At 45.9% G+C, this 57,042-nt stretch carries 53 protein-coding genes and 1 other RNA gene (1 of these 54 only partly in view); 32 read left to right on the top strand and 22 right to left on the bottom strand.

Annotated elements, in window-relative coordinates; genetic code table 11:
- Positions 1 to 356 carry the 3' portion of an MBL fold metallo-hydrolase gene (locus tag HMPREF0670_RS04960; protein WP_009230071.1) on the top strand. It extends 406 nt beyond the left edge of the window, so only the last 356 of its 762 coding nucleotides appear in the window; its start codon lies off the left edge, out of view; it ends in the stop codon at positions 354 to 356.
- Positions 357 to 371: 15 nt separating this feature from the next.
- Here HMPREF0670_RS04960 and HMPREF0670_RS04955 read toward each other — a convergent pair whose 3' ends face one another.
- The 3 genes from HMPREF0670_RS04955 to HMPREF0670_RS04945 are packed head-to-tail and all read right to left on the bottom strand — an operon-like array spanning position 372 to position 1,228.
- Positions 372 to 647, bottom strand: a complete 276-nt coding sequence (locus tag HMPREF0670_RS04955; RefSeq protein ID WP_044077718.1) for a hypothetical protein — start codon at positions 645 to 647, stop codon at positions 372 to 374.
- Positions 648 to 651: 4 nt separating this feature from the next.
- Positions 652 to 999 carry a hypothetical protein gene (locus HMPREF0670_RS04950; protein WP_009230070.1) on the bottom strand — a complete coding sequence of 116 codons (348 nt, stop codon included), beginning with the start codon at positions 997 to 999 and terminating at the stop codon, positions 652 to 654.
- A 7-nt stretch (positions 1,000 to 1,006) separates the two neighbouring features.
- Positions 1,007 to 1,228, bottom strand: coding sequence for a YtxH domain-containing protein (locus HMPREF0670_RS04945; RefSeq protein ID WP_009230069.1), 222 nt, complete (start codon positions 1,226 to 1,228; stop codon positions 1,007 to 1,009).
- Between the two features lie 274 nt (positions 1,229 to 1,502).
- On the opposite strand from HMPREF0670_RS04945, the gene HMPREF0670_RS04940 reads away from it, so the two are divergent.
- The 4 genes from HMPREF0670_RS04940 (at position 1,503) to HMPREF0670_RS04925 (ending at position 5,102) form a co-directional block, all read left to right on the top strand.
- Positions 1,503 to 1,982 carry an SPOR domain-containing protein gene (locus HMPREF0670_RS04940; protein ID WP_009230068.1) on the top strand — a complete coding sequence of 160 codons (480 nt, stop codon included), beginning with the start codon at positions 1,503 to 1,505 and terminating at the stop codon, positions 1,980 to 1,982.
- A 6-nt stretch (positions 1,983 to 1,988) separates the two neighbouring features.
- Positions 1,989 to 2,405, top strand: coding sequence for a Holliday junction resolvase RuvX (gene ruvX, locus HMPREF0670_RS04935; protein ID WP_009230067.1), 417 nt, complete (start codon positions 1,989 to 1,991; stop codon positions 2,403 to 2,405).
- Positions 2,402 to 2,965, top strand: a complete 564-nt coding sequence (def, locus tag HMPREF0670_RS04930) for a peptide deformylase (protein ID WP_009230066.1) — start codon at positions 2,402 to 2,404, stop codon at positions 2,963 to 2,965. Before ruvX ends, def begins: the two co-directional genes overlap by 4 nt.
- A 154-nt stretch (positions 2,966 to 3,119) precedes the next feature.
- A complete protein-coding gene (locus HMPREF0670_RS04925) occupies positions 3,120 to 5,102 on the top strand; it encodes a tetratricopeptide repeat protein (RefSeq protein ID WP_044077717.1) in 1,983 nt (660 codons plus the stop codon).
- A 179-nt stretch (positions 5,103 to 5,281) separates the two neighbouring features.
- Here HMPREF0670_RS04925 and HMPREF0670_RS04920 read toward each other — a convergent pair whose 3' ends face one another.
- Positions 5,282 to 5,674 (bottom strand): hypothetical protein, encoded by a 393-nt coding sequence (locus HMPREF0670_RS04920; RefSeq protein WP_009230064.1) that lies wholly within the window; start codon positions 5,672 to 5,674, stop codon positions 5,282 to 5,284.
- A gap of 2,078 nt (positions 5,675 to 7,752) precedes the next feature.
- Between HMPREF0670_RS04920 and HMPREF0670_RS04915 the strand changes: the two genes are divergently transcribed.
- The 8 genes from HMPREF0670_RS04915 to rny all read left to right on the top strand — a co-directional run bounded on the left by HMPREF0670_RS04915 (position 7,753) and on the right by rny (position 15,487).
- A complete protein-coding gene (locus HMPREF0670_RS04915; protein ID WP_009230063.1) occupies positions 7,753 to 8,142 on the top strand; it encodes a DUF1573 domain-containing protein in 390 nt (129 codons plus the stop codon).
- Positions 8,143 to 8,554: 412 nt separating this feature from the next.
- Positions 8,555 to 9,592: a DHH family phosphoesterase gene (locus HMPREF0670_RS04910; RefSeq protein ID WP_009230062.1), complete on the top strand. Its 1,038-nt coding sequence runs from the start codon at positions 8,555 to 8,557 to the stop codon at positions 9,590 to 9,592.
- A 249-nt stretch (positions 9,593 to 9,841) separates the two neighbouring features.
- Positions 9,842 to 10,489 (top strand): DUF4827 domain-containing protein, encoded by a 648-nt coding sequence (locus HMPREF0670_RS04905; RefSeq protein WP_009230061.1) that lies wholly within the window; start codon positions 9,842 to 9,844, stop codon positions 10,487 to 10,489.
- Between the two features lie 15 nt (positions 10,490 to 10,504).
- Positions 10,505 to 11,890 carry a phosphoglucosamine mutase gene (glmM, locus tag HMPREF0670_RS04900; RefSeq protein WP_009230060.1) on the top strand — a complete coding sequence of 462 codons (1,386 nt, stop codon included), beginning with the start codon at positions 10,505 to 10,507 and terminating at the stop codon, positions 11,888 to 11,890.
- 511 nt (positions 11,891 to 12,401) lie between these two features.
- Entirely contained in the window at positions 12,402 to 13,025 is a 624-nt protein-coding gene (locus tag HMPREF0670_RS04890; RefSeq protein WP_009230059.1) for a hypothetical protein, read from the top strand.
- 194 nt (positions 13,026 to 13,219) lie between these two features.
- Positions 13,220 to 13,528 (top strand): hypothetical protein, encoded by a 309-nt coding sequence (locus HMPREF0670_RS04885; RefSeq protein WP_009230058.1) that lies wholly within the window; start codon positions 13,220 to 13,222, stop codon positions 13,526 to 13,528.
- Positions 13,521 to 13,838, top strand: a complete 318-nt coding sequence (locus tag HMPREF0670_RS04880) for a cell division protein ZapA (protein ID WP_009230057.1) — start codon at positions 13,521 to 13,523, stop codon at positions 13,836 to 13,838. Before HMPREF0670_RS04885 ends, HMPREF0670_RS04880 begins: the two co-directional genes overlap by 8 nt.
- Before the next feature lie 113 nt (positions 13,839 to 13,951).
- A complete protein-coding gene (gene rny / locus HMPREF0670_RS04875; RefSeq protein ID WP_009230056.1) occupies positions 13,952 to 15,487 on the top strand; it encodes a ribonuclease Y in 1,536 nt (511 codons plus the stop codon).
- 958 nt (positions 15,488 to 16,445) lie between these two features.
- Here rny and HMPREF0670_RS04860 read toward each other — a convergent pair.
- On the bottom strand, positions 16,446 to 17,219 hold the full coding sequence (locus HMPREF0670_RS04860; RefSeq protein WP_009230055.1) for a tetratricopeptide repeat protein: 774 nt from the start codon (positions 17,217 to 17,219) through the stop codon (positions 16,446 to 16,448).
- A gap of 98 nt (positions 17,220 to 17,317) precedes the next feature.
- Positions 17,318 to 17,908, bottom strand: a complete 591-nt coding sequence (locus tag HMPREF0670_RS04855; RefSeq protein WP_009230054.1) for a hypothetical protein — start codon at positions 17,906 to 17,908, stop codon at positions 17,318 to 17,320.
- Between the two features lie 395 nt (positions 17,909 to 18,303).
- Between HMPREF0670_RS04855 and HMPREF0670_RS04850 the strand changes: the two genes are divergently transcribed.
- A complete protein-coding gene (locus HMPREF0670_RS04850; RefSeq protein WP_044077881.1) occupies positions 18,304 to 19,041 on the top strand; it encodes a hypothetical protein in 738 nt (245 codons plus the stop codon).
- Between the two features lie 110 nt (positions 19,042 to 19,151).
- On the opposite strand, the gene HMPREF0670_RS04845 is transcribed toward HMPREF0670_RS04850, so the two are convergent.
- The 6 genes from HMPREF0670_RS04845 to HMPREF0670_RS04820 all read right to left on the bottom strand — a co-directional run bounded on the left by HMPREF0670_RS04845 (position 19,152) and on the right by HMPREF0670_RS04820 (position 25,419).
- Complete coding sequence (locus HMPREF0670_RS04845) at positions 19,152 to 20,165, bottom strand: AMP-binding protein (RefSeq protein WP_009230052.1); 1,014 nt, start codon at positions 20,163 to 20,165, stop codon at positions 19,152 to 19,154.
- Complete coding sequence (locus HMPREF0670_RS04840) at positions 20,144 to 21,184, bottom strand: o-succinylbenzoate synthase (protein WP_044077711.1); 1,041 nt, start codon at positions 21,182 to 21,184, stop codon at positions 20,144 to 20,146. Before HMPREF0670_RS04840 ends, HMPREF0670_RS04845 begins: the two co-directional genes overlap by 22 nt.
- Before the next feature lie 7 nt (positions 21,185 to 21,191).
- Complete coding sequence (gene menB / locus HMPREF0670_RS04835; protein WP_009230050.1) at positions 21,192 to 22,016, bottom strand: 1,4-dihydroxy-2-naphthoyl-CoA synthase; 825 nt, start codon at positions 22,014 to 22,016, stop codon at positions 21,192 to 21,194.
- Between the two features lie 37 nt (positions 22,017 to 22,053).
- On the bottom strand, positions 22,054 to 23,721 hold the full coding sequence (menD, locus tag HMPREF0670_RS04830; RefSeq protein WP_009230049.1) for a 2-succinyl-5-enolpyruvyl-6-hydroxy-3-cyclohexene-1-carboxylic-acid synthase: 1,668 nt from the start codon (positions 23,719 to 23,721) through the stop codon (positions 22,054 to 22,056).
- A gap of 200 nt (positions 23,722 to 23,921) precedes the next feature.
- Positions 23,922 to 25,007 carry an isochorismate synthase gene (locus tag HMPREF0670_RS04825; RefSeq protein ID WP_044077709.1) on the bottom strand — a complete coding sequence of 362 codons (1,086 nt, stop codon included), beginning with the start codon at positions 25,005 to 25,007 and terminating at the stop codon, positions 23,922 to 23,924.
- Positions 25,000 to 25,419 carry a PaaI family thioesterase gene (locus HMPREF0670_RS04820; RefSeq protein ID WP_009230047.1) on the bottom strand — a complete coding sequence of 140 codons (420 nt, stop codon included), beginning with the start codon at positions 25,417 to 25,419 and terminating at the stop codon, positions 25,000 to 25,002. The genes HMPREF0670_RS04825 and HMPREF0670_RS04820 overlap by 8 nt, the downstream gene beginning before the upstream one ends.
- Before the next feature lie 405 nt (positions 25,420 to 25,824).
- On the opposite strand from HMPREF0670_RS04820, the gene HMPREF0670_RS04815 reads away from it, so the two are divergent.
- Both HMPREF0670_RS04815 and HMPREF0670_RS17010 read left to right on the top strand, forming a co-directional pair.
- Complete coding sequence (locus HMPREF0670_RS04815; protein ID WP_009230046.1) at positions 25,825 to 27,054, top strand: NAD(P)/FAD-dependent oxidoreductase; 1,230 nt, start codon at positions 25,825 to 25,827, stop codon at positions 27,052 to 27,054.
- 787 nt (positions 27,055 to 27,841) lie between these two features.
- Complete coding sequence (locus tag HMPREF0670_RS17010; protein WP_232213858.1) at positions 27,842 to 28,156, top strand: hypothetical protein; 315 nt, start codon at positions 27,842 to 27,844, stop codon at positions 28,154 to 28,156.
- Between the two features lie 227 nt (positions 28,157 to 28,383).
- On the opposite strand, the gene glyA is transcribed toward HMPREF0670_RS17010, so the two are convergent.
- From glyA to pyrB, 3 genes are all read right to left on the bottom strand, one after another.
- Positions 28,384 to 29,664: a serine hydroxymethyltransferase gene (gene glyA / locus HMPREF0670_RS04800; RefSeq protein ID WP_009230044.1), complete on the bottom strand. Its 1,281-nt coding sequence runs from the start codon at positions 29,662 to 29,664 to the stop codon at positions 28,384 to 28,386.
- Positions 29,665 to 29,782: 118 nt separating this feature from the next.
- Complete coding sequence (locus tag HMPREF0670_RS04795; protein WP_009230043.1) at positions 29,783 to 30,244, bottom strand: aspartate carbamoyltransferase regulatory subunit; 462 nt, start codon at positions 30,242 to 30,244, stop codon at positions 29,783 to 29,785.
- Positions 30,241 to 31,188, bottom strand: coding sequence for an aspartate carbamoyltransferase (pyrB, locus tag HMPREF0670_RS04790; protein WP_009230042.1), 948 nt, complete (start codon positions 31,186 to 31,188; stop codon positions 30,241 to 30,243). Before pyrB ends, HMPREF0670_RS04795 begins: the two co-directional genes overlap by 4 nt.
- Positions 31,189 to 31,308: 120 nt before the next feature.
- On the opposite strand from pyrB, the gene HMPREF0670_RS04785 reads away from it, so the two are divergent.
- The 8 genes from HMPREF0670_RS04785 to HMPREF0670_RS15595 all read left to right on the top strand — a co-directional run bounded on the left by HMPREF0670_RS04785 (position 31,309) and on the right by HMPREF0670_RS15595 (position 38,993).
- Positions 31,309 to 33,621 carry a transglycosylase domain-containing protein gene (locus tag HMPREF0670_RS04785; protein ID WP_009230041.1) on the top strand — a complete coding sequence of 771 codons (2,313 nt, stop codon included), beginning with the start codon at positions 31,309 to 31,311 and terminating at the stop codon, positions 33,619 to 33,621.
- Between the two features lie 124 nt (positions 33,622 to 33,745).
- Entirely contained in the window at positions 33,746 to 34,357 is a 612-nt protein-coding gene (locus HMPREF0670_RS04780) for a DUF3256 family protein (RefSeq protein ID WP_009230040.1), read from the top strand.
- 1,177 nt (positions 34,358 to 35,534) lie between these two features.
- Positions 35,535 to 36,398, top strand: coding sequence for a type I methionyl aminopeptidase (map, locus tag HMPREF0670_RS04765; protein ID WP_009230039.1), 864 nt, complete (start codon positions 35,535 to 35,537; stop codon positions 36,396 to 36,398).
- 9 nt (positions 36,399 to 36,407) lie between these two features.
- The gene (tsaD, locus tag HMPREF0670_RS04760; protein WP_009230038.1) at positions 36,408 to 37,442 is read left to right on the top strand and encodes a tRNA (adenosine(37)-N6)-threonylcarbamoyltransferase complex transferase subunit TsaD; all 1,035 of its coding nucleotides are present in this window, start codon (positions 36,408 to 36,410) and stop codon (positions 37,440 to 37,442) included.
- An 18-nt stretch (positions 37,443 to 37,460) separates the two neighbouring features.
- A complete protein-coding gene (locus HMPREF0670_RS04755) occupies positions 37,461 to 37,970 on the top strand; it encodes a CinA family protein (protein WP_009230037.1) in 510 nt (169 codons plus the stop codon).
- A 387-nt stretch (positions 37,971 to 38,357) separates the two neighbouring features.
- Positions 38,358 to 38,621: a 50S ribosomal protein L28 gene (rpmB, locus tag HMPREF0670_RS04750; protein WP_009230036.1), complete on the top strand. Its 264-nt coding sequence runs from the start codon at positions 38,358 to 38,360 to the stop codon at positions 38,619 to 38,621.
- Positions 38,622 to 38,626: 5 nt separating this feature from the next.
- Entirely contained in the window at positions 38,627 to 38,815 is a 189-nt protein-coding gene (gene rpmG, locus HMPREF0670_RS04745) for a 50S ribosomal protein L33 (protein WP_009230035.1), read from the top strand.
- Between the two features lie 19 nt (positions 38,816 to 38,834).
- A complete protein-coding gene (locus HMPREF0670_RS15595; RefSeq protein WP_009230034.1) occupies positions 38,835 to 38,993 on the top strand; it encodes a DUF4295 domain-containing protein in 159 nt (52 codons plus the stop codon).
- Positions 38,994 to 39,240: 247 nt separating this feature from the next.
- On the opposite strand, the gene HMPREF0670_RS04740 is transcribed toward HMPREF0670_RS15595, so the two are convergent.
- Complete coding sequence (locus tag HMPREF0670_RS04740) at positions 39,241 to 39,636, bottom strand: hypothetical protein (protein ID WP_009230033.1); 396 nt, start codon at positions 39,634 to 39,636, stop codon at positions 39,241 to 39,243.
- 2 nt (positions 39,637 to 39,638) lie between these two features.
- Positions 39,639 to 41,096: an aminoacyl-histidine dipeptidase gene (locus HMPREF0670_RS04735; RefSeq protein WP_009230032.1), complete on the bottom strand. Its 1,458-nt coding sequence runs from the start codon at positions 41,094 to 41,096 to the stop codon at positions 39,639 to 39,641.
- Positions 41,097 to 41,186: 90 nt separating this feature from the next.
- Here HMPREF0670_RS04735 and HMPREF0670_RS04730 point away from each other — a divergent pair, with 90 nt between their 5' ends.
- From HMPREF0670_RS04730 to HMPREF0670_RS04705, 6 genes are all read left to right on the top strand, one after another.
- Positions 41,187 to 41,417, top strand: a complete 231-nt coding sequence (locus tag HMPREF0670_RS04730; RefSeq protein WP_044077703.1) for a hypothetical protein — start codon at positions 41,187 to 41,189, stop codon at positions 41,415 to 41,417.
- Between the two features lie 69 nt (positions 41,418 to 41,486).
- Entirely contained in the window at positions 41,487 to 42,101 is a 615-nt protein-coding gene (locus HMPREF0670_RS04725) for an OmpH family outer membrane protein (RefSeq protein ID WP_009230031.1), read from the top strand.
- Positions 42,102 to 44,205: 2,104 nt separating this feature from the next.
- Entirely contained in the window at positions 44,206 to 44,769 is a 564-nt protein-coding gene (locus HMPREF0670_RS04720; RefSeq protein ID WP_157579542.1) for a hypothetical protein, read from the top strand.
- A 524-nt stretch (positions 44,770 to 45,293) separates the two neighbouring features.
- Positions 45,294 to 46,460, top strand: a complete 1,167-nt coding sequence (locus HMPREF0670_RS04715) for an immunity 26/phosphotriesterase HocA family protein (protein ID WP_009230029.1) — start codon at positions 45,294 to 45,296, stop codon at positions 46,458 to 46,460.
- Positions 46,461 to 46,775: 315 nt separating this feature from the next.
- Positions 46,776 to 47,231 carry a DUF2004 domain-containing protein gene (locus tag HMPREF0670_RS04710; RefSeq protein WP_009230028.1) on the top strand — a complete coding sequence of 152 codons (456 nt, stop codon included), beginning with the start codon at positions 46,776 to 46,778 and terminating at the stop codon, positions 47,229 to 47,231.
- A 121-nt stretch (positions 47,232 to 47,352) separates the two neighbouring features.
- Positions 47,353 to 47,766, top strand: a complete 414-nt coding sequence (locus HMPREF0670_RS04705; RefSeq protein ID WP_009230027.1) for a hypothetical protein — start codon at positions 47,353 to 47,355, stop codon at positions 47,764 to 47,766.
- A 1,078-nt stretch (positions 47,767 to 48,844) separates the two neighbouring features.
- Here the strand turns inward: HMPREF0670_RS04705 and HMPREF0670_RS04695 are convergent.
- The 4 genes from HMPREF0670_RS04695 to rnpB all read right to left on the bottom strand — a co-directional run bounded on the left by HMPREF0670_RS04695 (position 48,845) and on the right by rnpB (position 51,513).
- Positions 48,845 to 49,243 (bottom strand): YkvA family protein, encoded by a 399-nt coding sequence (locus HMPREF0670_RS04695; RefSeq protein ID WP_009230025.1) that lies wholly within the window; start codon positions 49,241 to 49,243, stop codon positions 48,845 to 48,847.
- A 79-nt stretch (positions 49,244 to 49,322) separates the two neighbouring features.
- Entirely contained in the window at positions 49,323 to 49,727 is a 405-nt protein-coding gene (locus HMPREF0670_RS04690; RefSeq protein WP_009230024.1) for a hypothetical protein, read from the bottom strand.
- A 38-nt stretch (positions 49,728 to 49,765) separates the two neighbouring features.
- Positions 49,766 to 51,088: a YihY/virulence factor BrkB family protein gene (locus HMPREF0670_RS04685; RefSeq protein WP_009230023.1), complete on the bottom strand. Its 1,323-nt coding sequence runs from the start codon at positions 51,086 to 51,088 to the stop codon at positions 49,766 to 49,768.
- Between the two features lie 23 nt (positions 51,089 to 51,111).
- An RNA gene (rnpB, locus tag HMPREF0670_RS15290) (RNase P RNA component class A) lies at positions 51,112 to 51,513 on the bottom strand.
- 635 nt (positions 51,514 to 52,148) lie between these two features.
- Here rnpB and serS point away from each other — a divergent pair.
- On the top strand, positions 52,149 to 53,438 hold the full coding sequence (serS, locus tag HMPREF0670_RS04675) for a serine--tRNA ligase (RefSeq protein WP_009230021.1): 1,290 nt from the start codon (positions 52,149 to 52,151) through the stop codon (positions 53,436 to 53,438).
- A gap of 218 nt (positions 53,439 to 53,656) precedes the next feature.
- Positions 53,657 to 56,020 carry a bifunctional dihydroorotate dehydrogenase B NAD binding subunit/NADPH-dependent glutamate synthase gene (locus HMPREF0670_RS04665; protein WP_009230019.1) on the top strand — a complete coding sequence of 788 codons (2,364 nt, stop codon included), beginning with the start codon at positions 53,657 to 53,659 and terminating at the stop codon, positions 56,018 to 56,020.
- Between the two features lie 536 nt (positions 56,021 to 56,556).
- Here the strand turns inward: HMPREF0670_RS04665 and HMPREF0670_RS16225 are convergent.
- Complete coding sequence (locus HMPREF0670_RS16225) at positions 56,557 to 56,703, bottom strand: hypothetical protein (RefSeq protein WP_157579541.1); 147 nt, start codon at positions 56,701 to 56,703, stop codon at positions 56,557 to 56,559.
- Between the last annotated feature and the right edge of the window lie 339 nt (positions 56,704 to 57,042).

Genomic DNA, 57,042 nt, shown 5'->3' with positions numbered 1-57,042 from the left:
CCTTAATGTTCGGCGACATCAACGTGATGCCCTTCGTGGTGCTGCACGGACAGATGCCCATCTTGGCCTACAGGTTTGGCCAATTGGCCTACATCACGGACATGAAGACCATTGGCAACGACGAGTTGCAGTACCTTAAAGATGTGGAAGTGTTGATAATAAATGCCTTGCGGTTTGAAAAAGAACACCATTCTCACCAATTGGTGAGCGAGGCCATCGACTTTTCACGGCAGTTGGGAGCAAGGCGAACAATACTAACGCACCTTACTCACCAGATTGGTTTGCACGAAAAGGCTAGTAAAAGGTTGCCTATCGGCGTGGAATTTGGGTATGATGGAATGCAGGTCGAGCTTTAAAAACCCGACCCACATTTACCATTTTAGTCTGAAAAGCGGCTTTCCGCTGAACTTTCGATATAGTTTCCACCCTAATATAAGGGCGTCTAACACGCCTGCTCCCGTGTTTAACACGTCAGTAAAACGCTTGGAAGGCGAGGTGTCCGCTTGTTCGTTGGGTCGGAACAGCTTATCCCACAGCGTCTTTATTTTCGCGTCCTCCTCTTCAATTTGCTTTTTCAAGGCCTCCTTTCGGACCCTTATCTGCGTTAGCGACCTATACGATGGTGTTTGTATCGTTTCGTTTTCCATCATGTTAATCCATTAAGATACTTGCAAGAATTCTAACCACGGGTTTCTCTATCCATTGCTTGCGGAAAGCGAAGATAAGCAGAAAGAGCACCAAGTAGAAGGCGGCCACGATGCAGAAACTGGCAGCCATGCCCAGTTTTGGCGCCAAAGCGTAGGCTGCGGCGAATGAACCGAAGATGGCAATCATGAGTATCGAGGCCGTGAGGATGCCCAACAAGGTGGCAACGGTGATGAGGCGCACCACCTTTTCGATTACATCGAGCTTCACAAATTCCTTTTGAAGCCCGATGTAATCTTTGAGCACCTCCACGAGTTGCCCGATGGTTTGCACGTTGTTGTCTGTCGAGAACATGGCCATGTTATTCAACAATCGACTCGGGAACGGCGTCCTTGATGTCGTCAACAAGGTCGTCAACCTGCTTGCGGCTCAACTTGAGGTTGTGTCTTTTGCAGAAGTCGTCAACGGCATCTGATATTTTGCAACGTGTATCTTCGCCCTTTTCAGGAGCAACGAGCAGCCCTAGGGCTGCACCAGCGATGGCGCCACCTAGAAATGCGCCAATGTAACCTAATGCTTTCATACTTCTTAATCTTTTAGTTGTTTATGATTATTGTATTTAAATAAGTATTGATCGCTCTTGTAAAGGCAAACAAGCCTCATGGCATTCAATATAAAAGCAAATGTAGTAAAACTATGACAAAGCTCAAAATCTTTATGTCATTATTTATGTTAAAAAGCGTGTAGAGTGCTCAATTAACAAACTTTATGCGAGCATATCTCGTGTTTTAGTTATATATTTTGTAATTTCGCCCATCATAAAGCGATTGTAAGTTTAATTCTAAATAGGATAGAAGATGAAGAAAAGTATGATTTTATGCGCCAGCTTGTGTGCTGCATTTATGTTGTCGAGCTGTGGATCGAGCAAGGAAAGTGCCTACAAGAGGGCTTACGAAAAGGCAAAGTCGCAAGAGCAGACGTCTGGTGAGAGCGCTGCGCCTGTTGTGACGCCCGTAGAGGAGTCGCCTGCAACACAGATAACCGTGGAAGAGAGTGTTGAAAACGCCTCAGTAAGGCAAGAGAACGTCACTGTTGTGAGCGGTTCCGGTCTGAATGATTACAGCGTTGTCGTTGGGTCTTTCTCTTTGAAGACCAATGCCGAAGGGCTTTACAATAAGTTGAAGAGCGAAGGCCACGACGCACGTCTGGCATACAATGCCGACCGCAATATGTATCGCGTTGTGGCAGCCTCGTTCACATCGAAAGCCGATGCTGTAACCTCTAGAAATGAATTCCGTGCTACTTATCCCGACGCTTGGTTGCTATATAGAAAGTAAACCAACGTGGCCAGGATATTATCCGTAGATTACGGACAGAAAAGAACAGGCATCGCTGTTACCGACCCGCTGCAAATTATCTGCAACGGGTTGGTAACAGTTTCTTCGTCTACATTGGTCGACTTCCTGCTCGACTACACGAAACGTGAGGAAGTGGAACTTATCGTTGTGGGCGAACCAAAACAAACTAATGGGCAACCCAGCGAAAACCTCGAACGCGTGAGGCAGTTCGTGGCGCGATGGAAGAAAGCGTGCCCCACAATACCCGTCGTATATTACGATGAAAGGTTCACGTCGGTGTTGGCTCATCGGGCCATGATTGACGGAGGCTTGAAGAAAAAAGCCCGACAAGATAAGGCGTTGGTCGACGAGATTAGCGCTACAATCATTCTACAAAGTTATCTAGAATCAAAAAGAAGATGATATTACCAGTATATATATATGGACAACAGGTGCTGCGTAAGGTGGCACAAGACATTCCGTTGGACTATCCCAACTTGAAAGAACTAATCCAAAACATGTTTGAAACGATGGAAGCAAGCGACGGCATCGGGCTGGCCGCACCGCAAATTGGTTTAGACATCCGTTTGTTGGTGGTAGACCTTGATGTGTTAGCCGAGACTTATCCAGAATACAAGGGTTATAGAAAGGCGTTTATCAATCCCCATATCGTTGAGATTGACGAGCAATCGCCTACCGAGAGCCTGGAAGAAGGCTGCCTTTCGCTGCCAGGCATACACGAAAAGGTGACGAGACACACGCGCATCCGTATGCAATATGTTGACGAAGACTTAAAGCCGCACGACGAATGGTTTGAAGGTTATCTCACTCGCGTGCTGCAACACGAGGTAGACCACCTTGACGGCATCCTCTTCACCGACCACCTTTCGCCTTTCCGCAAGCAGCTCATTAAAAATAAATTGAAGGCACTGCTGCAAGGCAAATTCCGCTGCGGATACCGCACGAAGCAAGCAACGCGCTAAGCTCCTCTTCGTCAATCCGAGCGTGCAAAGCCAAACTTGTTTGGCTTTTGCCGGGAACGTGAAACCGTTTTCATCGCAATGAGAAAAAGCAAAACGGCCTTTGCGCCTTGACAGCGCCAACAGTATTACATCAGAATTTATTGCCATAGGTTGCATGAGAAGAAAGATTGCACTTGTTTTTTTCGCACTAGTCGCGTTCATTGCCCGTGCGCAGTTCAACGTAGATAGGCTGATGACTAGTGGACAGATAGCCCTCCATTACGAGGACTACGTGCTTTCCATGCAATATTTCAACCAGATAATCTCACTTCGGCCTTACCTTTACCAGCCGTGGCAATACCGCGCCATCGCCAAATTCTATCTGGACGACTACGTGGGAGCCGAAGAGGATGCCGGCGAGGCCATCAGTCTGAACCCCTACATCGAGGACATTTACGACCTTCGAGCCATCTCGCGCATCAGGCAAAGCAAGTATCAAGAGGCAATAACCGATTACAACCGTGCCATTAAGCTCAATCCGAGCAACCGAAACTATTGGTACAATCGCGCTGCCTGCCGCATGAACGGCAAGGATTATGCGGGTGCGCACCACGATATTGACACAATTGTGTCGCGTTGGGCCGACTATGCCAATGCCTATACCCTAAACGCAGAGGTGTATTTGCACGAGAAAGACACGCTGAAAGCGGCCGAATGGCTGGACAAAGGCTTGAAACTAGACCCATACGACGCCAATGTATGGACCATGAGAGCCTACATAAGCCTGTCGCGAAAGCAATGGCGCGAGGCTGATGAGTTCTTGGGAAAGGCCATTCACCTGAAATCCAAGAACGTGGACAACTATCTCAACCGCGCCATTGCCCGCGTAAACCTAAATAACTTGCGTGGTGCAATGGCCGATTACGACCTTGCACTGGAACTAGACCCCAACAATTTTCTTGGACATTACAACCGCGGACTACTTCGTTTGCAGCTGGGCGACGACAATAGGGCCATCGCCGACTTCGATTTCATCATCAAGATGGAACCAAACAACTTCATGGCCGTGTTCAATCGCGGCATACTTCATGAGAAAACGGGTAACATACGCGCCGCCATCGACGACTATTCTACGGTCATCAAGCAGTTCCCCAACTTCTGGATAGGGCTTTCTTATCGTGCCCGTTGCTATCGCCGACTGGGCATGGTGGCCAAAGCCGAACTCGACGAGTTTAAGATTTTCAAAGCACAGATGGACAAACGGTTGGGCGTTCAGGCGCGTTGGACACGTGCCAAGCTGAAAGAAGTGCGCAAGCGTAGCGAGATAAATATGGACAAGTACAACCAAATGGTGGTGAGCGACGAGAATGAAGTGGCACATGAATACGAAAGTCGTTACCGCGGGCGCGTGCAAGACAACGCCACCAACACATCGCTCATGCCCATGTTCCACCTTTCGCTCGTGCCATACGCCAACGGAATACGTTCTTATCAGGCTTTCGACCGCGACGTAGAACAGTTTAATCGCGTGGCAAAACTTGGCCGCCCCTTATACGTTGCTTGTGGAAATGAACAGTTAGACGAACGCCACTCGAAAGATTTCTTTGTTCTTGTCGAGTCGTTGACGCAGAGAATAGGTGCCAATGCCAACAATGCTGAGTTGCGAGCCTTGCTCTTACAGCGTGCGGTGACCTACGGAACACTGCAAAATTTCGATGCAGCGATAGCCGACCTCACAACGTTGCTCTCGCTAGACAGCACCTCCGTCCTGGCCTATTGGCATCGGGCAGTGTGCCAAATGGCCATGAGCGGTTTCAAGGCATCCAATGGAGCAGATGCTAAATTGCTGGAAGCAGGAGCTTTATCCGACTTAAACCGGGCCATAACCCTACAACCTCAAAGTGCTTACCTATATTATTGTAGGGCGAATTTGTACTACAACCAAGGCAACAACGATAAAGCCATTGCCGATTATACGGCAGCCATCAAACTAGACAGTCGGTTTGCCGAGGCCTATTTCAATCGCGGACTGGCCCATGTTGCCCGTGGCGAACGCCCGCAAGGCGTTAAAGACCTTAGCAAGGCAGGCGAACTAGGCCTTTATTCGGCCTACAACATCATCAAGAAAAACAGTGCCACGACTGCACAGAAGAAGTAAAGCTTGGCGCGTATAACGTATTTTACCACAGCATTGTTGGCCAAACCATATACTACAAACCCTTTTGCGCGGGTGCTACAAGCGGCTTGTAGTGGAGCTACCAGTGGTTTGTAGTTGCGGTACAAGCAACTTTGTATTGTTTTTAAGCAACGTTAATGGCTCCTTAACTGTTGGCTATTTCACTTCGTTTGTTCAAGCACATCAGCAAATGTTTTGGGTAGAATGATGTTTGTTAGCGAAATGGCGTTTTGAAACAGTGGGGCAATCTCCCCATCTGTAAAGCCTGCAATGCCACACCCAATCCTTGTAACTAAGAATGTGTACTCAGGGTGCTTGCTTGCAAAGCTGATGAACTTGTCTACAAACGGGCGTATTGTTTCTACTCCGCCTTCCATTGTCGGGATGGCGTAGGATTGGCCTTGCAGTCCGTCTCCTTTTCCCCATACCGCACCAAACTTGTTGAGTGCCATGCGTGCGGCACCTCCGCCATGATAGCCTTGAATGTTGCTGCCAAACACAAATATCTCGTTTGGGGCGAGTGTTGTTATTTGCTCTTCCGTGAATCGTTTCATCTTGTTTCCCCCTTTCTTGTAGGTTTGATGCCTATGACGTGCTTTCGGTTTATTATTTACTGGCAAAGTTACGCCTATTTCGTTTACGATGCAATAGCTGAAAGGCCTTTTTCGACAATGAAGTCGTCCTAGCTTTTTATCTTTCTACAAATTGAGAGAAACCTATGGTTTTGTGCAGCAAAACCAAGATAAACGCCCCACCCATGTACGAAGTGCCAGACAAGGGTACGATGAAATCTGGAATTCTGCACCATTTGTCTGTGGCAAAACATGGCTATGCCTCAAAAAAGGTAGCCTGGCGGAAGTTTTTCAATACATTCTTTATAAGTTGAAAGCATCTTTCCAGTGGCACATAATGAGGAAAAAGTAAAGCGCACTTCTTAATGTTTCTTATGTTCTTATGTCAAAATGGACGTATTTAGGCACAATACGCAAAGATGAACGTTTTCGCTAAGCCAAATGAACAATGTCGAGCTTGCTCAAACATTGTCATGGCAAGAAAACGCACTTTTCGATGAACGAGAAAAGAACGATTAACCCGCTCACTTATCCACTCGCCAACTTGTCCACTCGTCCACTCGCCAACTTATCCACTTGTCCACTCGTCAACTTACCAAATATTGTCAGCTTTTCAGCAAGAAATTTAACACTATGAGTGTCCTTTTTATCCACCAACTGCTCACCTTACCGCAAAAAATCGATTCTCGCGAAGGTTTGTTTCGATGCCAAACAGGGTAAGGTTGTGCATGCGGCAAAATGAATTTTTATTTAAAGAAAACGTCCTTTGCACCATTTTCGGGGCTGTTTGGTGCAAAATTAGTGCGTTTTGCCGCTAAATGCAGTGCGTTTTGATGCTAAATGCAGTGCGTTTTGCCGCTAAATGCAGTGCGTTTTGGTGCAAAATGGAGTGCGTTTTGGTGCTAAACGCAAGGCAAAATGCTGCTAAATGCAGTGAGATTTGCCGCTAAATGCGAGACGAAAAGCATAAACATCCATAGTAATTGTATAAACAAAACCTTTTAATGCCATGAAACACATGACTAGAAAGGGCAAAATGGCCATTAAAAAGTGGGGTTTTAGGGGCTAAAAGTGGGTAATCGGGCTTCAAAAATCATGAGTTGGCAACCAAACTAGAAAGGCAAAATGGTGCAAAATGCAGGTTCTATGCTTAAAAATAGACAACCCCCAAGGCACGGAAGGGTAGAAATAGTGACTTTTTGCCGACTTTATAACCAATATTTTTGCTAGATCGGAGCGAAAATTAGAGCGATATTGTAAAATAAAAGATAATAATTTAAGTTTTAATGTTGATGAACTATTGAGTTGATGAGGTTGTAAGTTGATGGCCTTTTGGGTTGGTGAGCTTTTGGGTTGATGAATTTGTGAGTTGAAGAGTTTGCGAGTTTGCGTGCTAATTAGTTGGTGAGCTGGCCAGTTGAAGTCTTCGGGAATTGTTGGGTCTTAGCGAGTTTATATGCCCGTGAGTTGACTTGTGCTACACGTTTCTCCATTTGGAGAAAGATTAAACGCCAAAACAACTTCGGCATGTAACTAACTGTCTTCTAAAAACTATTGCCAGAACGGATGGTGGATAGATGTGCGCGAAATGTGTTTGTAGCGAATGTGTTTTTACCATTCATCATCGTTTTACACATGATTATATAATAAGAGCGTTTTCGATTATATAATAAGAGCGTTTTCGCTAAGCCAAATGAACGATGTCGAGCTTGCCAGAACATTGTCATAGCGAGAAAACGCACTTTTCGAGGAACGAGAAAAGAAGGTATGCTTGTTGGTGAAGAAACTCCCTGTTTAAACACTGCAAATCCCTTGGATAACTACTGTAACAAGGGCAAAAGAGTTGCCAATGCCCTTGGAGTTTACTGCTTACAAATCGCATGGTTGGACATTATTCTTAGCGTAAAATTTGTTTTTCTCCGCATATAGCGTTAACTTTGCAAAGTCGTTAGGAAGAAAACGCCATCTAATTTTGCCAGTTTGGTTGTGCCTTGTGTACGACAAGGGCAGGGTAGGGCGGTACTTTCGCGCGACGCTCATTATTATTAAAAGATAAGGATATGAAAAAATTGGTATTGCTTTCAATGATGCTTTTTGCATTTGTTGGATTTGCTGTGGCACAGCAACAGGCAGAAATTAAATTTGATAAGATTACCCATAACTTTGGTACTTTCAGTGAAAAGAACCCTGTTCAGGAATGCACCTTCACCTTTACCAATGTAGGAAAGACCCCCCTTGTCATCAACGAGGCCACGGCTAGCTGTGGCTGCACTGTCCCCTCGTACCCCAAAACGCCCATTAAACCAGGTGAAAAGGGCGAAGTGAAAGTTGTTTATAATGGCAAGAACATGTTTCCTGGCCACTTTAAGAAAACCATCACTATCCGTACCAACGGCGTTACTGAAATGACACGCATCTATGTGGAGGGTGTTATGGAAGAGGCGAAGTAACTAAACGGCAGACGAACGTTTTCGTTAAGCCAAATGAACGATGTCGAGCTTGCTCGAACATCGTCATGGCGAGAAAACGCACTTTTCGAGGAACGAGAAAAGAACGTTTTTCGTTAAGCCAAGTGAACAGAGTCGAGCTTGCTAGAACATCGTCATGGCGAGAAAACGCACTTTTCGAGGAACGAGAAAAGAACGGTTTTCGTTAAGCCAAATGAACAAAGTCGAGCTTGCTCGTACATTGTCATGGCGAGAAAACGTACTTTTCAAGGAACGAAAAAGAACGAAATTGGTAGGCTATAAAACGCTACACGAACAAAGATTGTTCTGTAAGCGAATTTTATAGGATTAGCCCTAAATTATAAGGTGTTTAAAGCGTGGCTTTAAGCACCTTTTTTTGTAACTTTGCACCATTATGCAACTCGAAATACTCTCACAGTCCGATTCTAATACCTTGAACGGATTGATACAAGCGGCAAACAACATCGTGATTTGCTGCCATAAGTCGCCCGATGGAGATGCTATCGGCTCTTCATTGGCGTGGGCCGAATACCTGCGGCAAGTGGGTAAGGAGCCGCTCATTATCGTTCCCGACGCTTTTCCCGATTTCCTTAGATGGCTGCCAGGCGTAGAAAAGGTGATGCGTTACGACAAACACACCGCCGTTTGCAAGGAACGTATTGCCGAGGCAGACCTTGTTTTCTGCCTAGACTTTAATGCAACGAACCGTGTTGACGACATGCAGCAGGCCTTGGAAACCACCACAGCCCAGCGAGTTGTGTTCGATCATCACCTCAACCCGCAGATGGATGCTCGCCTGATGGTGTCGTTGCCGCAGATGAGCAGCACCTGCGAAATCGTGTTCCGCATCGTTTGGCAGCTCGGAGGTTTCGAAATGTTCAGTAGGCAAGCCGCCATTGCCGTGTATTGTGGCATGATGACCGACACGGGAGGCTTTACTTATAACTCCACTCGCCCCGAAATATATGTCATTATCGGGCATTTGCTGACCAAAGGATTTGATAAAGACAAGGTATATCGCAACGTTTACAACAATTATAGCTCGTGGGCCATCCGTTTCCGCGGCTACCTGATGAGCCAGAAACTCAATGTGCTGAACGAGCTTAACGCCTCGTACTTTTGCATTACGCGCCAAGACATGAAGAATTTTCATTTCGTTAAGGGCGATGCCGAAGGGCTTGTTAACGAGCCTTTGCGTATAAAAGGGCAGAAATTGGTTATTTCGTTGCGCGAAGACACCGACAAAGACAACCTCATTTTGGTAAGCTTGCGTTCGGTAGACGACTTTCCTTGCAACGAGATGGCGGAGCGTTTCTTCAACGGCGGCGGCCATCTCAATGCCAGTGGAGGTAAGCTTTTCTGTTCGATGAGCGAGGCCGAGCGGGTTGTTCGCGATGCCATCATGGCCTATTCGGGGCGTTTGCGGGCTTGACCAACATCGTTTTCGCGGTTTTGGTGTGGTATTAAGGTTGCTTCGCGGCATCCGCTTTGCCCCCGACATGTGGGATTTGGACGGCCAACAGATGTGTAAAAATCCAAAAATACGGGGTCGTTCATCCTGAAAACGTAATATTTTTATTATCTTTGCAGCATTGTGGACGAAGTGTAGCCCAATGTTCCTGACGGAGCGAATGGCAGTAACGGCAGTCTGCAACCTCATCATATAAAACTTAAACGACGAATGAAGAAATTGCTCTTTTCTCTTTTCCTCTTGGCGGGCGCGCTCTCGTGGCAATCGTGTAGCAGGTACGAAACCTATGCCGACCAAGTGGAATCAGAACGAAACGCCATCAGTAATTACATCACGAAGAAGAACATCAAAGTTATTAGCGAAAACGAATTTGTTGCAAACGGTGAGACTACCGACACGGCTAAGAACGAATATGTGCTCTTTGAGAGTTCGGGCGTGTATATGCAAATCGTACATAAGGGTGTAGGTAGGAAGATTGAAAAGGGCGAACGCATGAATGTGACGTGCAGGTTCAGCGAAAGAAACTTGCTTACCGACAGCCTTGAACTTTCTAGTTTCCATCCGCGTTTTAGCGCTTGGCTTGATAGGATGGACGTAACAAACACTTCTGGCACGTTCACCGCAAGCTTAACCGGTAAAGGTGGGCTGATGTACGTGGCGCGCCAACGCACCAATGGGACGGCAGTTCCTTCTGGTTGGCTCACGCCTTTCTCCTATATATTGCTCGACAGGCTTTCTTCTTCCGAAGAGGCAGGTGCTCGCGTTCGCCTAATCGTACCCCACGACCGAGGGCATGGGGCGGCCGTGAATGGCGTGATACCTTATTTTTATGAGTTAGAATTGAGCAAGGCACGATAAAAAACATATTTGGTAATGACACTAATTAAATCTATTTCAGGCATCCGCGGTACAATTGGCGGAGGGGTTGGAGACACACTCAACCCGTTAGACATCGTTAAGTTTACTTCGGCATACGCCACTTTCATTCGTCAAAACATGCCTAAGGGCAACAACATCATCGTTGTTGGCCGCGATGCGCGCATTTCTGGCGAGATGGTTAAGAACATTGTGTGCGGTACGCTCATGGGAATGGGGTTTGATGTGCTGAATATCGGACTGGCCACAACGCCTACTACCGAGTTGGCTGTTACTATGGCAGGAGCCGATGGGGGAATAATTATCACAGCAAGTCATAATCCACGTCAATGGAACGCTTTGAAACTACTAAACAATAAAGGTGAGTTTCTTACGGCCGAAGATGGCGCAAAGCTTTTGAAAATAGCCGATAAGGGCGACTTTACTTATGCGGATGTAGACCACTTAGGCCATTATACCGAGGACGATAGTTTCGACCAACGTCACATTGATAGTGTGTTGGCGTTAAAGTTGGTTGATGCCGATGCCATTCGTAAGGCTGGGTTTAAGGTCGTAGTCGATACGGTTAATAGCGTGGGAGGTGTTATCCTGCCCAAACTGCTCGACCAATTGGGTGTGAAATACACCATGCTCAACGGCCAACCAACGGGAGATTTTGCCCATAACCCTGAACCTTTGGAGAAAAATCTAACCGAGATTATGACCGAGGTAAAGAATGGAAACTACGATATGGGTATCGTAGTAGACCCCGATGTGGACCGTTTGGTGTTTATTTGTGAAGACGGGAAGATGTTCGGCGAAGAGTACACGCTGGTTAGTGTGGCCGACTATGTATTGTCGCAAACACCAGGCAACACCGTGTCTAACCTCAGTTCCACTCGTGCCCTGCGCGATGTTACCCTCAAACATGGCGGGCAGTACACGGCTGCAGCTGTTGGCGAGGTGAACGTAACCACGCAGATGAAGGCTGTTAATGCCGTTATCGGCGGCGAAGGTAATGGTGGAGTAATCTATCCAGAGAGCCACTATGGGCGCGACGCTTTGGTTGGTATCGCCCTTTTCCTTAGCAATTTGGCCCACAAGGGCTGCAAGGTGAGCGAACTGCGCGCCACTTATCCCAACTATTTTATCGCCAAAAACCGCATCGACCTGACGCCGTCTACCGATGTAGATGCAATTTTGGAGCGTGTTAAAGAACTTTATAAAGACGAGCAAGTGAACGATATTGATGGCGTAAAGATAGACTTTGCCGACAAATGGGTGCACTTGCGCAAGAGCAATACCGAGCCTATCATCCGTGTTTACAGCGAGGCTGCGACGATGGAAGATGCCGATGCAATCGGTAAAAAGCTGATGCAGGTGGTTTACGACATGAGTAAATAACCCAAACAAGGTTTTGAGAACTTACGCATCGCAACGGGTTGCGCACATCTAATAACCCGTCTGCGGTTCGGAAAGTAAGTTATATAAACGCCGCTTTCACTCTTCATGGCATGCAGCCCGTTTTAGGTACGCGTTGCGGAAGGGCGAAAGCGGCGTTTTTGTGTATGTGTTAGCCATGTGTTTCGTTGCACGAACGATGACAATTGTGCGCAGCGAACCACATAAACTTCTCTCGACATGCCGTATTTTCTGCTCAATTTGCAACCTTTGTTTATGCCCCAGCCATTGGACGTCAGCCACAACTTATCATGTTTTGCACACATTATCTTCTTTCCAATGCTTAAAAACTAGCCTCTAATCGCTTGAAATTAAGGCCATAAATTGCTGTTTCCCCTTTTTTTTCGTACTTTTGCAGCTAGTATTCGCTCCACTCGTGGCATTCATCTCGTGTCTAAGGCATGGGATATAGAGGGAGCAAACATCTATTTACATTATTCGAAACAAAACAATTATGGGATTATTTTCCTCAATATTCAAAAGACAAGCCGACAAATCGAAGTCGGGTGGCATGGAAGACTACATGACTTTGGTGCGAGTTTACTTCCAAGCAACCATCGCAGCCAACTTGGGTATAACCAATTTGGCCATGCTTCCCGATTTGAGAACGTACAAAACAACCTTGCGCATACCAACGCAGAACAACAAGTTGGGCCTTGGTGAAAAGGCGCATTGCCGCAAGATGTTGAAAGAACTGTATAAAACCGACGAGGGTTTCTTTAAGGAAATAGATGCCAGCATCAGAAAAAACTGCCACAAGCTGCAAGATGTGCAGGTGTACTTGATACAATTCCAAAACTTCACACAAGACCTCATGATGCTCATGGGCAATCTCATGAAGTTTAAGTTGCGTTTGCCCTCGTTCTTCAAGAAGGCCATTTACACCATGACGCAACGCACCATCAACGACATTTTCAACAAGAACGATTTTTCGGATGCAGGTGTGTTGAAGACCGTTGCCTCCATCAGGCAATATAATAAAAGGCTTGGATTTAGCCAAAAGTGGGTAACAGACTTCGTTTTCCAAGTGGTAATGCTGGCCAAGAAAGAGCCGCGCCCCGACGAAAAAGCCAAGTAAGCCACACTTTCGGGGCAAGAAAAGGCCATTCCTCGCTGTCGTCTTTTGGCTTTCCACGCTCGCATAACGTGACGTTTACGTGGCATATTAGCTCATTGATGCAGCTTAATTACATTTTTACAAGATGTAACAGGTTGAAAATTTGCGCCATCCAAATAAATAAGTTAAATTTGTAGTCAAATTGGTGTTTAATTATGGATGCAAACGAATTCACATTGTCGCTGTTTACCACACGGCTGCGCCAGCTACTTCTCCAATATAAAGAATTGGAGAAAAAGAATGCTGAGCTACAGACGATGATTGATGAACGCGATGCCCGAATAAAGGAACTGGACGACAGTTTGCAATCTGTTTACAAAAGCTACGACAGCCTGAAAATGGCTAAGATGGTTGAAATCACCGACGGCGACATGGAGTCGGCCCAGAAAAGGCTCTCCAAACTCATTAGAGATGTGAACAGATGTATCACACTTCTAAGCGAAAATAGCATTGACAATGGCTGATAACAAAAAAGACTTCTTCAAGATAACGCTCAATGTATACGACAGGTCGATACCTGTTAACTGCTCACGAGAAGACGAAGAGAAGTATCGCAAGAGTGCAAAGCTCATTACCGACCTTGTGAACTTCTACTCGGCTAGGTATGCAGGCAAGAAAAGCGATATTGACATTCTCTACATGGTACTCATAGACATTGCTATGCGTTACCACAATGCGGACGAACACAACGACGTTGAGCCGTTGATGGATAGCCTTAAAGGGCTTGCCGCAGAGATAGAAGAGACTTTGGGCATCGAGCCAACGTCTGTTTAAGCTGTTTTCTTTTCCGAGTTTTATTGCCTTATGGCAACTTTCGCCAAGGTGTTCGCCCCATAAACACCAAAAGAGAACAGAACAAAAACATTACATAATCAATATAAATCTGTATGATAGAAACGATAATCGCTGCCGCCGTTGCACTTGTTTTAGGGTGCTTTGTTGGCTATCTCCTTTTTAGATACGTCATTAAGGGACAGTATAACGAGATGATAGAAAACGCTAACAAAGAGGCGGAAGTGCTGAAAGAGAAAAAATTGCTCGAAGTTAAAGAGAAATTCCTCAATAAGAAAAGCGAGTTGGAAAAGGAAGTGCAAATCCGCAACCAACGTATTCAGCAAAACGAGAACAAGCTTAAACAGCGCGAGATTTCGCTTAACCAACGCCAAGACGAGTTGGCACGCCGCAAACAAGAGGTGGAACAAAACCAACAGCGCGTGGATAACGAGAAAAAACTGCTGAATATCAAGCAAGAGGAACTCGAAAAGATGCAAAGTCAGGAACGTTTGAAACTCGAAGAACTGTCGGGACTTAGCGCAGACGAGGCCAAGGAACGACTTATCGAGAGCTTAAAAGATGAGGCGAGGACCGATGCTGCTAGCTATATCAACGAGATTATCGACGAAGCCAAACTCAATGCCAACCAACAGGCCAAGAAGATTGTTATACAAACCATTCAACGTGTGGCTACCGAAACGGCAATTGAGAACTCGGTGAGCGTCTTCCACATCGACAACGACGAGGTGAAAGGTCGCATCATCGGTCGCGAAGGCCGTAACATACGTGCTTTGGAGGCTGCAACAGGTGTTGAAATCGTTGTAGACGATACGCCCGAAGCCATCGTTATCTCGGCTTTCGACCCCGTTCGCCGCGAGGTTTGCCGTCTTGCCCTTCACCAACTTGTTGCCGATGGCCGTATTCACCCTGCCCGAATAGAGGAGGTTGTGGCCAAGGTGAAGAAACAATTGGAAAACGAAATTATCGAGACGGGTAAGCGTACAGCCATCGACTTGGGTATTCATGGCTTGCACCCAGAGCTTATTCGTATCGTTGGAAAGATGAAATACCGTTCGTCTTACGGACAGAACCTCTTGCAACATGCACGCGAAACGGCCAACCTTTGTGCTGTTATGGCCTCAGAGTTGGGACTAAATCCCAAAAAGGCAAAGCGCGCAGGTCTGTTACACGACATTGGAAAAGTACCCGATGAGGAAAGCGAACTGCCCCATGCTCTATATGGAGCCAAGATTGCCGAGAAGTATAAGGAGAAACCCGACATCTGCAACGCTATTGGCGCGCACCACGATGAAATAGAAATGAATACCTTGTTGGCACCCATTGTGCAAGTGTGCGATGCCATTTCGGGTGCTCGTCCAGGTGCACGTCGCGAGATTGTTGAGGCCTACATCAAGCGTCTCAACGACTTGGAGGCTATTGCCATGAGCTATCCTGGTGTTACCAAAACCTACGCCATACAGGCTGGTAGAGAGCTACGTGTTATCGTTGGTGCCGACAAGATGGACGATGCTGAGAGCGAGAAACTAAGCGGCGAGATTGCAACAAAGATTCAAAACGAGATGACTTACCCCGGACAAGTGAAGATTACCGTTATACGCGAAACGCGTTCAGTGGCCTTTGCCAAGTAATTTTCGCCCCAACAAGGGTGGCTTATCAAGCCTATATATAATAAGGTGTGCCGCATGGCACACCTTATTTTGTTTTTCCGACTATCTGTTTCCAATCTCTTTTCATTTTGACAAGTCCCCAAATACGTCACATTTGCCTGTCTTGTTTTGTCCGCTTTTTAGTATAATATTTAACATTATGAGGGCGTTTTTGCTCGTCAGTCGTCCACTCGACCGCAAATAATCCATTCTCGCGCGCGTTCGATTTGTGCAAAAACGGGGTTAGTATGTGAATGTGGCAAAATGAATTTTTATTTAAAAACACCGCCATACACACTCGTTTTTGGGCTATTTGCTGCTAAATGGAGTGCGTTTTGGTGCAAAACAGAGTGCGTTTTGGTGCTAAATGCAAGGCATTTTGCTGCAAAACGCAAGGTGTTTTGGTGCTAAATGCAGTGCAAAATGCTGCAAAATGCGAGACGAAAAGCATAAAAATACACTGCAATGGTATAAACAAAACCTTTCCGAACCATTAAAATTAAGGCTAAAAGAGGCAAAATGGCCGTTAAAAAGTGGGATTTTAGGGGCTAAAAGAGGGTAAATGGGCTTCAAAAATAATGAGCTGACAACCAAACTAGAAAGGCTAAGTGGTGCTAAATGTACGTGGTGTTCTTAAAAATGGACAAGAACGGAGGCGTGTGAAGTGGGAAATAATGGCTAAAAACGTGTTTTGACGTACTTTTTTTCGCTAGAATGGTTGGGCGGATGATGTGTGTTTTGTAAAGTTTGTGTACAGAATTTAACTAAGCTAAGCAGGTAGAAAAAGGGCAAAACGTTGGTTTTTTGATGCTCGATTAGGCTTTAAGCGGCCGCAATTAGTTAGGAAACATACCAAAAGCAATCGGGAAACTTCGCGTTAAGAAGTTTCCCGATTGTACGTTCTGCGCCTTGAAGGCACTAATAATGGAGGCGTTATGGGTTAGAAATTCACGTTACGGTCTTCTTCCGCTCCCTGCAAATCTCCCAACGCCTCGCGCACTTCGGCCCTTTCTTTAAAAGCCTCGGCGTGGAAAGGATTGGCCTCTATCACCTTATCGTAGTATTCTTGTGCGGCCGCATTGTAGCCTTTGGCCTTCTCAACACGCGCTTTCAGCAGCAACGCGTCTTCGTTACCGGCCACATGTTCAACCAAGAAGTTGGCATCTTCTTCGGCCTCCTCTAAGTTTTCCATGGCCAATAGCGTTTCGCCGCGCAGCAGATAAGCGTCTAGATAGTCGGGGGTGGTAAGTATAGCTTTGGTTAACATGGCCACGGCATTCACGTTATCGCCTTGTCCGATGCAGGCTCGCGCATAGAGATAATGCACCGTAGGACTGGCTTTATCTATGAGTAAGGCCTTTTCGCAGGCATCGGCCATTGCGCCATAGTCGTCCATCCGGTAGGCAACATCTGCCATTCGCACATAAATCTTTGGGTTATCGGGCTGAGCCTCGGCCAACTTTTGCAGTTGTTCGTAGGCTTTCAGCGGTTCGTTAGTCATCAAGAAAGCTTGTGAAAGATAGTCGCGTGTTTCCAAATCGTCTTTATAACTTAATGCTTTGGTAAAGCAATTGATGGCGTGATCGGCCTGTCCAAGGTGCAATGCCTTTACTCCATCAAATTTAAGGATGTCGAAATTTTTGGTTTCTTCGTCTTTCTTTCTTTCTTCAGGGTCTTCGGTTTTCCCACCGAACAAGGCTTTTAGAATGTTCATGGCTTTGTTTGCGTTTAGTATTTAGTGTTGTTATATTATGTTTTAGGTGGGGCAGGTGGGGCGAATACTGTGGCATTCGCCCCCTTCCTCCACTTAACTTAATAGTTTTTCAATTCGTCGTAAACAGACGGTGTAAGTACGTCGGTGCGGTCCCATTGTGGCCACCGTCCGTTAACCGAACCATACTCTTTGCCCACATCCTTGTAGCGTTGAAAGCTAAATCGGGCATTGATATAGCCGTCGTCGCCGTCTTGCGCCAGAACGTAGCAATACATGTATTGCAGGTAGCCAATAACCTTTCCGCCGTCTTTCACGGCTTTGCTCACCCATCCCTCTTGGGGAATGGTGACGCTGAGAACGTTTGTGCGCGGATACTTCTTGGTAAACGCCTTTTGGCAAGTGTTCTTAAACTTGTCGGCGTCTTTGCCGTTGTAGATGTTTAGCGAGTATATGGGCATGTAGTAGGTGCCGTCTATCTTCACTTCGTCGCCGTCTCTGTTCTTGTCGTTAATGCCAATAGCCTTCTCCACCCGCTTTCCTGCGCGTTGCATGGACGATTTGGCCTTCTTAACAATAGTAGAAACCTTATCGGCTAGGCTCTCGTCTTGATGGCCGTTGTTGCTTTGCGCCCACGTTGGCGATGCAGAAAAGAACATTGCCACGAGCGCACAAATTAGTGTTTTCTTCATCTTTATTCCTCTTTTAGTTAGTGCAAAAATAAGGCAAATAGGCTATTTTGCAAAACAAATAGTGGTAAATAATATAAAAACAGGCCGTAAGTGGGGTGATATTGGTTAATAACGCCTTGCATTAAGGCGTGTTTGCAACCATTATTAAGGCATGTTCTATAAATTCCCCGCAAAGGTTCAATTGTTGTTCCTTGTATTGCTCTTCACTGTCTTTTTGCTTTTATCTGGCATCTTTCGCTTTCTCTTTCAGAAAGCATAGTGCCCTATGCTCCTTCAAGCCGTAAGCAAACCCTGCTCAGCTAAAAGCTAAAAATACAGCAAAGGTGATTTGTAGAACCTGCCTTAAAAAATGTTTATTGTTTTGTTTTTCGATGTTTATCGTTTATCTTTGTTGCATGATGAAGAAACATTTGCTTGTAACGATAATATGTTGTGCTGTTGCTGGTGCGGCTTTCGCTCAAAAAGAGCGGAAACAAAACGTGCGGCGTACAGCCGAAAATGCTGTTGTGGAGCAGCCAAAGTTGGTTGATAGTATCGTTGTAGACACGCTGCATAAGCTGGTAACGCCCGTTGTGGCCGTAGAACCAACCATCGATGCGGCGATGGCTTTGCCGTCTTTAACCCTCAACGGACAAATAGAACCGCTGGGTTATCGCCCTTGGTTTTGGGCTGGATGGCAGCGATGGGACTTGCATCCGGGGCTAAACCTAAGTCTTGGTGCATCCGTATTCGCGCAGTTTGGCAAGCATGCGCGCCACGGGGCAGGCTTTATGCAAAACATTTCGGCCATGTATGCCCAACCATTGGGCAAAAAGTTCACGGTGGCCGCGGGCGGTTATCTTAACAATGTGTTCTGGGGGCGCGACAATTATCGAAATGCTGGCTTGCAAGCCATTGTGGGTTATCGTTTAAACGAGCATTGGGAGGCCTACCTATATGGACAGAAAAGCTTGGTTAGCAATAGGCTTATGCCCTATCCGTTGTACGATATGCAAGCCTTGGGCGATAGGGTTGGCGCGGCGGTTAAGTACAACTTCAACCCTTCTTTCAGCGTGCAGGTGTCGGTTGAACAGGTTTGGGGACCGAATATGCCACGCGGATATTACGACACATTCAACGATATTGGGCGTTAAAGGCTGGCTTTTGCAAAGTCTATGCAACGTTTCTGCTTGCTTAGGCAAGGTTTAAGCATCAGGCTAAACGCATGAACAACATCATAAAGGGGATGAGGGCTGCGCGCCTTTCATCCCCTCTTTATTTTACCCGTTGCCGTTCGTTCAATTTCTTTCACGGGGAAATAGGCTTTGGGTTGCCAGTATTTGGGCAGCACTTTTTGGCAGATTTGTTTCACCATAGCCGTTTCGCTTTCTGCGTTTTCTGCCGAAAGGGGTACGAATTGCAGGCCTACCACCTCGCCAAACTTTTGGTCGTGGCACTTCACAATGCGGTAGGGCACGGACAAATGCTGATGAAGTGCACGCTCAACTTCTTCTATTTGTATTTTAATACCACCGCTAACAAGCACGTTGTCTAGTCTGCCCAGTATGCGAAAAGCTTGCTTGGGTTCATCGTTATGTTGCAAATCGTCTTCCTGCTTAGCCATTTTTATGTGCTTAATGGTGGCAATGTCGTTGGTTTCCAACAATCCTTCGCATAGGTGTGGGGCATCTATCACCAGGCAACCTTTATCGTTCAGGCTCACTTTAACCCCTGGAAGGGGTGTGTACCATTGGCTAGCTGCTTGCCCATTAAGCCGACGTAGGGCGATGTGCGACAGCGTTTCGGTCATGCCGTAGGTGCTCCATACGGCATGGGGAAAGGCTCTTAGCTCTTTTGCCAAGGCCTCGTCGATGGCACTTCCACCAATAATGAGGTGCTTTATGCGCATTAATCGTTGGCGTTCGGCTGGTACTTGCAGGCTGTTGTACACTTGTAGAGGCACCATTGCTGCAAAGTCGATGTCGGTTTCAAGGTCTTTTAGGGGGTGCCCGTCGGGTTCAACCACAACAAGCTGTAGGTTAGCCACGAGCGAACGCACCACCATCATCTTCCCTGCGATATAATCTAGCGGCATGCAGAGCAAGGCCGTGTTGCCCGCTTTCAGCCCCAAGTATTGGCAAGTAGCCCTTGCGCTGGCCTCCATTCGGCGTTTTTCCACCCACAGCGGCTTGGGTTTTCCGGTTGAACCACTAGTGTGAACCAGCATGCAAGGTGCCTTATCGTCGTTCCATTGGTCTAAGAATTCGGCAAGAACCATAGGCAATCTCCTTTTATTTGTAAGGGCATGTCGATGTTGTCGGTAAACAATTGGCCCGTGCCAAGCCCTTGTGGCATGGCAATTTGTGGCCCATAGGCCTCTGCTGCTAAGTGGGCGATGGCGTTTAGGCCTACATTGCTCTCCAACGCACTGGTTATCCACGACCCAATTTTGCGGTCTTCGGCCAGCGAAATCCATTCGTTTGTGCCACGAATGCCGCCATGTAGCGATGGTTTCAGCACCAAATATTGTGGTGCGATGGTGTCGAGCAGCTCTTCTTTGTCGGCAAGCGTGTTGGTTCCGATAAGTTCTTCGTCGAGTGCAATGGGCAAAGGCGACCGCTTACACAAGTCGGCCATCTCGTTCCACAGACCTTTGGCGATGGGTTGTTCGATGGAATGGAGGTCGAGTGGAGCCAACTTTTCGAGTTTCGACAAAGCCTCGGCAGGCGCAAAAGCTCCATTTGCATCTACCCGAAGTTCCACTTGGCGGGGCGAAAACGTGGCGCGTATGTCTTTAAGCAATTGTAATTCGCGGTCGAAGTCTATCGCGCCAATTTTCAATTTCACACATCTGAACCCTTGATTCAGCTTTTCTTCAATGCGCATAGCCATTTCTTCGAACGTTCCCATCCACACTAAGCCGTTGATAGGGATGCCCATTTCGCCCCGTGCAAAAGGTGTTTGCGAGAGGTTTGCATGGCCATCGCGTTGCCATTGCCATAAGGCGGTTTCCAATCCAAAGCGAATGGAAGGGTAGGGGCTTAGCTCATCGTGGTTGATTACGCCCGTTTCGCAGAACCGTTGGCATGCTTGGCGCAGGCATTGTTCGTAGTTTGGCAGGTCGTCGCAGCTGAGATTGGGTAGTGGGGCGCACTCTCCCACGCCCACAACGCCGGGCTTTTGCGGCGAAGAGAACGTAACAAACCACGTCTTTCGGGTGCGATACACCCCGCGCGACGTGCCTGCTGGCTGCTTGAAATGCAAGGTATGTGGGGCTATGTCGATGTGGAACATCATCCGAGGGCTATGGAAGTTTGGGGTATTTCTTAAAGTCGGGTTTCCTTTTTTCAAGGAAAGCCTTGCCACCTTCTTGCGCCTCGTCTAGGAAATAGTAAAGCATGGTGGCGTCGCCTGCCAGTTCCTGAATGCCAGCCTGTCCGTCTAGTTCGGCGTTAAGGCCTGCCTTTATCATGCGTAAGGCCAGCGGACTGTGCTGCATCATTGTTTCGGCCCAGGCAACACATTCGTCTTCCAGCTTGTCTTGTGGAACAACCTTGTTAACTAAGCCCATACGTTCGGCCTCCTCTGCGTTGTATTGACGACAGAGAAACCAAATCTCTCGCGCCTTCTTTTGTCCTACAATGCGCGCCAAATAAGATGCGCCGAAGCCTGCATCGAATGAACCTACCTTCGGTCCAGTTTGTCCGAAGATTGCGTTTTCACTGGCAATGGAGAGGTCGCACACAAGATGCAGCACGTGTCCACCGCCAATGGCATAGCCGTTAACCATTGCCACCACGGGCTTTGGTAGTCGCCTAATCTGCATTTGCACATCAAGCACGTTCAGTCTAGGCACTCCGTCTTCGCCCACATAGCCGCCACGACCCTTTACGTTCATGTCGCCACCAGCGCAAAAAGCCATGTCGCCTGCACCTGTAAGCAATACTACACCGATGTCTTGGGCCTCGCGACAGTAGGCGAAGGCCTGACTCATCTCCCACGTAGTGCGCGGAGTGAAGGCATTTCGGTAACGCGGGCGATTGATTGTTATCTTGGCAATGCCCTGATATTCCTCGAATAATATTTCTTTGAAGTCGAAAACTTCAATGGGTTTCCATTCTCTTTTCATACAATGATATTTGTTTTTTGGGTAAGGGATGTTTCTATTAATAAGGTGTTGCTGAACATTTGGTTGTTGTAACGCCCCATGATGTTAAGTTCACTTCCAAAACGAAAGGGCGGTTTCCGCCATAGCCGATAAGTTCGGCGATACCTTTTTGCAATGTCTCAATATCGTTTACAAGTAGATATCTTGCGCCGTTCTGTTGGCAGATTCCTTGCGCCGAAGTGTTGTGCGTTGCCGAAACAAAGGTGGCTTGTATGTCGTCGGCAGGCATTCCTTTAACGTGTTGGAATATCTTTCCACCACCATTGTTGAGCAACATTATGCGTAGATTGCCGCCCAGACGGGTGTTCCATAGGGCGTTTTGGTCGTAAAAGAAACTCAAATCGCCAATTACACAATACACATTAGCTTGTGTTGTCAGCGACATGCCTGCCGAAGTAGACAGCGAACCCTCGATGCCGTTTACGCCACGGTTGCACCAAACATGGTGTTGAGCATGCTTATTGGCCAAGCGAACGCTGAGGCTGTTGGCATAATGTACCTCAAACGGCTGGTTGGTTTGTTGTAATTGTTGCTCGAAACACTGCACGGCGTAGCCTTCGGAAAAGGTGGGAGCCGCTTGATTGAGCTGTTCGCGATAGGCGTTGTGACCCGTTTGCCATAGCTGGCGAAAGGCTTTGGTACGCTCTTCGTGTTGTTTGGCGTCCGTTTGTTGCATCATTTGCACCATCAGCGACAGCACTTCGTTGGGCTTGGCCTCAACAATAGCCGTGAGATTCATAAAGGTATCAACCACTTCTCCGCCCTCGTTAACAAGCCATTGGGGTGCGTTGTTCATCTGCCACAATAGCGATTTGAGGTTTTTCCCTATGAGATGTCCGCCCATATACAATACGAAATCGGGCGTATAGGGTGCAGTTTCTGCGCAAGTGGCTAACAATTCGTCGGCGTTTTGCAGTCCACCGAGATGGCTCAACACTTCTGAAACCACCACGGCTTGCCCCTCTAAGACCTTGACGAGCGATGCGTTGACGGAGCCAGGAGGCATTTGTCCCAATACAATCATGGGCTTTTCTGCTTTGCGGAAGTCGGCCATTAGATTGTTAAGTGCTGTTGCTGCAAGCTTGCTGGGCGTGCAACGGCTTATCGTTCGCTCGTTGGGCAGGGTGGGAACGTCGTAGCCAAAGAGCGGTTCGGATAAGGGAACGTTGATATGAACGGGCCCTACGCCATGATGATTGGTGGCCAGAAGAGCCTCGTTTGCCAAGCGGTTGCAATGCCAACGCAGGGTTTCGTCTGTGGGTTCGTTTAGGGTTACGGCCTTCTTCACAAAGTCGGCAAGGGCGTTTTGCTGTCGAATGGTTTGCCCGTCTTGTTGGTCTATCCATGCCAAAGGGCGGTCGGCAGAGATAACTATCAAGGGAATGTGCTGGTAATATGCCTCGGCCACGGCTGGCAGAAGATTGAGTAAGGCCGACCCCGACGTAACGCAGACGGCCACAGCATCGCCATCGAGCAAGGCCATACCCAAGGCATAGAAACCTGCCGAGCGTTCATCGGTTACGGGATAGCAGCTAATGGCACCCGACTTTACCAGGTTGTGCACGATGGGCGCATTGCGCGAACCAGGGCAAACCACGGCTCGCCTTACGCCATGAGCCACGAGTAAGGAGGTAAGGATGTTGATGTTTTCTTTATTCGAATACATGTTTACTGTTTGGTTTCATGTTTGGGCTTGTAAGTTTATCAGTTCATGCGTTTGCAAATTCATGCGTTAGACGGTTGGCTTTTGTTCATAAGCGTTTATGCTTATAAGCTATTCGCTGCCGAAAACTCAGATGGTTTAAGCTTGTGTGGTTTACACTAAAACTCATAAACTTATTATCTCATAACCTTAAAAAGCTAAAATTATGGCTGCATTAGCCCCAACATCGTTTCCATTTTCGCCCTTGTTTCTTCCCATTCTTGTTCTTCGGTGCTGTCTTTAAGCAGTCCGCCACCTGCATAAAGGCACGCTTTGTTGGGCCACAGCTGCATGCAACGAAGTGAAACATATAGCTTTGTGCCGCCATTAGCCGTTACCGGACCGCAAAAACCGCTGTAATATAGCCGGCGATGGGGTTCGTTGTCACTGATAAAACGCCATGCCTCGGCTTTGGGTAAGCCGCAGATAGCAGGTGTGGGATGCAGCATTTGCACGAGGTCGCCTAGTCCGTAGGCAGGTTTTAGGGTAAAGGCGAAGTCGCTTCTAAGGTGAACCAAGCCCCCTGCCCTTTGGGTATAAGGCGGTGTTTCTTCGATGTTGTCGGCCAAATGTGCAAGACATTGGGCGATGTAACGCGCCACCAGTCGCTGTTCTTCCTTGTTCTTCGCACTCCATTCCAAGGGTGGGGTGGGGCTGTTCCACGTTTGGTCGGGCCATTTCTGTTGCTCGGAAGTAAGGCGCATTGTGCCTGCAAGTGCCATGGTATGCCAACGGTGCATGTCGTTTCGCACCAGAACTTCGGGCGTGGCCATAAGCCAAGTGCCTGCACTGCGTGTGTTAACCAGCGCGATAAACAAACGCGGATAGCGTTGGCAGGCTCTCCAAAACAATTCTTCGGCATTGGGAGCGTGTTTAAGCGTAACCTCTTCGGTCCTACTTAGTACGATTTTGGCAAACTGCCCTTGTACAAGCTGTTGGTGAAAGCGATGGAAACTTTCTTGGTACGATTGGCTCACCTGCTGTTGGCTGTTGCTGGCTGTTGTTGTTTCAACGGCTGTGGCATTACGTGCGAGTGTCGACACATGCGTTTCAACATCAAGTTGTTCCACCTTGTCGGGTGCGATAACGAGCAACGGACAATCGTCTTCAATGGCGAAAGGAGCGAAGACAAAGCCCTGAACGTGGTTCAAGGCTGCATAGTTTGGCAGACTTTGCGCCTCTCCATGTAGCTGAACATAACGTGTGGCATGCGTGGCATGCGGTTCGCGAAACAGCGCAAAGTCAGTCATCTTTGCGGGCGTTAAGCACATAGTTGGTTACTTGTACCGAGCAAACCAGTTCGCCTGCGGTGTTTCTAATTTCTACCAGCCATTGGTGTAGTGTCCGTCCCTTGTGCATGATGTGTGCCGTTGCGGTTACGGTGTCGCCTTCTTCAACGGCGATGAGATGGCTCCCGCTAACGTTGATGCCCACGCTTATCTTGCCCGGACACAGTGCTAGCGAACCAACGCCGGCTAGATTTTCGGCCAAGGCTAGCGATGCACCGCCGCTAAGGAAACCGAAAGGTTGCCTGTTGCGCTCGTCAACCTTCATTCGCGCCATGCATGTGTCGGGTTCGGGGGTGGAAATAAATTCCATACCCAATGCCGTAGATAGGTTGGGCAACTTGTTTATCCTGTCTTTAATGTGCTCGATGTTCATGATGCTTGCTTTTTTTATTAGTGCAAACTTACACAAAAATGCTGTAAAAATGGCATGAAAAGCAGATTATTAGTAGTTGAGTTTATGAGTTGTTGCATTTTTAAGTTTGTGGATTGCAGCGTTTGTGCGGTTATAAGTTGTTGAGTTTATAAGTTTATGAGTTGTCGGGGTTGTAAGCTTTTGACCTTTCTGGTTTGTGTGCGATATAACTTATTAATTCGTAAACTTGGTAACTCATAAACTAAATAACCACCATCTTCACAAACTAAAAACTTACATCCTCACAAACTAAAAACTTAATAACTCACAACCCACTAACCTCATAAACTCAACTTAATTGTGTTGCGAGCCTTGTGCGAACGGCTTTTTATTCGTATCTTCGTTTGCCAAAAACAAGGAGATACAATGACGGAACAATTAAATATAGCAGTGGTTGGCGGTGGTGCGGCAGGATTTTTCGCCGCCATTGCAGCCAAACAAGCAAACCCCAAGGCACGAGTTACGATCTTTGAACGAGGACAAAAGGTGCTGGCCAAGGTGCTTGTAACGGGTGGCGGACGCTGCAACCTTACCAATTCGTTTGCACGGATAAGCGACTTGAAACAGGCTTATCCACGTGGCGATAAGATGATGAAACGGCTTTTTAACGTATTCGACCACGACGACACATGGCGATGGTTTGAAGAACGCGGCGTGAAATTGCTTACGCAGGCAGACGAATGTGTTTTCCCTGTGTCGCAATCGGCACAAAGTGTGGTAGATGCCTTAACGAATGAGGCTCATAAATTGGGTGTGGAAGTGCGTACTGCGCATGCCTTAGAGGGGCTGAAACCTTTGCCCAATGGCGACTTGCAGCTAGAATTTAAGGCGCAAAAGCCGCTTACGTTTAACAGGGTGGCTATCACAACGGGCGGCTCTCCGCGTGCCGAAGGCTTGCAATATTTGGCTCGTTTGGGGCATGATATTATGCAGCCCGTGCCTTCGCTCTTTACGTTTAACATTGCCGATGTTGCTTTTAAGGCCTTGATGGGTACGGTGGTAGAGGGTGTTACGGTGTCTGTTGTTGGTACAAAGTATAAGGCATCGGGGCCATTACTTGTTACGCATTGGGGTGCAAGTGGTCCTGCTATACTCAAACTCTCGTCGTATGGTGCACGTTTTGTGCACGATTGTGGCTATCGTTTCTCTATTGCAGTGAATTGGATTGGGCTAACCAATGGTGCATTGGTGGCCGAACACTTGCAAGGTATTGTTGAAAGCAATTGGCGAAAGCAGTTGTCGAGCGTGCATCCCTTTGGTTTGCCCTCGCGCATGTGGCTGTATATCTTAGACAAAACAGGACTTGGAGCGGAGAAACGATGGGAAGAATTGGGGAAGAAGGGCTTGAACAAGCTGGTTGAAACGTTGACTAACGACTTGTACGCTGTTACTGGTAAGGGGGCGTTTCGCGAGGAGTTTGTTACTTGTGGGGGTGTTTCGCTTACGAACATTAACCTCAATACGATGGAAAGTAAGGTGTGTAAAAACCTATTCTTCGCAGGCGAAGTGCTGGATGTGGATGCTATTACAGGCGGATTTAACTTGCAAGCTGCTTGGACTACGGGCTATGTGGCGGGTAAGTCGATGGGGGTATGAGTTGATGGGTTGACAAAGTGGACGAGTTGATAAATTGAAAGGTTGACGAGTAGGCAAGTTGACAAGTTGATGGGTTAACTAAGTTGACGAGTTAACAAGTTGATGAGTTAATTAGTTGACGAGTTGACGGGTAGGCAAGTTAACAAGTTGACGAATTAACAAGTTGATGAGTTGACTTGTTAATTTGAGACCGTCTTGACTTTTAGTGTTTCTTTAAATAGAGAGGAGTGCAGGACAAGTCAACTCACTGGATTATAAACTAACGAAAGCCCAATAACTCCCGAATACATCAACTCACCAGCTCACCAGCCCATCAACTCACCCACTCATCAACTCACCCACTCATCAACTCACCCACTCATCAACTCACCATCTCATCAACTCACCATCTCATCAACTCACCAACTCACCGCCCCATCAACTCATCAGTTCATCAACTCGCCAATTCATCAACTCACCAACTCACCAACACATCACCCCCTCGACTCACAAACTCATCAACTTACAAGCTCACGAGCTTAAATTATTATCTTTTATTTTACAATATCGCTTTAATTTTCACTCCGTTCTAGCGAAGAAACAGGCTGAAAAGTAGGTAAAAAGCTACTATTTCTAGCCTTTCACGTCTTTTGTTTTGTCTATTTTCAAGAAAAGGACCTGCATTTTGCACCATTTTGCCTTTCTAGATTGACTGCCATCTCATATTTTTTCAACCCCAATCACCCACTTTTAGCCCCTAAAATCCCACTTTTTAGCGGCTATTTTGTCCTTTTCAGCCATGTGTTTCATGCCTCGAAAGGGTTTTGTTTATACCATTGCTATGTATTTTTATGCTTTTTGCACTGCATTTAGCAGCATTTTGCACTGCATTTGGCACCAAAATACACTGCGTTTTGCACCAAAACGCACTGCATTTTGCGGCAAAACGCACTACATTTTGCTGCAAATCACCCCAAAAATGGTGCAAATGGGGGTTCTTTGTAATAAATATACGTCTTGCCGTATTCGCATGCTAACCCCTTTCGGCATCGAAAACAACCTTCGCGAGAATCGATTATTTGCGGCAAGGTTGGCAGTTGGTGAGCAGAAAGGGCACTCATAATGTTAAATTTCTTGCTGAAAACTAGACAAAAAAGCGGTTGTGCCCCATACGCGCGTGTGGGCAATGGCACTGCACGCATGTACGCTTTCGACTGCCAGCGCGAGCGGTTGCGGCTCATGCTGCTCACGGCCAACCACCCTGTCCGCTCATTAACTCGCCCATTTACAAAAAACGGGATGCAGCCCAAAGGTGCATCCCGTTTGCAAAAATAGTTGTTGCGTACGTGTTTAGTAAGCGAAGAGAGGATAGTCTTTCATCTTTTCGTTTACGCGTTTGCGTACGTTAGCGATAGTCGTTTCGTCGGTTGGGTTGTTCAGAACTTCCTCAATCAGTTCGGCAATAAAGCCCATGAGGTCTTCTTTGGCTCCGCGAGTAGTGATGGCAGCCGTGCCCAAGCGGATGCCGCTTGTTTGGAAAGCACTACGCGTATCGAAAGGAACCATGTTCTTATTAACGGTAATGTCCGCAGCAACAAGAGCGTTTTCGGCAACTTTACCCGTTAGTTCGGGATACTTGTCGCGCAGGTCTACCAGCATGGAGTGGTTGTCTGTTCCACCGCTAACGATGGTGAAACCACGTTTAATAAGCTCTTCGGCCAACACTTTCGCATTTTTCTTAACTTGCAATGCCCACTCCTTAAACTCAGGTTGAAGTGCCTCTTCGAAGGCAACGGCCTTAGCTGCAATGACGTGTTCTAGCGGTCCGCCTTGAATTCCGGGGAATACGGCCGAGTTGAGCAGTTGACTCATCATCTTTACTTCGCCCTTCGGCGTTTTCTTTCCCCACGGATTCTCGAAGTCCTTGCCCATAAGGATGATACCTCCACGCGGTCCGCGAAGTGTTTTGTGCGTGGTAGAAGTAACGATGTGTGCATATTTCAGTGGGTTCTCCAGCAAACCAGCGGCAATCAGTCCTGCGGGGTGAGCCATGTCAACCATGAAGATGGCACCCACCTTGTCAGCGATGTCGCGCATGCGCTTGTAGTCCCATTCGCGGCTGTAAGCCGAGCCGCCACCGATGATAAGCTTTGGCTTATGTTCCAGCGCAAGGCGTTCCATTTCGTCGTAATCAACGCGCCCAGTTTCCTTGTTGAGGTTGTAGCCCACGGGGTTGTACAAAATACCCGACGTGTTTACAAGGCTACCGTGGCTAAGGTGTCCGCCGTGTGCAAGGTTCAAGCCCATGAAAGTGTCGCCAGGGTTGAGGCAAGTAAGCAGCACGGCCTCGTTAGCTTGTGCGCCAGAGTGGGGTTGTACGTTGGCAAACTCGGCTCCGAACAGCTTTTTAATTCGCTCGATGGCCAGGTTTTCCACCTTGTCAACCACCTCGCATCCGCCGTAATAGCGTTTTCCTGGTAGGCCTTCGGCATACTTGTTGGTTAGATACGAACCCATAGCTTGCATCACCTGTTCGCTAACGAAGTTCTCAGAGGCAATTAGTTCGATGCCTTTGAGTTGGCGTTGATGCTCATCTTCAATGAGTTTGAAAATTTCTAGGTCTCTTTTCATAGTTGAAATTGTTTGTGTTAGTTATTGATTAGGGCGTGGTTTCTATGCACCACGCCGATGATAAATGTCGTTTATTCTGGTTGTTGGCACGTGTGTGCAGGCGTATATGGCATGCGCATTACACCAGTTGTGCCTTGTCTATGGCCTGCTCCATGTCGCAGTAATGGCATTTCAGCGTTCGGCTAACCTTGTCTACCACGTGGAAAACCGTTTGCATGGGCTCATTGTTGGTGATACATTTGGGATTGTTGCACCGCACGATGCCTTTAAGTTCGGCAGGCGTTTCCACCTTCTTTTTCTCGATAACCTCGTAGTCTTTGATGATGTTGAGCACCACGTTGGGTGCAACCACCGAGAGGCGCGAAATCTCTTCGTCGGTGAAATACCTGTCTGTAACCTTGATGATGCCTTTCTTTCCCATCATCTTCGAGGCATAGTTGTTGCCGATGGTTATGGGTTCGTTAAGCGTTTGCAGTTCGAGCAAGTTTACAACCTGAAAGGTTTTGTCGGCAGGAATGTGGTCGATAACGGTTCCGTTTTTGATGGCGGCCACTAGCCGTTCTTTCTTATTTGCACTCATTTGATGATGGTTTTATCGTTTCTCACATCTTCTAGCGTGATGCCCAACACGTCGCAAAACAGTGCTTGGCGTGCGTAGAGCCCGTTTTGGGCCTGCTGAATGTAGTAGGCGTGCGGGTTGTCGTCTACATCGTAGGCAATTTCGTTCACTCTTGGCAGCGGATGCAAAATGCGCATGTTGTCTTTCACGTTGGCCAACATGTCGTTTTTCAATATATACACGTCTTTTACGCGTTCGTATTCCATGAGGTCCGAGAACCTTTCCTTTTGCACGCGCGTCATATATATAATGTCGGCATCGGCAATCACCTTATCGTTAAAGGCCGTATGTTCTTGAAACTTGATGCCGTGGTTCTTGCAGTAGAGCTTATACTCGTTGGGCATGGCCAACTCTTTGGGCGCGATGAAATGGAACGTGGGGTTGAAATGGCGCATGGCCATGATGAGCGAGTGTACCGTTCGGCCGTATTTTAAGTCGCCCACGAGGTAGATGTTGAGGTCTTCGAGCGTTCCTTGTGTCTTATATATGGAGTAAAGGTCGAGCATACACTGCGAAGGGTGCATGTGTGCGCCGTCGCCGGCGTTGATGATAGGCACCGGCGACACCTCGCTGGCATACTGCGCAGCCCCTTCGATGTAATGGCGCATCACGATGACATCGGCATAATTGGCCACCATCAGGATGGTATCTTTGAGCGTTTCGCCCTTAGACACACTGGTGGCTTTGGCATCCGAGAAACCGATGATGCGCGCACCGAGCCTGTTGGCTGCCGTTTCGAAACTCAGCCTGGTGCGTGTAGACGGCTCGAAGAAAAGGCTTGCGATGACTTTTCCTTTGAGCAGCTCGCGGTTGGGATGTCTCTCAAACTCTTGCGACAGGTCGATAAGGTACTGTATTTTCTCCTTCGAGAGGTCGGCAATCGTCACAAAATCACGTTGTTTCATCTGCATTGACATTAGAACGTACTCTATTTGGGATGCTAAGATAAGTATAATTTTTCTTATTTGAATGTGTAATAGGGAGAAAAATTGTATTTTTGCAGTAATTTTAGAATTCAGACGTCAATGAGAAAGAGGTTCATACATATCTTATGGGGCATGTTAGTGCTTGGCATACTGTCCGCCATATTGGCTTTCGTGGCCATTTGGTTTGGTTGGATAGGCTACATGCCGCCCATATCCGAATTGCAAAACCCCATCAACCGATTTGCCACGCAGGTGTATTCGGCTGACGGAAAGGTGATAGGCACATGGAACGAAAACCGTGAAAACCGCGTTTGCATACCCTATAACACCCTTTCGCCGCACCTTGTTCATGCTTTGGTGGCCACAGAAGACGTTCGTTTTTACGACCATTCGGGCATCGACTTCATCGCCCTTGGGCGCGCCTTTGTGAAACGTGGACTGATGGGACACGCCAGTGCAGGCGGTGGAAGTACCATCACGCAGCAGTTGGCCAAGCAACTTTATTCGGAGAAGGCGCATTCTACAATCGAACGTGTGCTGCAAAAGCCCATCGAATGGGTTATTGCCGTGAAACTGGAACGCCATTACACCAAAGAAGAGATTATCGCCCTTTACCTTAATTACTTCGACTTCTTGCACAATGCCGTGGGAATAAAGACCGCGGCCAACACCTATTTTAATAAGGAACCCAAAGACTTGACCATAACCGAGGCGGCTACGCTTATCGGACTATGCAAGAACCCGTCGTACTTCAACCCCGTGCGCTACCCTGAAAGAAGCACGGAGCGGCGAAACGTTGTGTTGGCACAGATGGTAAAAGCCGGCTACTTGTCGGATACGGAGTACAGGCAATACGCCGAAGAACCGCTCGCGCTGAACTTTCACCGTACCGACCATAAGGATGGAACGGCCACTTACTTCCGCGAGTTTCTTCGCCTATATCTCATGGCCAAGCGTCCCGACAAGAGCAACTACCCCGAATGGAACAAGTCGCAGTATGTTTACGACTCCATTGCATGGGCCAACGACCCCCTTTACGGATGGTGTAACAAGAACTTGAAGAAGAACGGCGAGCCCTACAACATCTATACCGACGGCTTGAAGGTGTTTACTTCCATCGACAGTAGGATGCAGCAATACGCCGAAGATGCCGTGTACAAGCATCTAGCCCGTTTCTTGCAGCCTGCTTTCTCTAAGGAGAACAGAACCAAACCCAATGCGCCCTTCACCAACAAGCTTACTGCTGAACAGGTGCGTTCAATCCTGAACCGCTCGATTACGCAAAGCGAACGCTATCGCAACATGAAGTCGGCAGGTTATTCGGAAGAAGAGATACGCAAGGCTTTCAGGACACCCACCGACATGGCCGTGTTTACTTATCATGGCGACATAGACACGGTGATGACGCCCTTAGACAGCATCCGATATTATAAGTCGTTCTTACGAGCCGGCTTTGTAAGCATGGATCCCAAGAACGGAATGGTGAAGGCTTATGTGGGCGGATTGGATTTTACGCACTTCCAATACGACATGGCTACCGAGGGACGCCGACAAGTAGGCTCTACGATTAAGCCTTTCCTCTATTCGTTGGCCATGGAAAATGGTTTCTCGCCTTGCGACCAGGCACCCAACGTGCAGCGTACATACATTGTGGCAGGACAAAGTTGGACGCCACGGAACGGTAGCCGTAGTAGATATGGCCAAATGGTAACCTTGAAATGGGGCTTGGCGCAATCCAACAACTGGATTTCGGCCTACCTTATGAGTAAGCTTAACCCACAGCAGTTTGTGGGATTGCTACGCAGTTATGGCCTAAACAACCCCGACATACACCCGTCAATGGCCTTGGCACTAGGTCCTTGCGAGTCGAGCGTGTGCGAAATGGTAAGTGCTTACACCGCCTTTGCCAACCGCGGAATTAGGTGTGCGCCCTTGTTCGTTACCAAGATAGAAGACAACGAGGGGAATGTAATTGCTACATTCCAGCCACGTATGAACGAAGTGATAAGCGAAACCAGTGCCAATAAGATGCTCGTGGAGCTGCAAGCCGTGGTGAACGAGGGTACGGCGCGGCGACTACGCTTTAAATATAACCTTAAAGGCGAGATTGGCGGCAAGACTGGAACGACCAACCGCAACGCCGACGCATGGTTTATGGGCTTTACGCCCGAACTGGTGAGCGGCTGTTGGGTGGGCGGAGAAGACCGCGACATACACTTCGACTCGATGAGTATGGGACAGGGAGCCACGATGGCATTGCCCATTTGGGCTTATTTCATGCAGAAAGTGTTTGCCGACCCTCGATTGGGTTATACCCAAAAGGCCACGTTCGACCTTCCCGAAGGGTTTGACCCATGCGCCAAAGACGATGGTGGAATGAATGAGTATGGTATTGACGAGGTGTATGAATAGCCCCTCCCCATGCCTGTATCTCTGCTATGTGCGTAGACAAGTGTGGGGTGAAAGTCTGCACTTGTGCGCCGAACGTGTGTGTTTTTTTATTCCTAACTTATCTTGATAAATAATATACAACACAATGAGAAAACTACTATTCGGGCTGTGCCTTGCTGCCATGCCCATAACGATGATGGCACAGCAAGTGTGCAAGATGTGGGTGAACATGCCTGTTTCTGTGGCCGGTGCGCTTGAAAAGAGCGGAAGGCAAGAACTCCTCGACCTGAAACAAATGAAGAAAGCGGCCACAATTGCTGGTCCGCTTGGCGAGAGATGTAGCATAGACACGCTTACGGACGACTTTCTTTCGGCGCGCATGAACGAAGTGTATACGTTGCAAATGAAAATGTTACCCACATCGTCGGGCGACTCTTTGCTTTGCTTGGTGCAAACATACGCTGGGCCACAGCCAGAGAGTAGCATTTCGTTTTATTCGCCCGATTGGAAGGCTTTGTCTATGCCCCAAATGCACTTAGATGTAGATTTGCAACGCCCCGATACGATGTCGGAAGACGATTTTAACAAATTGCAAGCTTTGTTCGACCCCAAGCTAGTGTCGTTCTCGCTTTCGCCATCTAACGCAGAACTTGTTGTAGCCTTGTCGCCAGCGGCTATCAGCGAAGAGGGAAAAGCGAATATAAAACGGTTAAAATTGCAAAATAAGCTTAATTGGAACGGAAAAACGTTTAATTAATGTTACGAAAAGATTACTTTTACCATCAAACACTTGCAAGATGAAAATAATATCGTAACTTTGTAACGTGTTTTTCATGGTATTAGATTATTAAGGTTAAGAAAGATTGGTTGTCGTGAGACAATCAATTTTTTTTGTATTAGTTCGTTCCTAAGGGCAGAGTCGTACATGAAAGCCACACCCCTGCTTTCTTCTTTGTTTATATGTGGTGTTAGCACACTTGCACACTTGATGTTCAATAGCTTGTTGGTTTGGGTAAATGCGGCGAAAAGAATAGCATAGACTTGCATTCCAACGATGCAACATGCTTGTTAAGACCGTGTAAACGCAATGGAAAGAAAGGCGTTGTCGTTTATTATAATAAGGTGTTTGAAGTGAGTCTGTTTCGAGCAAACAAGCTCCGTGCGAAGGGATATTCGTTGTGTTGAACCATTATCCACTCGCAAACACGTGTTTATGGCTTGGGGGAGTGTTCGAACTAATAACCATTTGGTTATATTTATAGTAAGGTTAAAAATTGGTTTTATACATTCGTTTGCCAACAAGTAGTTAGCAACGTGTCTGTACAATGCCATTTGTAGTGGGCCTACAAGCCGTTTATAGTCACGTTACAAGGTGCTTGTTGTGTTGGTACAAGCATCTTGTAGTGCCACTACAAGCCTATTTGTGTCGCCCCATGTGCTTAACGAAAACGTGGATTTAAAGCATGAATGAAGAAGAATAATGTCGCAAAAACGGAAATAAACGATTAATTTATGTTATATACCTAATACTTTTGCCAACTAACACTTGCGTTTTTAAAATATTTATCGTAACTTTGTAACGTGTTTTTCATGGTATTAGATTATTAAGGTTATAAAGATTGATTGTCGTGAGACAATCAATCTTTTTTATTGGCCGTACAAATGAGGCTTTAATGGTAGGGCAAAGGGTTCTTACTTGTTCTTTCTTTTTTCGCGTAGCGTTTACACGTTTGCGCATTCGCCTGTATCTTGTGCAAGCGCATGGCGTTGTTTGTCAAGCCTTTTGCGTGTTGAAGCAAAAAGTGATTGTTTTCCTTGTGCGTACCTATAATTTGAAGTAACTTTGCAAGTCTAAGTGTGTATGTTGTTAATATGAACACGGACTGCCGTGCCTGCATGCGCACTTAAAAGCAAGATTTAAACATAAATAGACAATGGTTTTAAATAAGAAAAGGAGATGGCATTGCCTGTCTGGACAAGAACCAACCGACTTGGACAAGCAAGTGATGTATTGGGAAAACAAGGGAAAGCTGGTGCCAACTCGCGAACTGATAAAAACACCTGAACAAATAGAAGGCATCAGGCGTAGCGGCGTAGTCAACACGGGCGTGCTAGACGAGGTGGCCAAGCACATACATGCAGGCATGAACACCTTGGAAATAGACAAGATATGTTACGACTATTGCACTCGTCATGGCGCCATACCTGCTTGTCTCAATTACGAAGGCTTTCCTAAAAGCGTTTGTACAAGCATCAACGAGGTGGTTTGTCACGGCATACCTAAGAAAGAAGACGTGCTGAAAGAGGGCGACATCATTAATGTAGACTTCACAACCATACTCGACGGCTACTATGCAGATGCCTCGCGCATGTTCATCATCGGCAAAACGACACCTGAAAAGGAACAGCTGGTGCGCGTTGCAAAGGAATGTTTGGAGATTGGAGCAGAGGCTGCCAAGCCCTATGGCTTTGTTGGCGACATCGGACACGCCATCTCTAAGCACGCAGACAAGTATCATTACGGTGTGGTTCGCGACTTGTGCGGGCATGGAGTGGGCTTGAAGTTCCACGAAGAGCCAGAGGTAGCGCACTTTGGACGTAGAGGACAGGGCATGTTGCTCGTTCCTGGCATGGTGTTTACCATCGAACCCATGATTAATATGGGAACATGGAAAGTGTTTATAGATGCCGATGACGAGTACGGATGGGAAGTAATAACGGGCGACGAGCTGCCTAGCGCGCAATGGGAGCATACTTTCTTGATGACCGAACATGGCGTAGAGATATTGACAAGGTAGTGATAAAGGATGAATAACAACAAGGATATATATATATTAGGTATAGAGAGCAGTTGCGACGACACGTCGGCGGCTGTTCTTCGCAACGATGTGTTGTTGAGCAACGTAACATCTTCGCAGGCCGTTCACCAAAGTTATGGGGGCGTTGTACCCGAATTAGCATCGCGTGCGCATCAGCAAAATATCGTACCAGTTGTAGACCAAGCTTTGAAAAAGGCTGGTATCGAGAAAGAACAGCTATCGGCAGTGGCCTTCACTCGTGGGCCAGGGCTGATGGGGTCGTTGCTTGTTGGCGTGAGTTTCGCCAAAGGTTTCGCGCGTGCCTTGGGTATTCCCTTGGTAGATGTGAACCATTTGCAGGGGCATGTATTGGCTCATTTCATTCAAGAACCCGACATGCAAAACGCCATTCCGCCATTCCCCTTCCTCTGTTTACTGGTTAGTGGCGGCAATTCGCAAATCGTAAAGGTGAACGCCTACAATGATATAGAGGTGTTGGGACAGACGATTGACGACGCGGCTGGCGAGGCTATCGACAAGTGTTCGAAAGTAATGGGGCTGGGTTATCCTGGTGGCCCCATCATCGACAAGTTGGCTAGGCAGGGCAATCCCGCAGCGTTTAAGTTTGCCGAACCTCATATTCCTGGGTTGGATTATAGTTTCTCTGGGTTAAAAACCTCGTTCTTATACAGCTTGCAGAAATGGGTTAAAGACGACCCGAACTTCATCGAGAACCACAAGGAAGACCTTGCAGCAAGCTTAGAGTTTACCATTGTAGACATATTGATGAAGAAATTGCGGTTGGCCGTGAAACAAACGGGCATCACACACGTGGCCGTTGCCGGTGGCGTGTCGGCAAACAGCGGACTGCGCAACGCCTTCCACGAGGCAGCAGAGAAAGAGGGGTGGACCATTTACATACCCAAATTCAGCTATACCACCGACAATGCCGCCATGATTGGCATCACGGGATATTTCAAATACCTAGATAAGGTGTTTTGTTCGATAGACAAACCCGCTTTCTCGAAGGTTACTTTCGAGTAAGCATAAACATATAATGGAATGGAACTAGAAACAAAAGTGCTTAGTAGAGAACTGCAACAACACATGTACGAAAATGGCTTGACCATCGGAACGGCCGAAAGTTGCACGGGCGGTAGGGTGGCCGAGGCTATTATTGCCACGCCAGGAGCATCGAAATATTTCAAGGGTGGCGTGATATGTTATAGCAATGAGGTGAAAGAAAACCTCTTGGGCGTAAGTCCGCAGGTGCTAGCCGAGAAGTCGGCCGTGAGCGAAGAGGTGGCCGTGCAGATGGTTAAGGGCGCATGCGAAACGCTTAAAACCGACTATTGCATGGCTGTTACGGGTTATGCAGGGCCTGTTGCAGGCGATAACGACGGCGTACCCGTTGGCACAATATGGGTTGCTTGCGGCACGAAAGAAAAAACTTTGACCCTTAAATTAAACGAAGACTTCGGTCGCGACATCAACTTGGCCATTGCTACGAACCGTGCTCTGCGCTTAATGCTCGACTTCTTGGAGCAGGAGAAGGGCACAACGGAAGAGTAAAACAGCATAATGGCGTTGGCCGTTCAAAGTTAGTAGGGTTGGGTAACTCTTAGATAAGAGCGGCTCAAAGCCTGCTTTTTCGGCCCCGACATAAACAAGGCGAACACCTAACATGCACACTTTGGCCTATGGCCGAGGCACATTGGGGCGTTCGCCTTGTTTTGTTTATTATGCAGAAAGGCTGTAATTGTATGCCATAACCACATCAATGAATGCGAAAATGATGCCCATATTTAAGAAAAGTACACGCCAATGGCGGTCTAATCCCACAAAAAACATAAAATCTTTGATAATTAATTGATTTGGTTAGGTATTTAGAAGAAAAATTCGTAATTTTGCAACCTGTTTGGAGTAAGTATCAAAAAAGAAAACAAAAAAAAGATAGCAATGTCGAAGATTTGTCAGATTACAGGTAAAAAGGCAATGGTTGGCAACAACGTGTCGCACTCGAAGCATCGCACAAAGCGCAGTTTCGACGTGAACTTGTTCAGCAAGAAGTTCTACTACGTGGAAGAAGGTTGCTGGATTAGCTTGAAAATCAGTGCCGCAGGTTTGCGCCTTATCAATAAAGTGGGTCTTGACGCAGCGCTTAAACAAGCTGTTTCTAAGGGTTTCTGTGATTGGAAAGACATTAAAGTTATAGGAGAATAATTATCATGGCAAAGAAAGCTAAGGGTAATAGAGTACAGGTTGTTCTGGAATGCACGGAAATGAAGAACAGCGGCTTGTCTGGAACGAGCCGTTACGTTACCACCAAGAACAGGAAGAACACGCCTGAACGTATGGAACTAATGAAGTATAATCCAATCATGAAGAAGATGACGCTTCATAAGGAGATTAAATAACGCTTAATTATACAAGACAATGGCAAAGAAAGTAGTTGCAACCCTTCGTGACGGTTCAAAGGACGGACGTGCTTATACCAAGGTTATCAAAATGGTTAAGAGCCCGAAAACCGGCGCATACATCTTCGATGAGAAGATGGTTCCTAACGAAGCAGTAAAGGACTTTTTCAAGAATTAAACCGCTTTCGACATACGTTGAAAGTATCGCATCATATAAAAGGGAGAACGTTTTGGCGTTCTCCCTTTTTTGATGGAGTGGGGTAGGCAGCCCTAGTTTGTCCTTGTATGGCATGAAAGGCTGAATAAACGCCCCTTGTTGTGTTGGCTTTGCGGTTATCACAAGCGGTGTTAAGCAGTCGCCATAAACTCGCCCCCACAAGTGCCGATAAGGCGCTTGTGGGGGCGTAGTTGTTGTGTGCGTAGGGCTAGTTTGTCTTAACAGCCACCACGCTTGTTAGTTCGGGGTCGAGATAAAAGGTTTGTTTATACGGCTTTTTCTCGCCCTTCTCGTCTTTTGTTTCGAGCGTTACGCGAATCATAAGCAAAGTCTTGGTGTTCGCGGGGCGTTGCCCGAATTTAGTATCGGGCTTGTACAAGCCACCATTCTTTACGTCGGCTTGCAACGCATTTATGGTGGAGTTGTCCACACGGTCGGTAGAATCTAGTTTACCAACGTCCGTAATCGACACCGACGACAGCTGTGCATGCTCGTCAATGAAGTTCTCAACCAATTTTTTGGCCGAATGACGTTTGCCGCAACCAACGCTGGCGAGGGCCAAAAAGCCCGCGGCAAGAAACAAAAAGACGTGTTTATTCTTCATTATTATTTAGCTGGAACGTTTTTGAGAATATCTAGCAAGTGGTCCCAAACCATTTGTACGGTGGGGATAAGCAGGCGTTCGTCGGGCGTATGCACATCGCGCAACGTTGGTCCAAACGAAACCATGTCCATACCAGGATAGCTCGTGGCAAACTGTCCGCACTCCAATCCGGCGTGAATACCGCGCACAATGGGTTCTTTATTAAACAGGCGCTTGTACGATTCGATAGCCACCTTGGTTAGTTCGCTATTCGGATTCATCTGCCAAGCGGGGTAGCCGTCGGTTTGTTCCACTTCGGCACCAGCCAATTTCAACACGGCACCAACGGCATTGCATTGGTTGGTGAGGTTGCTCATCACGTTACTGCGTTGCGAGGCAAGCAGGTCTACCGTGTTGTCAGTGGTTTTCACAACAGCGATGTTGCTCGAAGTTTCCACCATTCCGCCCAAAGCTGGGTCTTGGCAAATGGCAAACACGCCATTGGTTATACCCTGCAAGGCCATGATGATGCGGCGGCTAACGTCGGCAGGCATCACCTTTTCTGCATTGGCACTTTCCATAGCAAATTCCATAGCGGTATCGGTAACGTAGAATTCGTCGGCCACTTCATGTGCGAACACATTCCAATCGGCGCGCACGTTCTCCTTTACATCGTTAGGAACAGCCATTACAACGCGTCCGTCGCGTGGTATGGCGTTGTGCAATTTGCCCGAATTGAAACTAGCCAAGCGCACATCGTATTTTTCTTGTTCCAAGTAAACAAATCGTGCAAGCAACTTAATGGCGTTGGCGCGTTTCTTGTTAATGTCGTCGCCAGAGTGTCCGCCCGTAAGTCCCTTAACCGAAATCTGCAAGAAGAAATAGTCTTTGGGGGCCTCTTCTTTTTCAAAATGGAACACAGCATGCGTGCTACGGCCGCCTGCACACGACACGAAAATCTCCCCTTCGTCTTCCGAATCAAGGTTGATGAGCCAGTCGCCTGTCATAAATCCGGGTTCCATTCCCGATGCGCCAGTCATTTGTGTTTCTTCGTCGCTGGTGAAAACACACTCCAATGGCCCGTGTTGTATGTCGTTGCTTTCGAGTACGGCCAATTGCATTGCTACGCCAATGCCGTCGTCGGCGCCAAGCGTCGTACCCTTAGCTTTCATCCATTCGCCGTCTACATAAGTCTGAATGGCATCCGTGTTAAAGTCGAACTCTACGTCAACCAACTTGTCGCACACCATATCAGTATGGCTTTGCAGTATAACCACCTTTCTGTTTTCGTAGCCAGGTGTGGCAGGTTTACGTATAATTACGTTATTCACAGCATCAACTTTTACGTCTAATCCGTGTTTTTTAGCGAACTCTTTAAGGTATTCAACCATTCTCTCCTCGTGTTTAGAGGGGCGTGGTATTTGATTGATTTGCTTGAACTGGTCGAAGACACAGCTCGGAGATAAATTACTTTTATTCATATTTTGGTTTCTTTTTGAGTGATTTCGTAAATTATTAATTATCTTTGCAGCGTTTGAACACGGCATTTATCGATTGCAAAAATAAACAAAATGGCAGAAACTTTGGCTTTATCCCTGTTAATAATTGCTATTGCAGTGGCATTATTATGTGTAAAGATGATTTTCAGAAAGAACGGTACGTTCTCTTCGCAACATATTCACGACAATCCTGGCCTAAGAAAACAGGGCATACATTGCGTGATAGACCAAGATAAGGAGGCTAGAAGAACGGTGTCGACTGCCGTAAACGAACACGGCAGCAATTCTACAAGTAACGTTTGACACACGCTTTTTTTTATCATTGGGTACACTAGAGAAAGCTTGTAAAAGAAACAACAAAAATATAATTAAATGAACAAGAAGAACATTTTTGGTACGTTGGCACTGGCCGCAATGACCACGCTGGCTTTTACGGCCTGTAACAAACAGAACTCGCAGGCCGAAAACAAGAGCGAATCAAACACTAAAGCTGCTCCCACCAGCATGAAAATTGCTTACGTGGAAGTTGATTCCATCATGAGCCAATACAAATTCTGTAAGGATTATTCGCTCATTTTGCAAAAGAAGGGCCAAAACATCCAAAGCACATTGGCCTCTAAACAGCAGGCATTGCAGGCAGCAGCAGCCAACTTCCAACAGAAGGTACAACAAAACGCTTATACGCGCGAGCAGGCCGAAGCTATTCAGGCTGGATTGCAAAAGCAGAGTGCTGACCTGCAAGGGCTGAACCAACGATTGAGCAACGAGTTCCAAGTGGAAACCGAAAAGTATAATGCTGCCCTTCGCGATAGCCTTCGCCACTTCCTTAACGAATATAATAAGGATAAGAAGTACAGCTTGATATTGAGCAAGGCAGGCGACAACTTGCTATATGCTGATAAGGCTTTCGACATCACCAACGATGTCGTTGCAGGTCTGAACAAGGCCTACAAGCCCATTAAGGCTGCCGAAACGACCAAGAAATAAGCCAAAGAACTTGTTGTGCATTGTTTCTAGCCGACGTTAAATTAGCGCACTTTGCTGGTTTAGCCCCTCTATTTAGGAGCATGGCTTGTGCCATGAAACGATGTAGAACAAGATGACGAAGGCCTATTAACTTCGATTTTAGTAATTCATAACTTATAACACCCCAATGGTTTTATGCTGTTGGGGCGTTTGTTGATGGATACGTTGAGAAGTAGACAAGTTAACGAGTAGATAAGTTGGTGAGTGGACAAGTTGACAAGTAGACAAGTTGGCGAGTGGAAAAGTTGACGAGTGGAAAAGTTGACGAGTGGAAAAGTTGACGAGTGGAAAAGTTGACGAGTGGGCAAGTTAACGAGTAGACAGGTTAACGAGTAGACAAGTTAATGAGTGGAAAAGTTGGCGAGTGGAAAAGTTAACGAGTGGGCAAGTTGGCGAGTGGACAAGTAGACAAGTAAACAAAGTTAACGAGCCAACAAGTAGATAAAGAGTGGGAGTTAATGAGTTAACAAGCGAATTGCAAGAAAACACTTCCACTCTGCGTTTATCAAGAGTAATCAACTCACTGGCTTATAAACTCACGAAAACCAACAACTCCCGAATGCATCAACTTGCAAACTCAAGAACTCAAGAACTCAAGAACTCACAAACTCGCAAACTTGCAACTCATCAACTCACAAACTCACAAACTCACGAACTCACAAACTTGCCAACTCACAAACTCACAAACTCACAAACTCGCAAACTCACAAACTTGCAAACCTGCAAACCTGCAAACTCGCAAACTCATCAACTCATCAACTTACAACCCCATCAACTCAAAAACTTAAAATTATTATCTTTATTTTACAATGTTGTTCTAATTTTCATTCCGTTCTAGCGAAATTATTGGTCATAAAGTCGGTAAATATCCGTCATTTCTTACCTTTCACTCCTTTTGTTTTGTCTTTTTTGAGATCAATACCTGCATTTTGCACCATTTTGCCTTTCTAGTTTGGTTGCCAACCCACAATTATTCAACCCCAATTACTTGCTTTTTGCCCCTAAAACCCACTTTTTGATGGCTATTTTGCCCTTTTTAGCCATGTATTTAGTGGCTCTAAAGGGTTTTGTTTATACCATTGCTGTGTATTTTTATGCTTTTCATCTCGCATTTAGCAGCATTTTGCATAGCATTTAGCACCAAAACGCACTACATTTTGCTGCAAATTGCACTAAAATGGGTGCAAATGGCGGTTTGCTTAAATAAAAATTCATTTTACTGCATGCACATGCTACCCCTTTTTGCATCAAAACCAACCTTCGCGAGAATCGATTTTTTGCGGCAAAGTGGGCGATTGGTGGACGAAAAGGGTACTCATTGTGTTAAATTTCTTGCTGAAAAATAGACAAAAGCGATGATGCCGCATACACGCACATGGGCAACGGCACGGAAAACACGTACGCTTACGCCCGCCAGGGCGAGCGGTTGCAGGGCATGCTGCTTACGACTAACGGAGACAACATTATGGAAACGCAGAAGTAATCTGCCATCGACAGCCGGTTTTCAACTAGTAGAGTGTGCATTGAATGACTTCCCTCCAAATAACCTTTTGAAACATATCCAAGTTTTACCGCCGACTAATGTGGCAGAATTTTGGAATTCATCGTATCTTAGTCCAGTACTTCGTACATGATCGGGGCGTTTATCTTGGTTTTACTGCACAAAGATGATAAACTTCTCTCAATTTATAGAACTGTTAAAAGTCAAGACGACTTCATTATAGTTTTCCTCTATAAAACCGAAAAGTATTTTGTCTACGCGGGCTTATAAATCGCGATTTTTATGTAAATTTGTCCAGTATCTCGTTCATGATGAGGAGTGTTCGTCTTGGTTTTTACAACATAAAGATAATAACTCCTCTCTGTTTATATATGTCTTAAAAAATTATAATGACTTCAATCCTAAGAATATAAGTACTGATGGAGTTTGGTCAAAGAAGTTTTATTAGTCACAGTCATGGAGGTGACAGGAAAGTAGGCCTTGGCAAGTTTTCATTAGCCAAGACCCAGAAAATTACAGTATCAGAAATGGAGAATATTATAAAATAGAAAGATGTACACTATAATGGATAACTCAAATTTTAATATTCAAGAATGGGTTAATTTGAATTCTTATACCGACAGTAAAGGTTGGAAAGGATATTGCAAAAGAAACAAACCCTTCACTATTTTTCGTGCAAATAAAATGGTCGATTATTTTATGCGTTTTTTTAGTAAATACACAAACGATATAGCCATAGTCTCTAATGCTTTCAAAGTAGAAGAATATAACTTAAATAACAGCAACATAAGTAATTATGTAAGATACATAGAGAAGTATCTGATAGACTTTGGATATATGGAAATTGTTAGTGGTTCTATTTACGATAATCCTAATTGTTTGTCTTTGAGTTTCAAAAAAATTCTAGATGCAGATTATGATATTATATCCATGTTCTCTTTATTAATGATGATGGATGAAGGGGTTGACGGACATTGCTTTTTTGTCTTTGATAAATTAGGACTTATTGCTTATCCTCATGATGATACCGGCTTTGGATTTATACGTATTAAAAATACGAAAGTACACTATGAAGATGTGTTTCTTAAAAATGTATCTCAATTTTCAGATTTTATTAGTGTTTGGTAGTATTCTTCCAATACTATATCTCTCCTTGTAACGCTGCTCATTAAAGAACTCTTCCTCTCTTTCCCTCTTTGTTTATTGATGGCAACATTTGGAAAAAAATATGTTGATTTGAAACACAACTGTGTTGTGCCACAAGCAAATGGGGCTGTGTTTTTTGGTATTTTATAATGTATTTTCTCTATAAAAACCGAAAAGTATTTTGTCTACATGGGCTTATAAATCGCGATTTTTATGTAAATTTGTCCAGTATCTCGTTCATGATGAGGGGTGTTCGTCTTGCTTTTTACAACGCAAAGATAATAACTCTTCTCAATTGGTAAGAGGTTTAAAAGTTAAGGTGACCTCAATTTGCAGAGATACAGGACGTTGCAGTGTTTGATGATTCTTACAGGCGCTATGGTGCCAGGTGGCTTTGGTTTTTTGAAACGCGCATATACCGAATTATATAGAACTATCTAAAAACTATGGCTTACTGTTTGAATGTCCTTAGAAAATCAATGTAGTTGTTATAATGTAGAGAATAAATGATGAAGGAAGAAAACATAAACCGCAATATAATAAAGATAATATTGCGGAATGAGGAAAGAAAATATCTAGGGCTTACGCCAATAGAAAGCCATTGGGAAAGGGTGGACATAAAACATGTAACCTTGTTTTTCGATGGAAATGTTATTCGAAAAAAGATAACGCATGCTGAATTTGAGTCACAACAATTTTCGTATTTAGAAGAGGATGTGTATGTAGAAACCACAGAAAACCGAACGATTGTTTTGCCTAAGACATTAAGAGGTAAGCCAAAGAAACTGAATTATACGGCAACCACGATGTTTACGCGCATAGGTATGTACTTTATGTACAACGATGGCTATGTAATAATTGCCAACGCAACGACGCAAAAGACGTATTATTGGACCAGAATTGAGGGCGAAGAAAACAAAAAGCTTTTTGATGAGTGGTTTGATACTTGGAAAAAAGAAACCACAGAAGAAGATTTAAGAGAGCTGGAAGTGTTTAAGAATGAAACGAGAAAGAAACAAAAGTATAAAGAAGGAGATGTCTTTGCCTTTAAAATAGGCAGGCGTAATTATGGCTTTGGAAAGATTATAATTGATGTGGTAAGTAGAAGAAAGGCAGAAGAATTTCGTAAAAACAAGAACTATGGCTTGGCGCATCTTATGGGCACGGCTTTAATAGTGAAGGTTTATCATAAAATGTCGGATACAAAAGACATCGACATAGCAGAATTAGAACGCTGCTGTTCGCTTCCAGGACAAGCAGTAATGGATAACCATATTTATTATAATCAATACCCCATTATTGGTCATCTACCTGTGTCTAATGTCGACATGAACGACGCTTATCTTTCTGTTAGTAGGAGTATCAACTATAATGATTCGGACATTGCTTATCTTCAATATGGCTTGATTTATAAAGAAATACCCCTTAGCGAGTATAAAAAATATGAGGAAGAACATTGGCCGGCATATAGAAACGAGGGGATAGGTTTCTGTTTGGATATAGATGGCTTGGAAGATTGCATCAAAGAAAAATCTAATGATAAGTATTTTGAAATAAACACTAATGATTTGAGAGCCCCTGAACATGCCAAAGATAGAGAAATCATATTTAAACTATTTGGATTGGATGCCAGTTTAGATTATCAAGGAAACTTGGAGTTATGTAAGCAATAGATGATGTTTTGAGAGAACTGAACTGTTTGGGCTAATCTTTATGCTAATTCTCGTCTTTCATCTGATGCCTAAGTTCTCTTGCTTTTTTATTGACTGCATACCGCATGATTTTCAAGTTAAAAGGTGCAATAAATGATGTGCTTGCTCGTTGATACATGTGGTTGTATGGAAATAAATGCGCTTTGTTTATCAATACTTAGACATTTTTACTTGATGCAATGGCAGGTTGTGCGGAACATAAAGTAGATGGACATATTATCGACATTGAAGTTGAATTAAATAACCATTGACGAATAAATTAAAAGAAATAAGATTATGAACACATTAGAACACAAGTATTTTGGCAAATTGAGTTTCGACAATGCAAACGAAATAGGAATCGTTTGGAAAGGTGAAGTAGATGGAATAGACGTAACAATGTGGTATGATGAAGATGTGGAAGTAATGAAGGGGGAATTGGACAGATTTGCTCTCTTTTTAGAAAACATCAAAGACAATATCAAGAAAGCTACCGAGGCACTGATAGAGACATTGAAAGAGGATAGGGAGTATATGGACTTTCATCTTGAAGAATGTAAAGACGCAAAGTTACCCGATGATGTTGTTGAGTTTGTTTCGCAGATGACAGCGACAGCCATAGACCTGTGGATAGGCGATAGCGAGTATAGAATAACGATGGACTTTATGATTTTACCTGATGAGAGCGACCAAATATTATGTGTAACATTCAATGAAAGGGGAGAAATTAACGCAGTAGATTGGGAGAGCTAGACTGTTGTTGTCCATATAGTCTCTTGAATTTGTCTGTGTGCTTTTATGTTGAAACAACATTAAACGCATAAAATAGATTGGATGGAACTGTTTGTTTTCCGACTTAAATAGAAACATAAAGATGAAAGTTGTCAGAGATTTTGGTGAATATTTCAAGTATTCGCTTCATGATGCACGCATAAATAAAATTGAGCATAGGCGAGGGAATATGGTATTGCATTTTAATTATATTTTTTCGTATGATGAAGGTGCAGAACAAACTCATAAGGCACAAGTTGTTTTTGAGCAGACAGACATTGATGATGTTCGTATACTTGTGTTCAACAGTAGGTGGTTAGATGATTTTCAAGGCGAATGTATCGATTTAGAAACATACCAGAGTAAGTATAAGAATAGTGAGTTTGAGGTTATTGACGAGAGTTATAACTGGGGAAAGGCTGTGTTTCAAGGTTGGCTTTGGACTGGGGGGGTGCCAGTATGCTGCATAATGGATATATACTTTAAGGGTAAGATGGTATATGTGATAGGGGAATAGGAAATTGTCTTATTGCTATATGAGTAACCAGGAACGACGGTTATAATTGGGTACAAGCAAATTAAGGAGGTTCGCTCTTACCGAATAGTGCTACACTCAATTCATGGCTGTATTACTTCTGCAACGGGTATTCTCACACCTGGCTTATGGAAACAGTAGAAAATATTGTACGTACTATCATATTGAACGTCCCAGTATAGCGTTGTTCTCCATCCCCCATTGTATAAGTTATTTTTGTCTTTATTGTTTGTGTTGTGAAATTTGATTTGTGGAACTACAAAATGAGTTGAGTCTCTCCTGTCGTACGAGAAAAAGAAATTAAAATTTTGTACGACCTTAGATGGTAAGTCGTGAGGTTTGATACCAATGCTATCCAATGCATTGCGATATAAAGTTATAGTAATAACAGTAGAACCTCCCTTCGCCAGCACGACATCCCTTTCCCTTCTTGACAAGGTTTGACCTAATACAACATCAAATGAGCGTGTTTTATCCCTTATCGTTATATGTGAGTGATAACTATTCCAACCATGTACAATACTTATTGGCAACAACAAGGTGTCAGAAGTTTCATTCTTTACAACATATTCGAACTGCATATACCTGCTACCACCTTTGGGAATGGGACAGTTACCCTTTATCATGCACAATGAATAGTTGTCAAACACCCTATACAGATATGCATCTAGCTGTGGTGTTGTTTTAGTGCAAGAAGTACTTAATAAGGATAAGCTTAAAAGACTGCTCGATATGATTTTCTCTATGAAGACAACTTGACTTTTTCTCTTTCTCATCTTTTGCGGCAGAATTAGTATAAATGCTAAATTGCTCCATCTAAGCCAACTGGCTGTTGTTGTTTAATATACTTCTGTATAAATATTGTTTACAATTCGTTTCTTTTAAAGCTATACCACTTCTTGTACCGCTACTCATTTAGGAGCGATTGATGGCTTGGTGAGTTGGTAAGTTTCTGAGTTTTGAGTATTCGGACGTTTCCTAACAATACATGCGTTAGCTATTGGTTCGATATTTCATGCGAAAGCCCCCATAAACACAGAAACTTACCAACGGTATGAACTTAGAGATTAATGCTGTCGGCCTCTTTAACCTCTTCCTCGTCAAACCATTTCGAAAGTTTGTCGTGAGCCTTTGTCTTCACGTCTTCGGGAATGTCGGTCCACACTTTGCGCAGTACGTAGAGCAAAACGCCGAGGTCGTCGCCCAAGCCCGCAATGGGAATGGCATCGGGGATGACATCTAGCGGACTGATAAGGTAGCCAAGTGCGGCCACAATCATCGTCTTGTCTTTCAGCGAAACCGTATCGCTTTGCAGCGTATAGTACAAAATGAGGGCGGCATACACCAATTTTGCACCTGCGCGCTTTGCTATTTTCGATATTTTCTCGATAAACCCGCTTTGCGTAAACTTATCCTTGTACGACATAAAGTCGGGTAAGTCTGTCTTTTGTTTTTCCATGTTGGCGATTGTTTTTGATTTAAAAAATAGTTAGGGTGTCATGTTAACTTCCTCTTGGCAAGCATTTTGCCGCCTTCGGTCAGCTTTTAAAATTCAACACATCTTCAATGTAACGTTCAATGCGTTCGTCGGCCATGTTCTTTAAACGATGGCTAATGCGTAACTTCGTGAGTAGCTTTACTAGCCCTGCCAGACAAAGACCAATGGCTAAGGCAACAAAGATGGCCCAATTTCCGCCAGGCATGTCCTTTTGTGGAAAGGCTGAAAACACCACAACGGGCAAAACAATCATTACGCCCATAATGGTGTATTGCGTGCGCTGCGAACCGGCACTGTCTAGTATGGCCTGCTTGTCTAGCAGGTAATCGTCTATTTCAGTTTTCGTGAGATTGTATTGTTCGGGTTGTGGAAACCCAGGAAATCCGCTCTCGACACGTATCTTACTCGACACGCGTTGTTCGAAATCCATTAGTTCTATGTGCATAATCTATTGACTGTTAATGATTAAATGGCAACATATCCTTAAAGTTTGCTCAACGAAATCTCGTCTAGCTCACTAAGATATTTGCGCCTAAGTTTATAAAATTCAACCCATTCTTTGGTTTTGAGGTGCTTGCGCACATCGAAATCAAGGTTCCATTTGCCCGCCGACTCTAAGCGCCCCATCATAAATCCTAGGGTGAGGTGCTTCAAAGACACGGCTGGTTGGTAGCGCGCCTGCGTATCTTTCTCATCGCTAGCCACGTATGTAACGAGGTTGGCGTTTTGCATGTCGAAGAGCAACTGTTGCACAATGCGTACGGGTATGTTGGTTTCTAATTTCAGTTCTACGGCTGTATAGGCAGGTTTCCCTTCGTCAAAACGCTTGCATATCTTGCCCAATAGCAGCGCGCTAAGCATCATTCGGTAGCGATAGCTTAGGTCGTCCATTTGTCCCAATAAGTCAAAACTTTCCATATTCTGACTTGTATAGCTCAATTCGGCACCAAATAGGCAGATGCTCCACGATATCTGCACCCACAACATGAACAATGGGAGGGCTGCAAACGAACCGTAGATGGCGTTGTACGACGAGAGGAAGATTTGCGAATGGATGTAAAACACCTGCAACAGCTGCATGGCGATGCCCGAAAGGATGCCTGGTAAGAATGCGGCAGAGAAGTTTACCTTGGTGTTGGGCATAAAGATGAACAGGCAAACGAACACTGCCGACATCAGCACGTAGGGCATAACGGTGATGACAAGGCGCATCATGGGGCCTAATACCACGTACTCGTTGATGTCTTGCGCAAAGGTGGCCATCACGATAGACACACCCGAAGTTACCACAATGACGATGGGAACAAGGAAGAACATGGCCAAATAGTCGGTTATGGTGCGGAAAAGGCTGCGTGGGTGCTGAACTTGCCAAATGCTGTTGAAGGCTTTCTCGATGTTGCTGATAAGCATCAGCACCGTGAACAACATAAATACAAGACCTATACCGAGAAATACACCGCCCTTGGTGTGTACAAGGTACGAATTGACAAAGCCGATAATGGTTTCTGCTGCTTGTGGTTGGCTCGACAAGGCATCTCTAAACCATACCTCGATATATTTTGAAAAGCCAAAGCCGCGAGCGATGGCAAACACCACAGCCACGATGGGCACGATGGCTAAAACCGTGCTGTAAGTGAGGGCCGAGGCCAAATCGGTTACGCTACGGGTAGTGAAAAACTTCACCGTAACCACTAAACGTTTCAACACCATTAGGCACACGTAAGCCAATGGCGACACGTCTTCGCGCCGTATCTGCCACATTTCTACCTTAAAAAACGTGATGATGGTGTTTAATGTCTTCTTCATAATGAAAAGCAAAAAAGAAAAAAGAAAGCAGTGGCCCTATAAGCCGGGTTCTGTACTCTAATGCCTCGTGGGGCAAAAAAGTGCCTGCCATTTATCTAGGCCATGGGTCGCCCCAAGGCTCAAGCATTCTACCCTCCATCGTAAACGAGTTTCAGACGGACAACCTTCAAACGATGGTATACGCGAACTTGCAGCTCCCAGAAGGTACAACCCGATGATCGCCCATCGGTTGGTGGTCTCTTACACCGCCTTCTCACCCTTACCCCAACACGTACGCTACAAATAGGTGCGTGAGGGGGCGGTTATTTTCTTCTACCTTTACCCGTTGTCGCCAACAGCTTCCATTTTCAGAAGTGGGATGTCCTATGCTGCCCGGACTTTCCTCTCGCATCATTAAGATGCCAGCGGCAGAGCCGGGCCACTGCCTTTTAGTTTGCAAATATAGCCATTTTTTTGCGGATTATATGTAAATGTGTGGCGAGAAATGTTACAATTTAATAAAAAAGGCGTTTTGTTTAAGTTTTTCGTGGAACTTTGTTGCCGAAAGAGCAGGGGAAGGGGGCAATGTCTTGGCGAAACAATAGGCGGAAAAGCAAATAAAAAAGAAGTGTTTGTGGATAGGCGAGTTTGTTTTATTGGTTGAGCTTTTGAGATGTTGAATTTGTGGGTTTTTATCGTATGTCAGTTCAACTAGAAGGTTCATGAACCTGTCTGTTAGAAGAAAATAGGATGCTGTATGCGTGCACACAGAAGAACTTACCCTGCCAAGAAACTTGGGCACGTTTACGAATGAAAGCCGCGTTGCGTTTGAAAATGATGCGAATTAAAATGGCTAAATCATCATCTTGCGTTAAGCTTAGGCCTTATTCTACGTGCCGTCGTGCTAACAATATATGTGGTGTCGCCATCAAAGTGTTATTTTGAACAACCTGTAATCTCAGCTAAATCAACCCCAAAACGTGGACTTGTAGCAGATAGAATGTCGGCTTTTTTTTGCAGGAAACAAATAAATTAGTATATTTGCGAGCAATTTATAACGTTAAATACAAAACAAGAAAGAATGCTTACACTTAAACTCATCAGTGAGGAAACTGAACGTGTGATTAAGGGGTTGGAGAAAAAACACTTTAAGGGAGCAAAAGATGCTGTCGAAAAAGTGCTTGAAACCGACAAGCGCAGACGCGAGGCTCAACAGAAACTGGACAAGAATAAACAAGAGGCGAATAGCATGTCGAGGCAAATTGGCATGCTGATGAAAGACGGCAAAACCCAAGAGGTAGAAGAAGTGAAGGCTAAGGTTGCCGTATATAAAGAGAACGACAAGCAGCTGCAAGCGCAAATGGACGAGGCCGAACAAGAACTTACGACTTTGCTATGCAACATTCCTAACATACCGGCCGACGAAGTGCCCGAAGGAAAAGACGCTAACGACAACGTTGTGGTGAAAGAGGGGGGCATTATGCCGCAACTTCCCGAAGATGCCTTGTGCCATTGGGACCTCTGCAAGAAGTATAATCTCATCGACTTCGACCTTGGTGTGAAAATCACTGGTGCCGGTTTCCCCATATATATAGGTAAGATGGCTCGCTTGCAACGTGCCTTAGAGGCCTTTTTCCTTGATGAGGCACGCAAAAGCGGATACCTAGAAGTGCAGCCGCCGTTGGTGGTTAACCAGGCGTCGGGTTACGGAACGGGACAACTTCCCGACAAAGAAGGACAGATGTACCACGCCGAACAAGACGACCTTTACCTCATCCCCACGGCCGAAGTGCCTGTTACCAATATCTTCCGCGATGTTATTCTCGACGAGAAAGACCTCCCCGTGATGCGTTGTGCCTATTCGGCTTGTTTCCGCAGAGAGGCAGGGTCGTATGGAAAAGATGTTCGTGGACTGAATAGGCTGCATCAATTCGACAAGGTGGAGATTGTGCGCATCGACAAGCCTGAACACTCGCACGAGTCGCACAAGAAGATGTTGGAGCATGTTGAGGGACTGCTGCAAAAGCTAGAACTGCCCTATCACATCCTGTTATTGTGCGGAGGCGACATGAGTTTCACTTCTTCTATCTGCTACGATTTCGAAGTTTGGAGCGCAGCACAAAAGCGTTGGTTGGAGGTTTCGTCGGTGTCTAACTTTGAAAGCTATCAGGCCAACCGCTTGAAATGTAGGTATAGGCGCGCCGAAGACAAGAAAATAGAACTTTGCCACACGCTCAATGGCTCGGCACTTGCCCTTCCACGCATCGTGGCTGCCATCATCGAGAACAACCAAACGCCCGAAGGCATCCGCGTTCCGAGGGTGTTGGTGCCCTATTGTGGGTTTGAAATGCTCGACGACAAGAACTTCTAGTTGCCTTGCCCATGGCCATTAGCATGGCCAATAATGGACTTAAATGCAACAAGACAATATCATTAAGGCGCACAAAAGCGCAAAACAAAAACATTAGAAATGCACTGGGCGGTGTTCGCCTTATTAAAAAGAGCGGACACCGCATCAGGGTTTTTAAACCAAAACACAACCTGCGACTTGTATATTTAACATAAACAATCAACATCAATTGCAAGGCCATGAATAAGATTATTAGAAAAGAACAGTTCTCCGAAAAGGTGTATCGTTTCGACATCGAGGCTCCACTGATTGCCAAAAGTAGAAAGGCCGGAAACTTTGTTATCGTAAGAGTGGGCGACAAAGGCGAGCGTATGCCGCTAACCATTGCCGATGCCGACACAACGAAAGGTACAATCACACTCGTGGTGCAAAAGGTTGGCCTCTCGTCTATTAAGCTATGCAACCTCAACGAGGGCGAGTATGTTACCGATGTGGTTGGTCCGCTGGGCAATCCCACGCATATCGAGAACTTTGGAACGGTTGTCTGCGCAGGCGGTGGCGTGGGTGTTGCACCCATGTTGCCCATTATTCGTGCGCTGAAAGCGGCCGGAAACCGTGTCCTATCCGTATTGGCAGGACGCTCGAAAGACCTTATTATATTAGAAGATGAGGTAAGGCAGAGTTCAGACGAGGTGATTATTATGACCGACGATGGGTCGTATGGAGAGCAAGGCGTTGTAACTGTGGGTATCGAAAAGTTCATAAATGCCGAGCATATAGACCGCGCTTTCGCCATCGGGCCTGCCATCATGATGAAATTCTGTTGTCTTCTCACCCAAAAATACAACATCCCCACCGATGTTTCGCTTAACACCATCATGGTAGATGGTACGGGAATGTGTGGCGCATGTAGGCTCACCATTGGCGGAAAGACCAAGTTTGTTTGCATTGATGGTCCTGAATTTGATGGGGCTTTGGTTGATTGGGACGAGATGTTCAAGCGAATGGGCACATTCAAGAAAGCCGAGAGCGAAGAGTTACAACGTTATAACGACCACATCGAACAGGTGGAAGAGCGGGTTGCGCAAACGGTTTCGGACATCACAATGGACGTGGAGCCAACCACAGAGGGCATAGACGTGCTGACAGATCGCAATGCAGAATGGCGAAAAGAGTTGCGAGCAAGTATGAAACCCAAAGAAAGGACGGGCATTCACCGCGTGGAAATGCCCGAACTAGACCCCGTTTACCGCGCCACTTCGCGTGTAGAGGAAGTAAATAAAGGACTAACGAAAGAGCTGGCCCTGATGGAGGCTAAGCGTTGCCTCGACTGTGCCAAGCCTACTTGCATGGAAGGTTGTCCCGTTAGCATCAATATCCCCTCGTTTATTAAGAACATTGAGCGTGGCCAGTTTCTTGCTGCGGCCAAGGTTCTTAAAGATACGTCGGCCTTACCTGCCGTTTGCGGTCGTGTTTGTCCGCAAGAAAAGCAGTGCGAGAGCCGTTGTGTGCACCTCAAAATGAATGAACCCGCTGTGGCCATTGGCTATTTGGAACGTTTTGCTGCTGATTACGAACGCGAAAGTGGCAATATCTCCGTACCCGAATTGGCACCAGCCAACGGTATAAAGATTGCCGTAGTAGGGTCGGGACCTGCTGGCTTGAGTTTCGCTGGCGATATGGCCAAGTTTGGTTATGACGTTACGGTATTCGAGGCCTTACACGAAGTGGGGGGCGTTTTGAAGTATGGGATACCAGAGTTTAGACTTCCCAATACGATTGTGGACGTGGAAATAGACAACCTTAAAAAGATGGGTGTGAAATTCATCACCGACTGCATTGTAGGAAAGACTATCTCCGTAGACGACTTGGAAGAGCAAGGCTATAAGGGTATCTTTGTTGGTTCGGGTGCAGGATTGCCTAATTTCATGGGCATACCTGGCGAGAACGCCATCAATATCATGTCGTCTAACGAATATCTTACACGTGTTAACCTCATGGATGCTGCCAATCCTAACACCGATACGCCCATAAACTTGGGCAAACGCGTAATGGTTGTGGGTGGAGGTAATACCGCAATGGACTCATGTCGCACGGCCAAGCGTCTTGGTGCAGAGGTTACGCTGGTTTATAGGCGTTCGGAGGCAGAGATGCCTGCTCGACTTGAAGAGGTGAAACATGCCAAAGAAGAGGGTATCGACTTCCTGACATTGCACAATCCGCTTGAATATCTTGCAGATGAGCAGGGCGCTGTGAAGGCCGCTGTGCTGCAAGTGATGGAGTTGGGAGAACCTGACGCGAGCGGAAGACGTAGTCCGCAACCCATCGAGGGCGTTACGAAGACGCTCGATGTCGACCAAGTGATTGTTGCAGTAGGCGTATCGCCCAACCCGCTTGTTCCTAATTCCATCCGAGGACTTGAATTAGGGCGCAAGAATACCATTGTAGTGAATGAAGGTATGCAATCTAGTCGCCCGGAAATTTACGCTGGTGGCGACATCGTGCGCGGTGGTGCAACGGTTATTTTGGCTATGGGCGACGGTAGGAAGGCTGCCGCCAGTATGCACAAGCAGTTGACGGAAGAATTGCAACTTGCGATCTAAGCGTATGCCATAATCATTACACGGAGATATAATACATTAAGTGTTGTCTTAACACTCCATTTCATGTTGCCTTTTCGGATTTTGAACCATCCGAAAAGGCAACCTTTTATTTACCGCAGGTTCTAGAAATCTAGTGAAGAGTGAACTTATAGCCAAACAGAATTAGATATGGAAAGCCATAGGTGCATCGTAAGCAAACTTGTAAGAACAATTTTCCAAAAGCAATTATGTTTGACTGTAAACCGAAAAAGACAATCATACCGCTTATCAAATAATTCAAGTTGTTTCCATTGTTTCCTGTTCAGCCTTCGTTTGCTTGTCGGCATCTTGCCAGTCTTATTCCTTTGACGTAGCTCGCCACGCCTTCAAGAATAGGACAGAGAATATGCCTAACAATTAAATTAAATCTGCACAGGCTCTAATTGCCGATTTGTATTGAAAGAACCAATGCGTGGATGTATTCATACTGAATCGGACATGATAGGTTTGATACAACTCTATCCAGTTGGAAGGCATGGCACTATATCGCATTCATCCTAATTCTTCTCAGGAAGATACGAAAGGAAAGTCAAGATGGCTTCTGCGTTTCCTCGAAAGTGTTTTCCGTTGGTCATGAGCAGCATGCCCTGCAACTGCTCGCCCTGCTGGGCGTAAGCGTACGTGTTTTCCGTGCTGTTGCTCACGCGCGTATATGCGGCATAATTGTTTTTGTCTAGTTTTCAGTAAGGGGTTTAACATTATGAGTGCCCTTTCCGTCCACTAATCGCCCACCTTGCCGCAAAAAATCGATTCTCGCGAAGGTTTGTTTTGATGCAAAAAGGGGGTAGTATGTGAATGCGGCAAAATGAATTTTTATTTAAAGAAACTGTCATTTGCGCCCATTTTAGGGCTATTTGCAGCAAGATGTAGTGCGTTTTGGTGCTAAATGCAATGCGTTTTGCAGCAAAACGCAAGGTCTTTTGGTGCTAAACGCAAGCTAATTTGGTGCTAAACGCAGTGCAAAATGCTGCTAAATACGAGGT

The sequence above is a fragment of the Prevotella sp. oral taxon 317 str. F0108 genome (assembly GCF_000162415.1).
Classification (GTDB): domain Bacteria; phylum Bacteroidota; class Bacteroidia; order Bacteroidales; family Bacteroidaceae; genus Prevotella; species Prevotella conceptionensis.
The sequence above is the reverse complement of the archived record's forward strand: the minus strand, read 5'-3'. Positions and strand labels throughout refer to the sequence as shown.

Bases quoted from the DNA above. Each gene is read 5' to 3' on its own strand.
- map (WP_009230039.1), top strand. From the start codon at position 35,535: ATGGTTTTAAATAAGAAAAGGAGATGGCATTGCCTGTCTGGACAAGAA.
- HMPREF0670_RS04840 (WP_044077711.1), bottom strand. From the start codon at position 21,184: ATGATGTTCCACATCGACATAGCCCCACATACCTTGCATTTCAAGCAG.
- HMPREF0670_RS04715 (WP_009230029.1), top strand. From the start codon at position 45,294: ATGATGAAGGAAGAAAACATAAACCGCAATATAATAAAGATAATATTG.
- menD (WP_009230049.1), bottom strand. From the start codon at position 23,721: ATGTATTCGAATAAAGAAAACATCAACATCCTTACCTCCTTACTCGTG.
- rpmG (WP_009230035.1), top strand. From the start codon at position 38,627: ATGGCAAAGAAAGCTAAGGGTAATAGAGTACAGGTTGTTCTGGAATGC.
- HMPREF0670_RS04890 (WP_009230059.1), top strand. From the start codon at position 12,402: ATGGGATTATTTTCCTCAATATTCAAAAGACAAGCCGACAAATCGAAG.
- HMPREF0670_RS04705 (WP_009230027.1), top strand. From the start codon at position 47,353: ATGAAAGTTGTCAGAGATTTTGGTGAATATTTCAAGTATTCGCTTCAT.
- HMPREF0670_RS04855 (WP_009230054.1), bottom strand. From the start codon at position 17,908: ATGAAGAAAACACTAATTTGTGCGCTCGTGGCAATGTTCTTTTCTGCA.
- HMPREF0670_RS04665 (WP_009230019.1), top strand. From the start codon at position 53,657: ATGAATAAGATTATTAGAAAAGAACAGTTCTCCGAAAAGGTGTATCGT.
- HMPREF0670_RS04730 (WP_044077703.1), top strand. From the start codon at position 41,187: ATGGCAGAAACTTTGGCTTTATCCCTGTTAATAATTGCTATTGCAGTG.
- HMPREF0670_RS04815 (WP_009230046.1), top strand. From the start codon at position 25,825: ATGACGGAACAATTAAATATAGCAGTGGTTGGCGGTGGTGCGGCAGGA.
- serS (WP_009230021.1), top strand. From the start codon at position 52,149: ATGCTTACACTTAAACTCATCAGTGAGGAAACTGAACGTGTGATTAAG.
- HMPREF0670_RS04735 (WP_009230032.1), bottom strand. From the start codon at position 41,096: ATGAATAAAAGTAATTTATCTCCGAGCTGTGTCTTCGACCAGTTCAAG.
- glyA (WP_009230044.1), bottom strand. From the start codon at position 29,664: ATGAAAAGAGACCTAGAAATTTTCAAACTCATTGAAGATGAGCATCAA.
- HMPREF0670_RS04905 (WP_009230061.1), top strand. From the start codon at position 9,842: ATGAAGAAATTGCTCTTTTCTCTTTTCCTCTTGGCGGGCGCGCTCTCG.
- HMPREF0670_RS04885 (WP_009230058.1), top strand. From the start codon at position 13,220: ATGGATGCAAACGAATTCACATTGTCGCTGTTTACCACACGGCTGCGC.
- def (WP_009230066.1), top strand. From the start codon at position 2,402: ATGATATTACCAGTATATATATATGGACAACAGGTGCTGCGTAAGGTG.
- tsaD (WP_009230038.1), top strand. From the start codon at position 36,408: ATGAATAACAACAAGGATATATATATATTAGGTATAGAGAGCAGTTGC.
- menB (WP_009230050.1), bottom strand. From the start codon at position 22,016: ATGAAAAGAGAATGGAAACCCATTGAAGTTTTCGACTTCAAAGAAATA.
- HMPREF0670_RS04950 (WP_009230070.1), bottom strand. From the start codon at position 999: ATGTTCTCGACAGACAACAACGTGCAAACCATCGGGCAACTCGTGGAG.
- HMPREF0670_RS04795 (WP_009230043.1), bottom strand. From the start codon at position 30,244: ATGAGTGCAAATAAGAAAGAACGGCTAGTGGCCGCCATCAAAAACGGA.
- HMPREF0670_RS04945 (WP_009230069.1), bottom strand. From the start codon at position 1,228: ATGAAAGCATTAGGTTACATTGGCGCATTTCTAGGTGGCGCCATCGCT.
- HMPREF0670_RS04740 (WP_009230033.1), bottom strand. From the start codon at position 39,636: ATGAAGAATAAACACGTCTTTTTGTTTCTTGCCGCGGGCTTTTTGGCC.
- HMPREF0670_RS04925 (WP_044077717.1), top strand. From the start codon at position 3,120: ATGAGAAGAAAGATTGCACTTGTTTTTTTCGCACTAGTCGCGTTCATT.
- HMPREF0670_RS04940 (WP_009230068.1), top strand. From the start codon at position 1,503: ATGAAGAAAAGTATGATTTTATGCGCCAGCTTGTGTGCTGCATTTATG.
- HMPREF0670_RS17010 (WP_232213858.1), top strand. From the start codon at position 27,842: ATGCCTCGAAAGGGTTTTGTTTATACCATTGCTATGTATTTTTATGCT.
- HMPREF0670_RS04825 (WP_044077709.1), bottom strand. From the start codon at position 25,007: ATGACTGACTTTGCGCTGTTTCGCGAACCGCATGCCACGCATGCCACA.
- HMPREF0670_RS04710 (WP_009230028.1), top strand. From the start codon at position 46,776: ATGAACACATTAGAACACAAGTATTTTGGCAAATTGAGTTTCGACAAT.
- HMPREF0670_RS04685 (WP_009230023.1), bottom strand. From the start codon at position 51,088: ATGAAGAAGACATTAAACACCATCATCACGTTTTTTAAGGTAGAAATG.
- HMPREF0670_RS04755 (WP_009230037.1), top strand. From the start codon at position 37,461: ATGGAACTAGAAACAAAAGTGCTTAGTAGAGAACTGCAACAACACATG.
- glmM (WP_009230060.1), top strand. From the start codon at position 10,505: ATGACACTAATTAAATCTATTTCAGGCATCCGCGGTACAATTGGCGGA.
- HMPREF0670_RS04880 (WP_009230057.1), top strand. From the start codon at position 13,521: ATGGCTGATAACAAAAAAGACTTCTTCAAGATAACGCTCAATGTATAC.
- rpmB (WP_009230036.1), top strand. From the start codon at position 38,358: ATGTCGAAGATTTGTCAGATTACAGGTAAAAAGGCAATGGTTGGCAAC.
- HMPREF0670_RS04780 (WP_009230040.1), top strand. From the start codon at position 33,746: ATGAGAAAACTACTATTCGGGCTGTGCCTTGCTGCCATGCCCATAACG.
- HMPREF0670_RS04695 (WP_009230025.1), bottom strand. From the start codon at position 49,243: ATGGAAAAACAAAAGACAGACTTACCCGACTTTATGTCGTACAAGGAT.
- pyrB (WP_009230042.1), bottom strand. From the start codon at position 31,188: ATGAAACAACGTGATTTTGTGACGATTGCCGACCTCTCGAAGGAGAAA.
- HMPREF0670_RS04955 (WP_044077718.1), bottom strand. From the start codon at position 647: ATGGAAAACGAAACGATACAAACACCATCGTATAGGTCGCTAACGCAG.
- HMPREF0670_RS04725 (WP_009230031.1), top strand. From the start codon at position 41,487: ATGAACAAGAAGAACATTTTTGGTACGTTGGCACTGGCCGCAATGACC.
- HMPREF0670_RS04690 (WP_009230024.1), bottom strand. From the start codon at position 49,727: ATGCACATAGAACTAATGGATTTCGAACAACGCGTGTCGAGTAAGATA.
- HMPREF0670_RS04920 (WP_009230064.1), bottom strand. From the start codon at position 5,674: ATGAAACGATTCACGGAAGAGCAAATAACAACACTCGCCCCAAACGAG.
- HMPREF0670_RS04910 (WP_009230062.1), top strand. From the start codon at position 8,555: ATGCAACTCGAAATACTCTCACAGTCCGATTCTAATACCTTGAACGGA.
- HMPREF0670_RS04860 (WP_009230055.1), bottom strand. From the start codon at position 17,219: ATGAACATTCTAAAAGCCTTGTTCGGTGGGAAAACCGAAGACCCTGAA.
- HMPREF0670_RS04720 (WP_157579542.1), top strand. From the start codon at position 44,206: ATGGATAACTCAAATTTTAATATTCAAGAATGGGTTAATTTGAATTCT.
- HMPREF0670_RS04845 (WP_009230052.1), bottom strand. From the start codon at position 20,165: ATGGTTCTTGCCGAATTCTTAGACCAATGGAACGACGATAAGGCACCT.
- HMPREF0670_RS04850 (WP_044077881.1), top strand. From the start codon at position 18,304: ATGATGAAGAAACATTTGCTTGTAACGATAATATGTTGTGCTGTTGCT.
- HMPREF0670_RS04785 (WP_009230041.1), top strand. From the start codon at position 31,309: ATGAGAAAGAGGTTCATACATATCTTATGGGGCATGTTAGTGCTTGGC.
- rny (WP_009230056.1), top strand. From the start codon at position 13,952: ATGATAGAAACGATAATCGCTGCCGCCGTTGCACTTGTTTTAGGGTGC.
- HMPREF0670_RS04915 (WP_009230063.1), top strand. From the start codon at position 7,753: ATGAAAAAATTGGTATTGCTTTCAATGATGCTTTTTGCATTTGTTGGA.
- HMPREF0670_RS04820 (WP_009230047.1), bottom strand. From the start codon at position 25,419: ATGAACATCGAGCACATTAAAGACAGGATAAACAAGTTGCCCAACCTA.
- HMPREF0670_RS15595 (WP_009230034.1), top strand. From the start codon at position 38,835: ATGGCAAAGAAAGTAGTTGCAACCCTTCGTGACGGTTCAAAGGACGGA.